The organism is Cedecea davisae DSM 4568 (assembly GCF_000412335.2).
GTDB lineage: Bacteria > Pseudomonadota > Gammaproteobacteria > Enterobacterales > Enterobacteriaceae > Cedecea > Cedecea davisae.
Genome location: NZ_KE161030.1, coordinates 3,199,900 through 3,256,000 on the forward strand (window position 1 = coordinate 3,199,900; position 56,101 = coordinate 3,256,000).

The 56,101-nt window shown below is 56.9% G+C and carries 54 protein-coding genes and 1 tRNA gene (1 of these 55 cut by a window edge); 14 read left to right on the top strand and 41 right to left on the bottom strand.

What is annotated here, in order from left to right:
* Window positions 1-150: 150 nt before the first annotated feature.
* The 7 genes from dedD to pdxB form a co-directional block, all read right to left on the bottom strand.
* On the bottom strand, window positions 151-861 hold the full coding sequence (dedD, locus tag HMPREF0201_RS14495; protein ID WP_016537482.1) for a cell division protein DedD: 711 nt from the start codon (window positions 859-861) through the stop codon (window positions 151-153).
* A complete protein-coding gene (gene folC, locus HMPREF0201_RS14500; protein ID WP_016537483.1) occupies window positions 851-2,119 on the bottom strand; it encodes a bifunctional tetrahydrofolate synthase/dihydrofolate synthase in 1,269 nt (422 codons plus the stop codon). The genes dedD and folC overlap by 11 nt, the downstream gene beginning before the upstream one ends.
* 64 nt (window positions 2,120-2,183) lie before the next feature.
* Complete coding sequence (gene accD, locus HMPREF0201_RS14505) at window positions 2,184-3,104, bottom strand: acetyl-CoA carboxylase, carboxyltransferase subunit beta (RefSeq protein ID WP_039898511.1); 921 nt, start codon at window positions 3,102-3,104, stop codon at window positions 2,184-2,186.
* Between the two features lie 138 nt (window positions 3,105-3,242).
* Window positions 3,243-3,902: a DedA family protein gene (locus tag HMPREF0201_RS14510; protein WP_016537485.1), complete on the bottom strand. Its 660-nt coding sequence runs from the start codon at window positions 3,900-3,902 to the stop codon at window positions 3,243-3,245.
* Window positions 3,903-3,925: 23 nt separating this feature from the next.
* On the bottom strand, window positions 3,926-4,741 hold the full coding sequence (gene truA, locus HMPREF0201_RS14515; protein ID WP_016537486.1) for a tRNA pseudouridine(38-40) synthase TruA: 816 nt from the start codon (window positions 4,739-4,741) through the stop codon (window positions 3,926-3,928).
* On the bottom strand, window positions 4,741-5,754 hold the full coding sequence (locus HMPREF0201_RS14520) for an aspartate-semialdehyde dehydrogenase (RefSeq protein ID WP_016537487.1): 1,014 nt from the start codon (window positions 5,752-5,754) through the stop codon (window positions 4,741-4,743). The genes truA and HMPREF0201_RS14520 overlap by 1 nt, the downstream gene beginning before the upstream one ends.
* A 69-nt stretch (window positions 5,755-5,823) precedes the next feature.
* Window positions 5,824-6,960, bottom strand: a complete 1,137-nt coding sequence (gene pdxB, locus HMPREF0201_RS14525; RefSeq protein ID WP_016537488.1) for a 4-phosphoerythronate dehydrogenase PdxB — start codon at window positions 6,958-6,960, stop codon at window positions 5,824-5,826.
* Between the two features lie 125 nt (window positions 6,961-7,085).
* Between pdxB and flk the strand changes: the two genes are divergently transcribed.
* Window positions 7,086-8,090 carry a flagella biosynthesis regulator Flk gene (flk, locus tag HMPREF0201_RS14530; protein WP_016537489.1) on the top strand — a complete coding sequence of 335 codons (1,005 nt, stop codon included), beginning with the start codon at window positions 7,086-7,088 and terminating at the stop codon, window positions 8,088-8,090.
* Window positions 8,091-8,151: 61 nt separating this feature from the next.
* On the opposite strand, the gene HMPREF0201_RS14535 is transcribed toward flk, so the two are convergent.
* Window positions 8,152-9,333, bottom strand: coding sequence for an MFS transporter (locus HMPREF0201_RS14535; protein WP_039898513.1), 1,182 nt, complete (start codon window positions 9,331-9,333; stop codon window positions 8,152-8,154).
* A gap of 225 nt (window positions 9,334-9,558) precedes the next feature.
* The gene (fabB, locus tag HMPREF0201_RS14540; RefSeq protein ID WP_016537491.1) at window positions 9,559-10,776 is read right to left on the bottom strand and encodes a beta-ketoacyl-ACP synthase I; all 1,218 of its coding nucleotides are present in this window, start codon (window positions 10,774-10,776) and stop codon (window positions 9,559-9,561) included.
* A 157-nt stretch (window positions 10,777-10,933) separates the two neighbouring features.
* On the opposite strand from fabB, the gene mnmC reads away from it, so the two are divergent.
* Window positions 10,934-12,934 carry a bifunctional tRNA (5-methylaminomethyl-2-thiouridine)(34)-methyltransferase MnmC2/FAD-dependent 5-carboxymethylaminomethyl-2-thiouridine(34) oxidoreductase MnmC1 gene (mnmC, locus tag HMPREF0201_RS14545; RefSeq protein WP_016537492.1) on the top strand — a complete coding sequence of 667 codons (2,001 nt, stop codon included), beginning with the start codon at window positions 10,934-10,936 and terminating at the stop codon, window positions 12,932-12,934.
* A gap of 89 nt (window positions 12,935-13,023) precedes the next feature.
* On the opposite strand, the gene HMPREF0201_RS14550 is transcribed toward mnmC, so the two are convergent.
* The 6 genes from HMPREF0201_RS14550 to prmB form a co-directional block, all read right to left on the bottom strand.
* On the bottom strand, window positions 13,024-13,299 hold the full coding sequence (locus HMPREF0201_RS14550; RefSeq protein ID WP_016537493.1) for a YfcL family protein: 276 nt from the start codon (window positions 13,297-13,299) through the stop codon (window positions 13,024-13,026).
* Window positions 13,300-13,325: 26 nt separating this feature from the next.
* Window positions 13,326-13,874: an elongation factor P hydroxylase gene (locus HMPREF0201_RS14555; RefSeq protein ID WP_039899378.1), complete on the bottom strand. Its 549-nt coding sequence runs from the start codon at window positions 13,872-13,874 to the stop codon at window positions 13,326-13,328.
* Window positions 13,875-13,891: 17 nt separating this feature from the next.
* Window positions 13,892-14,689 (bottom strand): sulfite exporter TauE/SafE family protein, encoded by a 798-nt coding sequence (locus HMPREF0201_RS14560; RefSeq protein WP_039898515.1) that lies wholly within the window; start codon window positions 14,687-14,689, stop codon window positions 13,892-13,894.
* A 28-nt stretch (window positions 14,690-14,717) separates the two neighbouring features.
* Entirely contained in the window at window positions 14,718-15,542 is an 825-nt protein-coding gene (gene mepA / locus HMPREF0201_RS14565; RefSeq protein ID WP_016537496.1) for a penicillin-insensitive murein endopeptidase, read from the bottom strand.
* 4 nt (window positions 15,543-15,546) lie between these two features.
* The gene (gene aroC / locus HMPREF0201_RS14570; RefSeq protein WP_016537497.1) at window positions 15,547-16,632 is read right to left on the bottom strand and encodes a chorismate synthase; all 1,086 of its coding nucleotides are present in this window, start codon (window positions 16,630-16,632) and stop codon (window positions 15,547-15,549) included.
* Between the two features lie 81 nt (window positions 16,633-16,713).
* On the bottom strand, window positions 16,714-17,646 hold the full coding sequence (gene prmB, locus HMPREF0201_RS14575; protein ID WP_016537498.1) for a 50S ribosomal protein L3 N(5)-glutamine methyltransferase: 933 nt from the start codon (window positions 17,644-17,646) through the stop codon (window positions 16,714-16,716).
* Window positions 17,647-17,820: 174 nt separating this feature from the next.
* Between prmB and smrB the strand changes: the two genes are divergently transcribed.
* Window positions 17,821-18,372, top strand: a complete 552-nt coding sequence (smrB, locus tag HMPREF0201_RS14580; protein ID WP_039898517.1) for an endonuclease SmrB — start codon at window positions 17,821-17,823, stop codon at window positions 18,370-18,372.
* A gap of 155 nt (window positions 18,373-18,527) precedes the next feature.
* Here smrB and sixA read toward each other — a convergent pair whose 3' ends face one another.
* From sixA to HMPREF0201_RS14600, 4 genes are all read right to left on the bottom strand, one after another.
* Window positions 18,528-19,016, bottom strand: coding sequence for a phosphohistidine phosphatase SixA (sixA, locus tag HMPREF0201_RS14585; protein WP_016537501.1), 489 nt, complete (start codon window positions 19,014-19,016; stop codon window positions 18,528-18,530).
* 180 nt (window positions 19,017-19,196) lie between these two features.
* Window positions 19,197-21,362, bottom strand: a complete 2,166-nt coding sequence (gene fadJ, locus HMPREF0201_RS14590) for a fatty acid oxidation complex subunit alpha FadJ (RefSeq protein WP_016537503.1) — start codon at window positions 21,360-21,362, stop codon at window positions 19,197-19,199.
* Window positions 21,362-22,672, bottom strand: coding sequence for an acetyl-CoA C-acyltransferase FadI (gene fadI, locus HMPREF0201_RS14595; RefSeq protein ID WP_016537504.1), 1,311 nt, complete (start codon window positions 22,670-22,672; stop codon window positions 21,362-21,364). Before fadI ends, fadJ begins: the two co-directional genes overlap by 1 nt.
* Before the next feature lie 177 nt (window positions 22,673-22,849).
* Window positions 22,850-23,134, bottom strand: a complete 285-nt coding sequence (locus HMPREF0201_RS14600; protein WP_016537505.1) for a YfcZ/YiiS family protein — start codon at window positions 23,132-23,134, stop codon at window positions 22,850-22,852.
* Between the two features lie 376 nt (window positions 23,135-23,510).
* Between HMPREF0201_RS14600 and fadL the strand changes: the two genes are divergently transcribed.
* Window positions 23,511-24,839: a long-chain fatty acid transporter FadL gene (fadL, locus tag HMPREF0201_RS14605; protein ID WP_016537506.1), complete on the top strand. Its 1,329-nt coding sequence runs from the start codon at window positions 23,511-23,513 to the stop codon at window positions 24,837-24,839.
* A 47-nt stretch (window positions 24,840-24,886) separates the two neighbouring features.
* Here the strand turns inward: fadL and HMPREF0201_RS14610 are convergent, their stop codons facing one another.
* From HMPREF0201_RS14610 to ccmA, 13 genes are all read right to left on the bottom strand, one after another.
* Window positions 24,887-26,791: a heavy metal translocating P-type ATPase gene (locus HMPREF0201_RS14610; protein ID WP_016537507.1), complete on the bottom strand. Its 1,905-nt coding sequence runs from the start codon at window positions 26,789-26,791 to the stop codon at window positions 24,887-24,889.
* Complete coding sequence (hflK, locus tag HMPREF0201_RS14615) at window positions 26,788-27,840, bottom strand: protease modulator HflK (protein ID WP_016537508.1); 1,053 nt, start codon at window positions 27,838-27,840, stop codon at window positions 26,788-26,790. Before hflK (HMPREF0201_RS14615) ends, HMPREF0201_RS14610 begins: the two co-directional genes overlap by 4 nt.
* Window positions 27,837-28,847: a protease modulator HflC gene (hflC, locus tag HMPREF0201_RS14620; protein WP_039898519.1), complete on the bottom strand. Its 1,011-nt coding sequence runs from the start codon at window positions 28,845-28,847 to the stop codon at window positions 27,837-27,839. Before hflC ends, hflK (HMPREF0201_RS14615) begins: the two co-directional genes overlap by 4 nt.
* Entirely contained in the window at window positions 28,844-30,847 is a 2,004-nt protein-coding gene (gene hflK / locus HMPREF0201_RS14625) for a protease modulator HflK (protein ID WP_244878515.1), read from the bottom strand. The genes hflC and hflK (HMPREF0201_RS14625) overlap by 4 nt, the downstream gene beginning before the upstream one ends.
* Before the next feature lie 129 nt (window positions 30,848-30,976).
* Entirely contained in the window at window positions 30,977-31,735 is a 759-nt protein-coding gene (mlaA, locus tag HMPREF0201_RS14630; protein WP_016537511.1) for a phospholipid-binding lipoprotein MlaA, read from the bottom strand.
* Window positions 31,736-31,748: 13 nt separating this feature from the next.
* Window positions 31,749-32,822: a cytochrome c-type biogenesis protein CcmH gene (locus HMPREF0201_RS14635; RefSeq protein WP_039899379.1), complete on the bottom strand. Its 1,074-nt coding sequence runs from the start codon at window positions 32,820-32,822 to the stop codon at window positions 31,749-31,751.
* Window positions 32,822-33,379 carry a DsbE family thiol:disulfide interchange protein gene (locus tag HMPREF0201_RS14640; protein WP_016537513.1) on the bottom strand — a complete coding sequence of 186 codons (558 nt, stop codon included), beginning with the start codon at window positions 33,377-33,379 and terminating at the stop codon, window positions 32,822-32,824. The genes HMPREF0201_RS14635 and HMPREF0201_RS14640 overlap by 1 nt, the downstream gene beginning before the upstream one ends.
* The gene (locus tag HMPREF0201_RS14645) at window positions 33,376-35,331 is read right to left on the bottom strand and encodes a heme lyase CcmF/NrfE family subunit (protein ID WP_016537514.1); all 1,956 of its coding nucleotides are present in this window, start codon (window positions 35,329-35,331) and stop codon (window positions 33,376-33,378) included. Before HMPREF0201_RS14645 ends, HMPREF0201_RS14640 begins: the two co-directional genes overlap by 4 nt.
* Window positions 35,328-35,807, bottom strand: coding sequence for a cytochrome c maturation protein CcmE (gene ccmE, locus HMPREF0201_RS14650; protein ID WP_016537515.1), 480 nt, complete (start codon window positions 35,805-35,807; stop codon window positions 35,328-35,330). Before ccmE ends, HMPREF0201_RS14645 begins: the two co-directional genes overlap by 4 nt.
* A complete protein-coding gene (gene ccmD / locus HMPREF0201_RS14655) occupies window positions 35,808-36,020 on the bottom strand; it encodes a heme exporter protein CcmD (protein WP_016537516.1) in 213 nt (70 codons plus the stop codon).
* Window positions 36,017-36,757 carry a heme ABC transporter permease gene (locus HMPREF0201_RS14660; RefSeq protein WP_016537517.1) on the bottom strand — a complete coding sequence of 247 codons (741 nt, stop codon included), beginning with the start codon at window positions 36,755-36,757 and terminating at the stop codon, window positions 36,017-36,019. The genes ccmD and HMPREF0201_RS14660 overlap by 4 nt, the downstream gene beginning before the upstream one ends.
* A gap of 29 nt (window positions 36,758-36,786) precedes the next feature.
* Window positions 36,787-37,446 (bottom strand): heme exporter protein CcmB, encoded by a 660-nt coding sequence (gene ccmB / locus HMPREF0201_RS14665; protein ID WP_016537518.1) that lies wholly within the window; start codon window positions 37,444-37,446, stop codon window positions 36,787-36,789.
* Entirely contained in the window at window positions 37,443-38,048 is a 606-nt protein-coding gene (ccmA, locus tag HMPREF0201_RS14670) for a cytochrome c biogenesis heme-transporting ATPase CcmA (RefSeq protein ID WP_016537519.1), read from the bottom strand. The genes ccmB and ccmA overlap by 4 nt, the downstream gene beginning before the upstream one ends.
* Window positions 38,049-38,249: 201 nt before the next feature.
* Between ccmA and HMPREF0201_RS14675 the strand changes: the two genes are divergently transcribed.
* The 4 genes from HMPREF0201_RS14675 to HMPREF0201_RS14690 all read left to right on the top strand — a co-directional run bounded on the left by HMPREF0201_RS14675 (window position 38,250) and on the right by HMPREF0201_RS14690 (window position 40,345).
* Window positions 38,250-39,158, top strand: coding sequence for a formate/nitrite transporter family protein (locus tag HMPREF0201_RS14675; RefSeq protein ID WP_016537520.1), 909 nt, complete (start codon window positions 38,250-38,252; stop codon window positions 39,156-39,158).
* Window positions 39,159-39,263: 105 nt separating this feature from the next.
* Window positions 39,264-39,338: transfer RNA gene (locus HMPREF0201_RS14680), tRNA-Arg, on the top strand.
* Window positions 39,339-39,497: 159 nt separating this feature from the next.
* Entirely contained in the window at window positions 39,498-40,037 is a 540-nt protein-coding gene (locus tag HMPREF0201_RS14685) for a DUF2058 domain-containing protein (RefSeq protein WP_016537521.1), read from the top strand.
* Between the two features lie 62 nt (window positions 40,038-40,099).
* Window positions 40,100-40,345: a YmjA family protein gene (locus HMPREF0201_RS14690; protein WP_016537522.1), complete on the top strand. Its 246-nt coding sequence runs from the start codon at window positions 40,100-40,102 to the stop codon at window positions 40,343-40,345.
* A 65-nt stretch (window positions 40,346-40,410) separates the two neighbouring features.
* On the opposite strand, the gene HMPREF0201_RS14695 is transcribed toward HMPREF0201_RS14690, so the two are convergent.
* Complete coding sequence (locus HMPREF0201_RS14695; protein WP_016537523.1) at window positions 40,411-41,109, bottom strand: RluA family pseudouridine synthase; 699 nt, start codon at window positions 41,107-41,109, stop codon at window positions 40,411-40,413.
* A 373-nt stretch (window positions 41,110-41,482) separates the two neighbouring features.
* Between HMPREF0201_RS14695 and HMPREF0201_RS22620 the strand changes: the two genes are divergently transcribed.
* Together HMPREF0201_RS22620 and HMPREF0201_RS14700 are read left to right on the top strand one after the other, a co-directional pair.
* Window positions 41,483-41,725, top strand: a complete 243-nt coding sequence (locus HMPREF0201_RS22620) for a DUF4160 domain-containing protein (protein ID WP_071704104.1) — start codon at window positions 41,483-41,485, stop codon at window positions 41,723-41,725.
* Window positions 41,709-41,957 carry a DUF2442 domain-containing protein gene (locus HMPREF0201_RS14700; RefSeq protein WP_016537525.1) on the top strand — a complete coding sequence of 83 codons (249 nt, stop codon included), beginning with the start codon at window positions 41,709-41,711 and terminating at the stop codon, window positions 41,955-41,957. Before HMPREF0201_RS22620 ends, HMPREF0201_RS14700 begins: the two co-directional genes overlap by 17 nt.
* 104 nt (window positions 41,958-42,061) lie before the next feature.
* On the opposite strand, the gene HMPREF0201_RS14705 is transcribed toward HMPREF0201_RS14700, so the two are convergent.
* The 3 genes from HMPREF0201_RS14705 to HMPREF0201_RS14715 all read right to left on the bottom strand — a co-directional run bounded on the left by HMPREF0201_RS14705 (window position 42,062) and on the right by HMPREF0201_RS14715 (window position 46,763).
* On the bottom strand, window positions 42,062-43,270 hold the full coding sequence (locus tag HMPREF0201_RS14705) for a cytochrome c (protein ID WP_016537526.1): 1,209 nt from the start codon (window positions 43,268-43,270) through the stop codon (window positions 42,062-42,064).
* Window positions 43,271-43,276: 6 nt separating this feature from the next.
* On the bottom strand, window positions 43,277-45,181 hold the full coding sequence (locus HMPREF0201_RS14710; RefSeq protein WP_016537527.1) for an NAD(P)-binding protein: 1,905 nt from the start codon (window positions 45,179-45,181) through the stop codon (window positions 43,277-43,279).
* A gap of 154 nt (window positions 45,182-45,335) precedes the next feature.
* Window positions 45,336-46,763 (bottom strand): gamma-aminobutyraldehyde dehydrogenase, encoded by a 1,428-nt coding sequence (locus HMPREF0201_RS14715; RefSeq protein WP_016537528.1) that lies wholly within the window; start codon window positions 46,761-46,763, stop codon window positions 45,336-45,338.
* Window positions 46,764-47,032: 269 nt separating this feature from the next.
* Between HMPREF0201_RS14715 and HMPREF0201_RS14720 the strand changes: the two genes are divergently transcribed.
* Window positions 47,033-47,758 carry a FadR/GntR family transcriptional regulator gene (locus HMPREF0201_RS14720; protein WP_016537529.1) on the top strand — a complete coding sequence of 242 codons (726 nt, stop codon included), beginning with the start codon at window positions 47,033-47,035 and terminating at the stop codon, window positions 47,756-47,758.
* 23 nt (window positions 47,759-47,781) lie between these two features.
* On the top strand, window positions 47,782-48,474 hold the full coding sequence (locus HMPREF0201_RS14725) for a cache domain-containing protein (RefSeq protein ID WP_016537530.1): 693 nt from the start codon (window positions 47,782-47,784) through the stop codon (window positions 48,472-48,474).
* A 24-nt stretch (window positions 48,475-48,498) separates the two neighbouring features.
* Here the strand turns inward: HMPREF0201_RS14725 and HMPREF0201_RS14730 are convergent, their stop codons facing one another.
* From HMPREF0201_RS14730 to HMPREF0201_RS14745, 4 genes are all read right to left on the bottom strand, one after another.
* Window positions 48,499-49,980 (bottom strand): APC family permease, encoded by a 1,482-nt coding sequence (locus HMPREF0201_RS14730; protein ID WP_016537531.1) that lies wholly within the window; start codon window positions 49,978-49,980, stop codon window positions 48,499-48,501.
* Between the two features lie 173 nt (window positions 49,981-50,153).
* Window positions 50,154-51,140, bottom strand: a complete 987-nt coding sequence (locus tag HMPREF0201_RS14735; protein WP_016537532.1) for a Fic family protein — start codon at window positions 51,138-51,140, stop codon at window positions 50,154-50,156.
* A gap of 68 nt (window positions 51,141-51,208) precedes the next feature.
* Complete coding sequence (locus HMPREF0201_RS14740) at window positions 51,209-51,970, bottom strand: LamB/YcsF family protein (protein ID WP_016537533.1); 762 nt, start codon at window positions 51,968-51,970, stop codon at window positions 51,209-51,211.
* 2 nt (window positions 51,971-51,972) lie between these two features.
* A complete protein-coding gene (locus HMPREF0201_RS14745; protein ID WP_039898523.1) occupies window positions 51,973-53,472 on the bottom strand; it encodes an MDR family MFS transporter in 1,500 nt (499 codons plus the stop codon).
* 515 nt (window positions 53,473-53,987) lie between these two features.
* On the opposite strand from HMPREF0201_RS14745, the gene ypdK reads away from it, so the two are divergent.
* A complete protein-coding gene (gene ypdK / locus HMPREF0201_RS23540; RefSeq protein ID WP_154188806.1) occupies window positions 53,988-54,047 on the top strand; it encodes a membrane protein YpdK in 60 nt (19 codons plus the stop codon).
* Between the two features lie 58 nt (window positions 54,048-54,105).
* On the opposite strand, the gene alaC is transcribed toward ypdK, so the two are convergent.
* Window positions 54,106-55,344 carry an alanine transaminase gene (alaC, locus tag HMPREF0201_RS14750; RefSeq protein ID WP_016537538.1) on the bottom strand — a complete coding sequence of 413 codons (1,239 nt, stop codon included), beginning with the start codon at window positions 55,342-55,344 and terminating at the stop codon, window positions 54,106-54,108.
* Between the two features lie 241 nt (window positions 55,345-55,585).
* Here alaC and HMPREF0201_RS14755 point away from each other — a divergent pair, with 241 nt between their 5' ends.
* Window positions 55,586-56,101, top strand: partial view of a DUF1479 domain-containing protein gene (locus tag HMPREF0201_RS14755; protein WP_039898526.1) — the 5' portion only. The gene runs 726 nt beyond the window's last position; only the first 516 of its 1,242 coding nucleotides appear in the window; the start codon lies at window positions 55,586-55,588; the stop codon falls past the right edge of the window.

Sequence of the window (56,101 nt, forward strand, 5' to 3'; positions counted from 1 at the left end):
GGGGAGAGGGGATAGTATGGTGGTGACCTTTCCCATAAAGGAGCGAGGGTCTCTATAGCCTTCTCCCTCTTCCCATAAAGGAGCGGGGGTCGCTATAGCCTTTCCCCCTCTCCCTTCCAGGGAGAGGGTCGGGGTGAGGGTCACACATCGCTACCGTGGCGAGTAATTCATCACCACGCCGTTCAAACCAGAGAGCGAATTCAGCTCGCCAAGCGACGATTTAAGCTTGTCTTTAGAAGCATCCGGGCCCACCAAAATGCGGGTAATTTTCCCCTGTACCGGCGTCCCTGGCGATGTGTAAACCTTGAACCCGGCACCGCGCAGCTTACCAACAATTTCATTAACCTTGTCGGCATTTTTCAGCGCGCCAAGCTGCACAACATACGCCTGACCGGTCGGGGCTTTCTCAGCCGGTTTTTCTGCTTTTGGCGGCTGCTCAGCGGTCATCGCCAGGCGTTGTTCCGTCTGGTCTGTGGTCGCAGGCTTAGTCTGAGGTTTTTCAACCGGCTTCGGTTTTTGTTTTTCCTGCACCGGCTTAGGCTGCTCGCGGGTAACAGGCACTTCATCTATACCGGCAGAACCGTCATTGGGGATAGTGCCGTTATTCAGCCCCGGCGGCGCGGCGGTTCCCGCCCTCACCTCTTCAGCAGCCCCCTCAGGCGGCTGAGAAGGCAGCGCCTGGCTGGCACCCGGCAGCATATCCGGCTCGTCGCTGTCCCCTGGTTTTGGCACCAGAGGAATGGCCGCAAACTCGTCCTGATAGTGTTTTTTCTGCCCGTCCAGTAGCCCCGGCAGCACAATCACGCCCAGCGCCACCAGAATAATGGTTCCGACTAATCGGTTTTGAAACTTACTCGCCACCTGCTCTCCCCGCGTCCAGTACTTCCATTACATGGGCCACCGTGTGGAACGAACCACACACCAGCACGGTATCTTCTGCCGTAGCTTCCGCCATCGCCGCGTGCCAGGCATCCGCAACGCTTGCAAAGGTTTTGCCGTGGCCGAGGTGCTCAATAAGCTGCCCGGCGCTTGCGCCGCGAGGCCCCTCCAGCGGAGCACAATACCAGCTATCCACCTGAGGCGACAAACAGGCGAGCGTCCCGGCGATATCTTTATCATGCAGCATGCCAATCACCGCCAGCACTCGCCCCTGTTTCGGCAAGGCCGCCAGACGCCCGGCAAGGTAAGCCGCCGCATGCGGATTGTGTGCCACATCGAGAATCACACGCGGTGCCTGCGAGACTATCTGGAACCGGCCCGGCAGCGTGGCGTGCTCAATGCCGTAGCGAATAGCTTTTTCGCTCACGTTTAGCTTGCTTGCCCGCAGCGCGGCCAGCGCGGTCGCCGCATTAGGCTGCGGCACCAGCGGCAGCGGTAAATGAGTTAACTCGCCCTGAGCATCACGGAACGACCAGCCGTTTGCGTTAACTTCATAATCCCAGTCTACGCCACGGCGCAGCAATACCGCGCCTTTCTCTTGCGCCACATCGGCAATAGTGTGCGGCATATCAGGCTCGCCAACCACCGCCGGGTTTCCGGTGCGGAAGACGCCGGCTTTTTCACGGCCAATGCTTTCGCGATCCGGGCCCAGCCAGTCGGTGTGATCCAGCGCGATGCTGGTCACCACGGCAACGTCAGAATCAACAATATTAGTCGCATCGAGGCGGCCGCCAAGGCCTACTTCGAGAATAACCACGTCCACCGCCTGCTGCTTAAACAATAGCAATGCGGACAGCGTTCCGTATTCGAAATAGGTTAATGAAATATCACCGCGCGCGGCCTCAATTTCCGCAAAGGAGGCGGTATGCAGCGCTTCCGGCAGCTCTTCGCCCTGAATGCGAACGCGTTCGGTATAACGCACCAGGTGAGGAGAACTATAAACGCCAACCCGGTAGCCATCGGCCATCAGCGCGGTTTCAAGGGTGCGGCAAGTCGTTCCCTTGCCGTTGGTCCCGGCTACCGTAAAGACCGTCGGCGCGGGTTTGAGCACGTCCAGCGTAGCAGCAACTTTGCTGATGCGCTCAAGGCCCATATCGATAGTGGTGGAGTGAAGGTTTTCAAGATAGCAAAGCCACGTTGCCAGGGGCGACGTGGCTTGAGGAATAAGGTCTTTTTCCATGATGCCCACTTAACATGCACATAAAGAAAAGGGCAGAGCCTGCTGGCCTGCCCTTAGTTGCGAATCAGGCCTCTTGACCCTGTTCCGGAGCTGGCGGAACCACAATTGGCTCGCCCGGTGCTTCCGGATTTGGTGCCGGTTGATTCATAAACTTAGCCAGCACGCTTGCCAGCTTCAGGCGCAGTTCCGGGCGACGAACGATCATATCAATCGCCCCTTTCTCGATCAGGAACTCGCTGCGCTGGAAGCCCGGCGGCAGTTTTTCACGAACGGTCTGCTCGATAACACGCGGGCCGGCAAAGCCGATCAGCGCCTTCGGCTCGGCGATGTTCAGGTCGCCCAGCATCGCAAAGCTCGCGGAAACGCCGCCCATAGTTGGGTCGGTCAGCACGGAAATGTACGGCAGACCACGCTCCTGCATCTTAGCCAGCGCTGCGCTGGTTTTCGCCATCTGCATCAGCGACATCAGCGCTTCCTGCATACGCGCGCCGCCGGAGGCGGAGAAGCAAATCATCGGGCAGTTGTCTTCCAGCGCCTGTTCAACGGCACGCACGAAGCGAGCGCCAACCACGGAACCCATAGAGCCGCCCATAAAGGCGAACTCGAAGGCCGCAGCCACAACAGGCTGGCCGTGCAGCGTACCTTTCATTACCACCAGAGCGTCTTTCTCACCGGTCTCTTTCTGCGCGGAGGCCAGACGATCTTTGTATTTTTTGGAGTCACGGAACTTCAGCACATCTTTTGGCTCAAGCTCACTACCCAGTTCCACCATGGAGCCTTCGTCTAACAGGCTGTGCAGGCGATCGCGCGCTGCCATACGCATGTGGTGGTCGCACTTAGGGCAAACGCCAAGGTTGCGTTCCAGCTCGGCGCGGTACAGGACCTGGCCGCAGCTATCGCACTTGGTCCACACCCCTTCAGGGATGCTCGCCTTGCGGGTGGGAGTAATATTGCTCTTATTGAGAATTCGTTCAATCCAGCTCATTGATGACCTTTCTGCTTGAACCTGGTCGATGCCAGTTTTTCTGCGGCAGATATTCCTGCCCCAGACCATAAATGGTGCTCATTAAAACACAACGGCCCGCGACTTTGGATAAAAAAGTGGTCGAACCGCTGCCGCGTATTATTTCGACTGCCGCGCCGCAGCGCGTTTGTGGCGGATGACTTCCACCACGCCGGGCAGAATCGACACCAGGATAATTGCCACAATCAGCAGCTTCAGGTTTTCCTGTACTACCGGCAGATTACCAAACAGGTAGCCCGCATAGGTAAACAGCAACACCCACAGCAGCGCGCCGACAACGTTATAAATCGCAAAATGGCGATAGGACATACGCCCCATCCCTGCGACAAACGGTGCGAAGGTTCGCACAATCGGCACGAAGCGCGCGAGGATAATCGTTTTTCCGCCGTGACGCTCGTAAAAAGCGTGAGTTTTATCAAGATAACTGCGGCGGAAGATCTTCGAATTCGGGTTGCTGAACAACTTATCGCCAAATAGCCGCCCGATAGTGTAGTTCACCGCGTCGCCGATGATGGCGGCAATCACCATCAAAATGACCATGTAATGCACGTTCAGGTCGTTGGTTTCCAGCGAAGCCAGCGCTCCGGCCACAAACAGCAGCGAATCACCCGGCAGGAACGGCGTGACCACCAGGCCAGTTTCGCAGAACAAGATCAGGAATAAAATGGCATAAACCCAGACGCCATAATCCCGCACCAGCTCGGCCAGATGCACGTCGATGTGCAAAATGAAGTCAATGATAAAGCGGATGAAATCCATCAAAGTATCCTTTTAAGCAACAATCAGTCGGCTAAGAACAGCGGCCCCATAGGGAGACGCGGCAGAGCAAAACGGTCGGGATAATCCACCGACACCAGATAGAGGCCTTCCGCTTTCGCGGTGGCGGCGGCCTTAGTACGGTCCTTCATTGCCAGCAGGTCGGCCATCCAGGTTTCATCCTGATTACCGCAGCCCACTTCCATCAGGCTGCCGACGATATTGCGCACCATATGATGCACAAAAGCGTTGGCCTTGATATCCACCACGATATAGGCGCCAAAGCGGCTCACCGTAATGTGCATCATATTGCGCCACGGAGTACGCGACTGGCACTGGACCGCGCGGAACGAGGTGAAATCGTTTTCCCCGAGCAGGCTCTGCGCAGCGCGGTGCATACGGTCGGCATCCAGCGGCAGGTGGAAATGGGTCACCCCCTGCTGCAATACCGCCGGGCGCAGCCGGTGATTATAAATCACGTAGCGATAACGGCGAGCCGTGGCGCTAAAACGGGCGTGAAAATCTTCCGGCACATCTTTAACCCAGCGCACCGCAATATCACCAGGCAAATTCGCATTTACCCCCAGCGTCCAGGCGGCATCTTTGCGCGTGGCGCGGGTCTCAAAATGCACCACCTGCCCGGTAGCGTGAACGCCTGCGTCGGTGCGGCCTGCGCAAAAAACGCCGATCGGCTCGTTTGCGACCTGAGAAAGCGCTTTTTCCAGCTTTTCCTGCACGCTGCGGACTTCGTTCTGGCGCTGCCAGCCGTAATATTTACTGCCGTCGTACTCAATGCCGAGCGCGATTTTGTGGAGCGGATTTTCGCCAAGCACTTCGGACATTAGTACATATACTCCTGCACCAGCTTCTCTGCGGTTTTCACCGCCATCAGCGCGCCGCCAAAGCGGACGTTGTCGGCAACCGACCAGAACTGAATTTGCTCCGGCATGCCGTAATCGTTATGCACGCAGCCGATAGAAAGATGGCCGCTGCCGGAGGCATCCGCCACCTGAGTCGGGAAATCGCCTTCTTCAGACAGTTCGATGTCTTCAGCCTGAGAAAACGCATCGCGCGCTTCTTCGGCAGCCAGCGGGCGCAGGGCTTCAAAACTCACCATCTGCGCGTGGCCGTAAAACACCGGCGACTGCACGATGCTGGCGGAAATCATCAGGCCGTCATCCTGCAAAATCTTACGCGCTTCATTGACCAGGCGGCGTTCTTCGCGCACGCTGCCTTCGGCATCCGGCACCAGCGGCAGCATGTTAAACGCAAGCTGGCGGCCAAACAGGTCTTCTTCATCAATCGGGATCCCGTTAAGCAGGCGAGCGCTCTGCCCGGCAAGCGCGTCCACGGCGACCTTGCCGCGAGCGGAGGCGGACAGCAGGTTGGTCACCTGAATACGTGATAAACCGCCCTGCTCAATCAGCGGTTTTAACGCGCTGAGCAGCTGGCTGGTCAGGCTGTCGGCAACGGCCACCAGGTTGCGGTTGCGGTAATCGCTCAGCACATAAGGGTTAACGTCCGGTACCACCAGCGGCACGTCCGGCTCCATGGCAAACAGGCCGCTGGAATCAATAACCAGGCAGCCCGCGTTGGTTGCTTCTTCTACATAGCGGGCGCTCGCCTCAACGCCGGCCACGAAGAACGCAAGCTGCACCTGAGTCCAGTCGAACTCGGCCGCGTCCTGCACCATGACGGTTTTCCCCTCATAACGCAGATTCTCACCGGCGCTCTCGCTACGCGCCAGGGCATGTAATTCACCAACCGGGAACTGACGTTCAGCAAGCAGTTCAAGCAAAGCTGAGCCTACGGCACCGGTGGCGCCCAGGATGGCAATATTCCAGCCTTCGGACATGTTGGTTTACTCCAGAAAATAAAACAGATGCTCCCCGAAGCCGGGCCTCGGGAAGCCAGAAGATTAAACTTAGCGAAGCGGGTGATGAACCGCGCTAAAGCCCAGTTTTTGCAGCATGGTTGCCGCATCGGCGTCATCGCACTGCACATAGAGCGATGACCACTCGCGACGCTCCAGATAGTTTTTACGCAGCTTGTCGAATTCACCCGGCTGCCCGGCCACTTTACGCAGCGGGGCATCGTCGCGGCGCACATCATACACCAGATGCGCCAGTCTTTTGAGCGTTGGCTGGTCGAGCGGACCCGCAAGCGTAATGCGGCCAAATTCCGGGGCAGGCAGCAACGTGTCCAGCGCAACCTGATGAGGCTGGCCGATAAACTTGCTAAAAGCTTCAAATACCTGCGTGGTGCCCCGCGCTTTGCCTTCCAGGGTATAACCGGCGATATGCGGAGTGCCGATATCAACTTTTTCCAGCAGCCCGACGTTGAGATCCGGTTCCGGCTCCCAGACGTCCAGCACCACGCTGAGCTTTTGCCCCTGATTAAGGCATTTCAGCAGCGCGGCGTTATCCACCACCGGCCCGCGGCAGGCATTTATCAGAATAGTGCCAGGCTTCAGGCGGCTAATCAGCGCTTCGTCGGCCAGGTGCAGCGTTTTGTACTCGCCTGACTTAAACAGCGGAGTGTGGAAGGTAATAACATCGGCTTCCTGCACCAGGGTTTCCAGCGGCTGGAAATCACCCTCGTCGCCGCGTGCGGCACGCGGGGGATCGCACAATAAGGTGCGCACGCCCCAGGCTTCCAGTCGCGCCTGTAACCGTGCTCCCACGTTACCGACGCCAACGATGCCGACGGTGCGGTCTTTCAGCTCAAAGCCATCGCGCTCGGCCAGCATCAATAAAGAAGAGAATACATACTCAACAACCGCAATCGCGTTGCAGCCTGGAGCCGCCGAAAATGCCACTCCGGCGCTTTGCAGATACGCTTCATCAACGTGGTCGGTTCCGGCCGTCGCGGTACCGACAAATTTGATCCCTTTACCGTCCAGCAGTTCGGCATTCACTTTCGTGACCGAACGCACCATAAGCGCGTCCGCATCCGTTAACGCTTCCACCGGAACAGGGCGCCCCGGCACGGCGGTAACCTCGCCCAGGCGGCTGAAAAGTTCGCGGGCATAGGGCATATTTTCATCAACGAGGATTTTCACCTGAGTACCTGTCTGTTAATCGTCGAGATAAGGCCGGATAGTGTGCCATAATCTGGCGTCCGGGCATAACGAACTACTTGTTAATGTTTTGTCGTTTTTAAGGCGATCTTAAGGATTACTCTATAATGCAACCCATTCAGGGCGCCACGCCGCGTCCTCCGGGGGAACCTCCCTCCACGCCGTCTGCCGTCGGCGAACAACCGCTCTCTACCCAGCAACGCACCGTGCTGGAGCGCCTGATCACCCGGATCATTGCGCTTAGCCAGCAGCAAAGCGCCGAGGTATGGGCCGGATTAAAGCACGACCTGGGGATGAAGAATGACGCCCCCCTGCTTTCTCGCCATTTTCCGGCAGCGGAACAGAACCTGAGCCAGCGCCTCGTAAGCGCACAAACCACGCTCGCCACGCGCCAGATAATTCAGCAGCTAACGGATTTGCTGCCGCAGGGGAACAATCGCCAGGCGGTGAGCGACTTTATTCGCCAGCAGTTCGGCCAGACGGCGCTCAGCCAACTGAGGCCGGACCAGCTCAAAACCGTGCTGACGCTGCTGCAAAATAACCAGTTGGCCATTCCTCAGCCGCAGCAGCGCCCGGCAACGGACAGGCCGCTGCTGCCCGCAGAGCACAATAGCCTGAACCAGCTGGTCACTAAACTGGCGGCCGCTACGGGTGAGTCGGGTAAGCAAATTTGGCAGTCGATGCTTGAGCTGTCCGGCGTGAAGACCGGGGAGCTTATCCCGGCCCGGCATTTTACGCTGCTAAGCACCTGGCTTCAGGCTCGCCAAACGCTGAGCCAGCAGCCCGCGCCTAATCTGCACAGCCTTCAGGCCGCGCTGAAACAGCCGCTTGAAGCAACGGAGTGGAAAGAGGTTGTTGATTATAGCCAGCAGCGTTTTCAGGCCACGCCGCAAACCGTGCTAACTACGGCCCAGGTGCAGGATATTCTTAATCAGGTATTTTTGAAACGCGCCGAGCGGCTGCCGGGCAATACCGAAGTGCGGGATATTCAGCCGATCTACAATCCGCTTTTCAGCTCGATAATCGAACCGATTAAGGCGCTGAGCGCCAGGCCAGGGCTTGCTCTGATTGCTTTGGTAGTTGTGATGGTTTTGCTCTGGCTGGTTATCTAGTTCCTTCGCCTGTCCCTCTCCCAAAAGGAGAGGGATAAAACCCTCAGCCAGGGTGATAGCACTACTTTCTGAAGGCCGCCAGCGTCACTACAATCCCCAGCACCGCCGAAACGGCTCCCGCCATAAATACCGACGAATACCCCATCGACGTAGCCAGAATGCCGGTTAACGGCCCGGTTACGCCGTACGAGATATCCTGGAAAGCGGCATAGCCCCCAAGCGCGGTACCGCGTACCTGAGGCGGAACGCGCTTCACCACTTCCACACCCAGGGCCGGGAAGATAAGCGAGCACCCGCAGCCGGTTAACGCCGCGCCCAACAGTGCGGTCCACGCGTCCGGCGCGTGCCACAGGAGCAGTAAACCAACGGTTTCAACAGCTAACGAGAACAGCGCTACGCGCACGCCGCCGTAGCGGTCCGGCATCCAGCCAAACAGCACGCGCACCAGCACAAACGCGCCGCCAAAAGCGGTCAGGGTAAAGCCCGCATGCGCCCAGCCGTTAGCCGCAAAGTAGAGCGATACAAAAGTGCCGATAACCGCAAAACCCACACCCTGTAGCGCCAGCCCAAGGCCCGGCTGCCAGATGAGCCCCACAACCGCCAGCAGCGAAGGGCGTTCGCCTTTATGGGCGGGAACGGAGGCTACGGTGGCGTTGAACAGCAGGCCGATAAGCGGCAGAGCAATCGTGGTAACGCCCAGCGCCACAAAGCCCCACTGGCTGTTGAGCATCAGGCCAAGCGGCGCACCGGCGGCCAGCGCGCCGTAAATCGCCATTCCGTTCCAGGACATCACTTTTCCCGAGCGCCCAGGGCCAACCAGCCCCAGCCCCCAGGTCAGGTTGCCGGTCAGCAGCTGGCTTTCACCAAAGCCGAGGATCAGGCGGCCTACAATCAGCAGAGTGAACTTTATCGCAGGATCAACCGGCAGCAGCGCGGCAAGCAGATAGGCCAGCCCGGCAAGTCCGCAGGCGAACATCCCCTGCAACACCGAGCGCTTTGCGCCCATCTGGTCGGCGAGACGCCCGGCGTAGCCGCGGGTTAATACCGTGGCAAGGAACTGAATGCCGACGGCAAGACCGACCATCATATTGCCGTAGCCAAGCTGCTGATGAACGAAAAGCGGAATGACAGGCAGCGGCAGGCCGACGGTCATATAAGTAAGAAATACGGCAAACGTGATTCTGAATAGCGATGTATTAGCTGATTTCGACGATTTAAGCGTAGATTCAGGTACTGCGGACATACTGCTTACTCCATAAATTCAGAGCAAGGCGCAACTCAACCTGCGCCCTTTCCTCTGATGATTCAGATTACAGGGTGCGTTGGTTAACGTTGAACGCTTACGCATTATCAAAATGATAATGGAGGGAAATGAATAGTGCCTTCAGGCCAACCGGCTGTCAATGCCGGGAAACGGGCAAAAAAATAGGGCACCCTCAGGCACCCCATTTCGCATCAGCCGTAATGATTAAACGTCAAGCTTGCGCATAACAAGCGTTGCGTTAGTCCCGCCGAAGCCGAAGCTGTTGGACATAACGGTTTTCAGCGTCGCATCAGTAGGCTTAGTGACGATATTCAGGTCAGCCGCCTGCTCGTCCAGCTCTTCGATATTGATGCTTGGGGCGATGAAGCCGTGTTCCAGCATCAACAGGCTGTAGATAGCTTCCTGAACGCCTGCGGCACCCAGAGAGTGGCCGGTCATCGCTTTGGTCGCGGAAATAGCCGGGCTGTTATTGGCGAACACTTCACGGATAGCGCCCAGCTCTTTCACGTCGCCTACCGGAGTAGAAGTCCCGTGGGAGTTCAGGTAGTCGATTGGCGTGTCGACGCCGTGCATCGCCATCTTCATGCAGCGCACCGCGCCTTCGCCAGATGGAGCAACCATATCTGCGCCGTCTGAAGTTGCGCCGTAGCCAACGATTTCAGCGTAGATGTGTGCGCCACGAGCCAGAGCGTGTTCCAGTTCTTCAACCACAACCATACCGCCGCCGCCGGCGATAACGAAGCCATCGCGGTGCGTATCATAAGTGCGGGATGCTTTATCCGGCGTTTCGTTGTATTTGGTAGACAGCGCGCCCATTGCATCGAACTCACAGGCCATTTCCCAGCCCAGCTCTTCGCCGCCACCGGCAAACACGATGTCCTGTTTACCCAACTGAATCTGCTCTACCGCGTTACCGATACAGTGTGCAGAAGTCGCACACGCGGAGCTGATAGAGTAGTTCACGCCGTGGATTTTGAACGGCGTAGCAAGGCAGGCGGAAACCGCGGAGCCCATTGCTTTGGTCACAACATAAGGACCAACCGCTTTCAGGCCACGCGGGCTGCGCATTGCGTCAGCACCGAATACCTGCGCTTTTGAAGAACCGCCGGAACCTGCAATCAGGCCAACGCGCGGGTTATTCTGGTAAACCTCTTCGCTCAGACCTGCATCAGCAATCGCTTCCCGCATGGAAAGATAGGCATAGATTGAGGCATCGTTCATGAAACGAACTACTTTACGGTCAATCAAACCGGTGGTGTCCAGTTTGACGTTACCCCATACGTGGCTACGCATTCCCGAATCTTTAAACTCTTCAGAGAAAGTGATCCCGGAGCGTCCTTCACGCAGAGATGCCAGGACTTCCTGCTGGTTATTACCAATACTGGAAACGATGCCCAGGCCAGTAATCACTGCACGTTTCATTCAAATACCTCGTTCACTGCTCTATGTAGGATTTCGTGTGGCACAATAGCGTACACTTGTACGCCGAACAAGTCCGATCAGACAAATTATGCGGAAATTTGCGCCGCTCCGCTCACGCCGTTATGATCGACGCACTGCCCGCATACGAGCCACTTACGTGAAACATTCTCCTATACAATCCGCCAACCTTGGTTTCAACGAAGAAGGTACACCTGTAGCCCGAGACTTCGATGATGTGTACTTCTCTAACGATAATGGGCTGGAAGAGACGCGTTACGTGTTCCTTGGGGGAAATCATCTTCCTGAACGCTTCGCAAGCCACGAAAGACCGCTGTTTGTGGTCGCGGAAAGTGGGTTCGGCACCGGACTTAACTTTTTGACTTTATGGCAGGCGTTTGATGAATTTTGCGTGAAACATGAGGATGCGGCGCTAAAGCGGCTGCATTTTATCAGTTTTGAAAAATTCCCTCTGACCTCTGCGGACCTGGCGCTAACCCACCAGCACTGGCCGGAGCTAAGCCAGTTTGCCGCCGAGCTTCAGCAGCAGTGGCCTCAGCCGTTTGCCGGTTGCCATCGCCTGCTGCTCGGGAATGGCCGCGTCACGCTGGATTTGTGGTTTGGCGATATCAACGAGCTTATTCCTGAACTGGACGACACGCTTAACCAGCAGGTGGATGCCTGGTTCCTCGACGGCTTTGCCCCGGCTAAAAATCCGGATATGTGGACGCCGCAGCTGTTTCAGACCATGGCTAAGCTGGCTCGCCCCGGCGGCACGCTGGCCACCTTTACCTCGGCAGGTTTTGTACGGCGCGGCCTTCAGGAAGCTGGTTTCACCATGACCAAAAGCAAAGGCTTTGGCCGCAAGCGCGAAATGCTGACCGGATTCCTGGAGCAGGCCATTGACTCCCCTGCCCGCGCGCCATGGTACTCCCGCCCCGCGGCCACGGAGAAAGAAACCGCGATTATCGGCGGCGGTATCGCCAGCGCGCTGCTCTCTCTGGCACTGCTGCGCCGTGGCTGGCAGGTGACGCTCTATTGCGAAGATGACGCTCCGGCACAGGGCGCTTCCGGCAACCGTCAGGGTGCGCTTTATCCGCTGTTAACCGCGCACGACGCCGCGTTGACGACCTTTTTCCCGGCGGCTTTCACCTTCGCCCGGCGGCTGTACGACTCGCTGCCGGTAGAGTTTGATCATCAATGGTGCGGCGTCACCCAGCTGGCCTGGGACGAGAAAAGCTCGCAGAAAATAGAGCAAATGCTCGGACTAAATCTTCCTGCCGCGCTGGCAGCGGCGGTTGATACCGAAGCGGTGGCAGAAAGCTGCGGCGTGGAAACCGGGTGCGGCGGCATCAGTTACCCGCTCGGCGGCTGGCTCTACCCGGCTCAGTTGACCGCAGGCGCGCTGGAGCTTGCTAAACGCCAGGGGCTGAAGGTGTTTTACGGCCACCGCATAACCGGGCTAAACGGCCAGCAAGGCGGTTGGGAACTGACTTTCTCCAGGCAGGATACACGACACCATGAAGCCGTGGTTCTGGCAAACGGCCATCAAATCAGCGACTTACCACAAACGGAAAAACTGCCGGTTTATGCCGTTGGCGGTCAGGTTAGCCATATCCCAACCACTCCTGCCCTCGGCGAACTGCGCCAGGTGTTGTGCTACGACGGCTACCTTACGCCGGTCAACCCGCAGAATCAGCAGCACTGTATCGGCGCAAGCTACCACCGTGGTCAGAGAGAAATGGCGTTCAACGAAGCCGACCAGCAGCATAATCGCCAGCGCCTGATTGACTGCCTGCCGGAGGCCGAATGGGCAAAGGAAGTGAATGTTTCGGCCAACGAGGCCCGCTGCGGGGTGCGCTGCGCCTCACGCGATCATCTGCCGATGGTGGGCAGCGTGCCGGATTACGAAGCGACGCTTGAGCAATACGCCACGCTTGCCGACGAGCGAGAAAATGCCGCCCCGTCTCCGGTGTATCGTAATCTTTATATGCTGGGCGCGCTGGGGTCACGCGGGCTGTGTAGCGCGCCGCTGGCGTCGGAAATTCTGGCGGCTCAGATGAGCGATGAACCAATACCTCTGGACTCCGCTACGCTGGCGGCGCTGAACCCGAATCGGCTTTGGGTGAGGAAGCTATTGAAAGGGAAAGCAGTGAAGTAATTTCCCCTCTCCCCAAAGGGTCGAGGGAGAAAACTATTTATTCCCTCACCCCTTTGGGGCGAGGGTCAGGAACAGGGCGAGGGTAAAACTTAGGCCTGAGCCTGTTGGTACAGGTTATCCCACATACCCAGCACCAGAGCCTGATCGCGCGGCGAAAGCTCACCGGCCTGAATGGCTTTATGCAGGCTGTCGGTCACGACGGCATGCAGCGCCTGGGATGAATGGTCATCACCATTTTCCACTTCGGCTACCGCCAGAGTGAGATGGCCACGCAGATAGCCGCTGGCGAACAGCTCGTCATCACTGGCGTGTTCCACCATCCCGTCAATCAGCGCCAAAATGCGTGACTCAAATTCCGCGATCATCGTACTTCCTCTTCTACAGGTGATTTTTAGTTTAGGTCTTCCGGCCACGGAAACTGCTCAGCGGCCAGCGGAGGGGTTTCATAATACGCCCTCAGCGCTTCAATAAGGCGTGCCGGACGAGCCGGGATGCCCTCTTTCAGATAAGTCATAACCTGAGCATGCACCCTGCGCTGGAACGCAATGCGGTCCGGCTCGAAGTCGCCGCTCAGGTTGTCGCAGCTCACGTTGAACGGGAAATTAGCGGCGGTGCTGAGCATCCACTCCAGCGCCTGCGGCTTCACTTCCACATCTTCAAACTTGCCCTGGGTTTCGGCATCGCGCCCGTCCGGGCAGTACCAGTAGCCAAAGTCCACCAGCTCGCGCCGCGCTTTACCGGCCACGCACCAGTGGGAAATTTCGTGCATCCCGCTGGCGTAATAGCCGTGAGCGAAAACGATGCGGTTATACGGAGCTTCGTCGTCGGCGGGCAGGTAAATAGGCTCGTCGTCGCCTTTGATCAGGCGAGTATTAAAATCATCTTTAAAGCAGCCGTCGAAAATATCGATCAGCTCCTGATAGTGGTGCTGTTTGCTCATTGTTACGTTATTCATTTTCAGGCTATCCCTAACCAGTGGAGGATTTCCGGTCCGTGGCTGTCATACAAAAGTTTAGCGCTCATCACCGCCGAGACCGCGACAATCATCGGCCGAATCAGCTGCTGCCCTTTGCTTAATACCAGGCGAGAACCCATTCTCGCGCCTATAAACTGCCCGGCCATCATCACGAAGCCGGTTCCCCAAATCACTTTCCCGCCGATGATAAACAGCAGTAATCCGCCGAGGTTTGAGGTGGCGTTAAGCACTTTGGCATGGGCGGTGGATTTAGCGAGGTTAAAGCCGCAGAGCGTCACGAACGCCAGAGCGTAAAACGACCCCGCGCCGGGGCCAAAAAAGCCGTCATAGAAACCGACGCATCCGCCTGCAATCAGGGCAAACGGCAGGCCGTACAGGCGGCGCTGCCGGTCTTCTTCCCCAAGTTTTGGCATCAGCAGGAAGTAAAGACCGATGCCGATAATCAGCAAAGGCAGGATCTGGCGCAGGATATCGGACTTAACGTGCTGCACCAGCAGGGCGCCGCAGGTCGAGCCGATAAAAGTCATCAGGATATTGAGCTTCTGGTCCGCAAGGTTAACCACCTTGCGGCGGATAAAATAGAGCGAGGCCGAGACCGAACCGCCGCAGGCCTGTAGCTTGTTGGTCGCAAGCGCCTGAGCCGGTGACATGCCCACCGCCAGCAGCGCGGGAACGGTTAGCAACCCGCCGCCGCCCGCCAGGGCATCAATAAACCCCGCCAGCATAGCGACGAAGAAAAGCGCCGCCAGCATCAGCGGGGAAACCATAAACCATTCCATTATCCGACGAAAAACCTCATGCCTGATGTTAGAGAACGTGCTCATCCAGTAATGCCTGACAGGACGCTGGCAGCGGCGGTGGCGTTGTTTTTTTCGGTGGCGTACTGCCCGGCGCAGGCGGCGCAAACCAGCTTTGCAGCTCGGCGCCGCAGCCGTCGCCCGGAGGCGGCAGAGGCTGGTCTTCACACTCAAGGCTGTTGGCCGGGCAACGCAGGCGAACGTGCATATGCGCGCGGTGGGCAAACCACGGGCGCACCTTGCGCAGCCAGTCTCTATCTGCCCCGGCATCTTCACAAAGCTTCTGCTTGATGGCCGGGTTCACGAAAATACGCGTCACGTCATTATCTTTGGCGGCGAGCTTAATCAGGCTGTCGATTTCCGGCTTCCACAGCGCAGGCACAACGCGCTTCCCGTCGGCGGCGACCAAATCCAGCGCCTGCGGACGCAGCAGCTGCGCCGAACTCCAGCGTGTTTTCGGCAGTTGCAGGAAAATATCGACATCTAATCCGGTCTGGTGGCTGGCGTGGCCGGAGCTGAAGCGCCCGCCTGCCGCCATGCCCATATCGCCAATCAGCACCGTGCCGAGGCCCAGCTGATTGACCTGGTTACTCAGGCGCTGAATAAACATCACTAAATCGGGATGCCCGAAATAGCGGCGCTGATCCGGGCGCATCACCTGATAGCGAGCGTCTTCGAGCGGCAGCGCGTTAGCGCCGACGATGCAGCCATTGGAGAAAGCGCCGATGGACTGCGCGCTACCGCCAATAGGATGGTCGATTTTTTGCCACGGCGTTGCCGCTAAAGCCTGAGCGCTGGCGGCCAGCACCAGCAACCCTACCAGGAGTTTTTTCATCGTCTTACCAGCGAGGAAGCGGGGAAGAAACGTCAGCGTTCTGAGCGCGCTGGCGCAGCAGGTGATCCATCAGCACGATAGCCAGCATCGCTTCGGCAATTGGCACCGCGCGAATGCCTACGCAAGGATCGTGACGGCCGCGGGTGATCATCTCCACTTCTTCGCCTTCGCGATTAATGGTTTTACCCGGCACCGTAATGCTCGAAGTCGGCTTAAGCGCCATATTGGCCACAATCTGCTGGCCGCTGCTGATGCCGCCCAAGATGCCGCCGGCGTGATTGCTCTGGAAGCCCTGTTTAGTGATTTCGTCACGGTTCTGGCTGCCGCGCAGGTTTACAACGCCAAAACCTTCGCCAATCTCCACCCCTTTCACCGCGTTGATGCTCATCAGCGCGTGGGCAATATCGGCGTCCAGGCGGTCAAATACCGGCTCGCCGAGGCCCGGCGGGACGTTATCAGCCACGACGGTAACTTTTGCGCCGATGGAATCACCCTCTTTTTTGAGGCCGCGCATCAGCTCGTCGAGTGCTTCAATTTTATCCGGGTCCGGGCAGAAGAACGGGTTCTGCTCTACCTGTTCCCAGTCTTTGATTTCCAGCGGCACGTCGCCCATTTGCGTCAGGCAGCCACGGATTTTGATGCCGAATTTCTGCTCAAGATATTTCTTGGCAATCGCCCCTGCGGCTACGCGCATTGCGGTTTCACGGGCGGAAGAACGACCGCCGCCGCGATAGTCGCGCAGGCCGTATTTCTGTTCGTAGGTGTAATCTGCATGTCCGGGGCGGAACACATCTTTGATGGCGCTGTAATCCTGCGAGCGCTGGTCGGTGTTTTCGATAAGCAGGCCGATGCTGGTTCCGGTAGTCACGCCTTCAAATACGCCGGAAAGAATTTTGACCTGGTCCGGCTCGCGGCGCTGGGTGGTATAGCGTGAAGTCCCCGGGCGGCGGCGATCGAGATCGTGTTGCAGGTCAGCTTCGGTAAGCGGAATGCCCGGCGGTACGCCGTCAACAATACAGCCCAGCGCGATGCCGTGAGATTCACCAAATGTCGTTACGCGAAAAACCTGTCCAATACTGTTACCTGCCATCACGGCTCCTTATTACCGTTGTCGTTGTTGTGTTGTGCGCGGGAAGTAAAACGAGCCCCCGGGCTCGTCTACGTTCGGCAATTAATCTTTGTAGATGCTGAAATGTTCGTGCGCCGCAATCAGCTGCGCTTTGGTCAGCATAAATACGCCGTCGCCGCCGTTGTCGAACTCAAGCCAGGTAAACGGCACCTCCGGGTATTGCTCCATCAGATGTACCATGCTGTTACCGACTTCACAAATCAGAATCCCGCCGTCGGCCAGATAATCCGGCGCACAGCCAAGGATGCGGCGCGCCAGCTTCAGGCCGTCGCTGCCCGCGGCGAGGCCAAGCTCAGGCTCAAAATGGTACTCGCCCGGCAGGTCAGCCATGTCTTCTTCATCAACATACGGCGGGTTGGTGACGATGACGTCGTACTGCACTTTTGGCAGGTCACGGAACAGGTCAGAGCGAATCGGCGTGACGTTATGGTCCATGCCGTGCTCGGAAATGTTCTGCTCGGCAACCGCAATCGCGTCCAGCGAGATATCAACAATGTCTACTTCCGCGTTCGGGAATTCGTAGGCGCAGGCGATACCGATGCAGCCGCTGCCGGTACACATATCGAGAATATGCTGCGGTTCGTGCTCAATCAGCCCGGCAAAGCGGTTATTGATTAGCTCACCAATCGGCGAACGCGGCACCAGCACGCGCTCGTCCACGTAAAACTCATGCCCGCAGAACCACGCTTTGTTGGTCAGGTAGGCAACCGGAACACGCTCGTTGACGCGGCGAATCACGCGCTCAACGATGCGGTGGCGTTCGCTTGGCGTCAGGCGAGCGGTGCGCATGTCTTCAGGAATATCCAGCGGCAGATAAAGGCTCGGCAGAACCAGCTGAACGGCTTCATCCCACGGATTATCGGTGCCGTGACCATACCAAATGTTGGCGGCGCTAAAGCGGCTGACTGCCCAGCGCAGCATGTCCTGAATGGTATGCAGCTCGTTCACTGCCTCATCGACGAAAATTTTATCCACGTTGCCCTCCGCAGGCGACTCACGCTAGTTCAATAATAGTCGGCTAGTTTGCCATGAAGGCCGCGACAAATCAGCATCCATCCACTCTCCGGGGCCGGTAAAATTGCGTTTTCTTTATTGCCGGAGGAGAAAGCAGGTAAACTGGCGCGAAAGCGAATGCGAGATGGGAAGCACATGAAAAAGAAATCACCGCTCAGTTCTGAAGATGAGGCGCTATTCCGCGGCCTGATGAGCGGCACAAAGAAACTGGCGCAGGACACCATTGTTCACCGCCCGGTGCGTAAAAAAGTTGCGGAGGTGCCGGTAAAGCGGCTACTACAGGAGCAGGCGGACGCCAGCCACTATTTTTCCGATGAATTCCAGCCGCGCCTCGCCACCGAAGGCCCGATGCGCTACGTGCGGGAAGACGTCAGCCATTTTGAACTCAAGAAGATCCGCCGCGGCGACTACTCCCCGGAACTGTTTCTTGACCTGCACGGCCTGACCCAGCTACAGGCAAAACAGGAGCTTGGCGCGCTGATAGCCGCCTGCCGCCGCGAGCATGTGTTTTGCGCCTGCGTGATGCACGGCCACGGCAAGCACGTTCTCAAGCAGCAAACGCCGCTGTGGCTTGCCCAGCATCCACACATTATGGCTTTTCATCAGGCACCGAAGGAATACGGCGGCGACGCCGCGCTGCTGGTGCTGATTGAGGTTGAGGAATGGCAGCCACCTGAGCTTCCGTAGGCTTCGCGTCGGGGATGACCCTCACCTCGGCAGAAATAGCGCAACGCGTTGTTCCCTCGCCCCTCTGGGGAGAGGGTTAGGGTGAGGGGAAAAATCCCGGGCACCTGAAAAGCAAAAGAGCCGCTTTCGCGACTCTTTTTTCATGCTCACAGCAATCAGATAGCCTTCGCCACCTTAAAGTTGCAGGGGCTCATCTGCCAGTTAAACACCCCTTTTCCGGTTTCCGGATCCAGCGTGACGTTGGCAATTGCCGAAGTGGTAAACATCGGCGGGGCCTCTTCCGGGCAAAGCTCGGAGACAAGGTAGCCAACCAGCGGCAGGTGGGAAACCACCAGCGCAGATTCTACGCCTTCATTTGCCAGGGCTTGCAGGTAGTCACCTACCAGGCCCACATCACCGCAGGGCCGCAGCTCCGGCAGGATGTCTTCTTTCTCCGGGAGGTTCAGCGCTTCCCGCACCACGTCCAGGGTCTGTTCAGCTCGCAGGTAAGGGCTCACCAGAACACGTTCGATACTCGCCACCTGACCCGTTAACCAGGTCGCCATCAGACGGGATTCATCGCACCCACATTGGGTTAAGGGACGAACCGAGTCGCTGGCAGCATCGAGTGCTGCGTCGCCGTGACGCATGATAAAAACTTGCATATTGCACCGCTTTTGTTAACCAGGAACGCCAGAACCCGCACGCTAAAAAGTGGGGGTTCCCGGCAGCCGGGCATTGTGCCTTATCCGTACATCGAATGAAACGCTGTCTTTTACCTCAATGCTGCAAGTATAGTCAATATCTGTTTACAAAATGACCTTGCAGCGTACATTTGACGGTTTTCAGAGCGCCGTTTCGTCAACCCCGGTTGCCGCCTGCGGGTTTAGCGCGGGCCAGAAACTAAGGTGTTGTTCCGCCATAATTATCAATCTTTCGCAGGGTTCGAAACGCTCCCCGTACTGCCCCGCCAGACGCCGTAATCTTGCCACAATATCGGCCGCGCCCTGGCTGTCCATATACCTGAACGGCCCGCCCAGGAACGGCGGGAAACCAATCCCGAAAACGCCGCCGATGTCGCCATCTCTTGCGCTTCGCACTACGCCTTCATCCAGGCAGCGGGCGGCTTCGTTCAGCATCATCATCACGCAGCGCTCGGCTATCTGCTCCGGTGCCTGGCGTCCATGTGGCGACACGCCGATGAGCTTATAAATCGCGGGGTCGGCCTGTTTCTTGCTTTTACGCCCTTTCGCTGGATAAAGATAGAAACCGCGACCATTTTTTCTTCCTTTGCGGTCGTCCTTAAGAATCGCATCCACGCTGCCCGGGGCGGCAAAGCGCTCGCCGAAGGCCTGGTGCAAAATCGGAATAATTTTAGTCCCAACGTCAATGCCCACTTCGTCCAGCAGTTGAATCGGCCCGACCGGGAAACCAAACTTAACCAGCGCCTCGTCGATGCGTTCCACCGGCTCGCCTTCCACCAGGCAGCGCATTGCTTCATTGATGTAGGGAGCAAGAATTCGGTTAACGTAGAACCCGGCGCTGTCGCCGACCACAATCGGCGTTTTGCCCTGTTTTTTGGCCAGTTGAACGGTTGTGGAAATCGTTTCCGCGCTGGTTCCGGCGTGCGGGATAACTTCCACCAGCGGCATTTTATCTACCGGGCTGAAGTAATGCAGGCCGATGACCTGCTGCGGGCGGGCGGCCTGCGCCGCAATATCCGCTATCGGCAGCGACGAGGTATTCGAGGCAAAAATGGTATGCGGGGCAGCATTTTGCTCCACTTCGGCTACCATTTTCTGCTTCAGAGCCAGGTCTTCAAACACCGCCTCAACGACGATATCGCGCTGATGGAAGCCGTGGTAGTCAGTTCCGCCGGAGATACGAGCCAGCTCGCGCTGCCGCTCCGCGGGTTTCATATGGCGGCGGCGCACCTTTTTATCCAGCAGATCCCAGCTGTACTTCAGCGCGTGGTTGATGCCTTCATTGTTAATGTCTTTGATGCGCACAGGCAGCTTGCCTTTAGTGGCGGTCACATAGGCGATACCGCCGCCCATCAGCCCGCCGCCCAGCACGCCCACGGCGTTCAGCGAACGAGGTTTAGCTTCGCCGCCGTACTCTTTTTTCAATTCGGTACTGGCGAAGAACAAGCCCCGCAGCGCGGCAGATTCCGGTGACATAGCGAGTATGCCGAAAGCTTTCGCCTCCGCCTCGTAGCCGCTTTTACTCCCCTGCTCCAGCCCGATGCGGATGACATCAATAATGCGGCTGGTCGCCGGATAGTTGCCCTGAGTCTTTTCCTCAGTCTTTTTACTGACGAGGCTGAACAGCAGCGAACGGCCGAGAGGACCGGCAAGAATACGCTCTTTCACCGGCAGCTCACGGGAAGGTTTACGCCCTTTCAGCGCCAGCTCAACCGCGGTTTCCAGCAGAATAGATTCCGGCACCACATCATCCACCAGCCCCAGATTCAGCGCCTGGCGCGGGCGCAGCTGTTTGCCGGTCAGGATCATATCCAGCGCATTGCTGACGCCAATCAGGCGCGGCAGACGCTGGGTACCTCCGGAACCCGGCAGCAGGCCGAGCTGCACTTCCGGCAACCCGAGCTGGGTTTTCGGTGAATCAGTACAGATACGCGAATGGCAGGCCAGCGCCATCTCCAGCCCGCCGCCAAGGCAGGCTCCGTGAATAGCGGCGATGACCGGGATCGGCAGCGCGGCGATTTCCGCCATAATTTGCTGCCCCTGACGCGCCAGTTCCTGCGCTTCCTGAGCGGTTTTGCAGCCGGCTATCATGTTGATATCCGCCCCGGCGATAAAGTTATCCGGCTTGCCGGAGATAAACACCAGGCCCTGCACGCTCGGATTGTCGCGCAGCTTTTTGATTATGCCGTGCACCTGAGAGCCAAACTCGGCCTTCAGGGTATTCATTTTCTCGCCGGGAACGTCGATAGTGACAACCGCAACGTTATCCAGCCGAATGTGTAAATCGAATGCGCCTTTGTGCTCCATTATTCGGCCTCCAGAACCATAGCTGCCCCCAGCCCGCCCGCCGCACAGGCCGTAACCAGGCCAAAGCCGCCGCCGCGACGGCGCAGCTCGTGCAGAGTTTGAGTGATCATTCGCGCCCCGGTGGCAGCAAACGGATGACCATAGGCAATAGACCCGCCCAGCACGTTGAATTTGGCATCGTCCACCTCGCCCGTGGCGTGGGCGCGCCCAAGCACGTTGCGGGCAAAGTTTTCGCTGGAAAGCATTTTCAAATTAGCCAGCGTCTGGGCGGCAAAAGCTTCATGCATATCAAACAAAGTGAGATCGTTTAGCGTGATCCCGGCGCGCTCCAGCGCCAGCGGCGTAGCCCATGCAGGGCCAAGAAGCATGTCCTGCCAGACATCGATAGCGGTAAATGCGTAGCTGCGCAGATAGCCTAACGGTTTAAGGCCGAGCTCTTTTGCGCGGGATTCAGTCATCAGGATGACCGCCGCCGCGCCGTCAGTAAGCGGCGTGCTGTTTGCTGCGGTTACCGTGCCGTGCTTGCGGTCAAAGGCCGGGCGCAGCTTCGCATAATCGGCAAGGCTCGAGCCTTTACGCACGTTGTTATCTTCGGCAAACGGCTGACGATAAGGCGGAATAAACGCGGTCATCACCTCTTCGGAGAGCTTACCTTCCTGCCAGGCCTGAGCGGCACGTTCGTGGGAACGGTGAGCCAGCGCGTCCTGTTGTTCGCGGGTAATGCCATGGGTTTTTGCCATCTGCTCGGCGGTATCGCCCATCCGCAGGCCGGTTGAATACTCGGCAACAGCCGGAGGAACCGGGAGCAGGTCACGCGGGCGTAATTTGGAAAATAGTTTCAGGCGCTGGCCGAGGGTACGCGCTTTATTGGCATCCACTAAAGTACGGCCCAGCTTTTTACTCACCCCGATGGGCAACACGGATGAGGAGTCTGCGCCTCCGGCAATCCCGGCGCGAATGGTTCCGGCCATCAGGCTTTCAGCCACGTTTGCCACTGCCTGGAAGCTGGTCGCGCAGGCGCGGCTAACGCTGTAGGCGTCGGTATGCACGCTCATCCCCGTTCCGAGGACGATTTCACGGGCAATGTTCGGGGCTTCGGGCATCTGAACAACCTGGCCAAATACCAGTTGCTCAATGACTTCCGGCGGGATTTCGCTGCGGGCCATCAACTCGCTGACCACCATATTGCCGAGATCGACGGCGGGTATGCCGTGAAAAGCCGTGGCCTGGCGGGCAAACGGCGTACGTAAACCGCTAACAATGGCAATACGATCGCCCTGGCGGGTAATCAACGGCAGTGCCTGACTCATAACGCTCCCCTGCTAAAAAAAGTGAATACAGACAAAAAAAGTGGTCTGACCTGATCACAGTCTTAACTAAAAATTCACATCCAGCCAACTGGCTGGCTAAAAAATTGGGAGAGGCGACACGAATTATTACACAACGAAAGAGAACGCCCTCGAAAATCGAGGGCGCAGAAGGAAGGATTAACGCAGGCCGAGCTGGAAGATCATAGTTTCAGCCTGGCAGCTGAACACGAAGTCGATATCCAGCTGCACGCCGTCAGCCACTTCGGTATAACGCGGGGTGATCTGGCAAGTTTCCGATTCCACTTCGCGGGCTTTGGCGGTTAACGCCGCCAGCACTTCGTCTGCCTGCTTTTTGTCAGCGAATACGCGGCTGTAGGTAGCGATGCAATCGGTGTTGTCGATAATGGAACCGACATCAATGCAGCAGCAAACTGGGGTTTCATCGGCGGTATTTTTACTCATCACGCTTTCCTCTGTAGTGCAGCTTAAAATGGAGAATAGTTAAAATAATTGTCGTTATTTTACGCCCGCGGTTGTCTCTGCTCCAGTTGATAATTCTCACAAAGTCTACAAGTGACGGAAATCACACTTAAAAATGATCTAAAACAAATTACATCCCCCGTAAGGGGGGAAGTTCCCCGCGGTTTTGCCAACCAGATCTCGTTTTTAAGATCAAACTTGAAAAACTTTAGAAACAAACTTGCAACATCCTCTCTGGTCAGACCTATACTCTCGCCACTGGTCTGATTTCTCTGTACCCGATCAGTCCCTACTATTCGCGCTCCTGTTACGGTACGTAACAATGTTTGCATAAAAATAAATCAATGAGGTTTTGGTCATGAGCCAGAAAAACCTGTTTACAAAGTCAGCCCTCGCGGTTGCAGTGGCAATAGTCTCTTCCCAGGCTTACGCAGCCGGCTTTCAATTAAACGAGTTCTCTTCCTCTGGCCTTGGCCGAGCGTATTCGGGGGAAGGTGCAGTGGCGGATAATGCGGGTTCAGCAAGCCGCAACCCTGCAACAATTATGATGTTTGACCGCCCGTCCCTCTCCGCTGGCGCCATCTTCGTTGACCCGGACGTAGATATCTCCGGTACCTCAAAAACCGGCAAAAGCACCGATGCAAAAAACATCGCGCCGACCGCATGGGTGCCTAACCTGCACTTTGTCGCGCCGATTAACGACCAGTTCGGCTGGGGTGCATCCGTCACCTCTAACTACGGCCTGGCAACCGAATACAACGACAACTACACCGCAGGTTCAATGGGCGGAACGACCGACCTGACCACCCTCAACCTGAACCTGAGCGGCGCTTACCGCCTGAACAGCAACTGGAGCTTCGGCCTCGGTTTTGACGCGGTATACGCTAAAGCGAAGATTGAGCGTTACGCAGGTGACCTGCCGCAGCTTATCGCTGGTAACCCAGCCGCACCGCTGACCCCGGCACAGCGTCAAGCCATCGGCAGCATTCCTGCTGATACCCAGATTGCTCATCTGAAGGGCGATAAATGGGGCTTCGGCTGGAACGCAGGTATCCTTTATGAAATTGATAAAGACAACCGCTACGGCTTCACCTATCGCTCAGAAGTAAAAGTAGACTTCGACGGCGACTATAAGAGCAGCCTGCCTGCGGCCTATAACCCGTTGCTGTCTAACTTTGGCCTACCGTCTGGCACCAACGGCGCAACCGTACCGGGCTCTCTGAGCCTGCATCTGCCGGAAATGTGGGAGCTGTCTGGTTACAATAAAGTGGCACCGAAATGGGCCGTCCACTATAGTCTGACCTACACCAGCTGGAGCCAGTTCCAGGAGCTGAAAGCGACCGGCAACAACGGCCAGACGCTGTTCTATAAAGAAGAAGGCTTTAAAGATGCTTACCGCATCGCGCTGGGCACCACCTACTTCATGGACGATAACTGGACCTTCCGCACCGGTATCGCCTTCGATGACAGCCCGGTTCCGGCCGACAAGCGTTCCATCTCCATTCCGGACCAGGATCGTCTGTGGCTGAGCGCCGGTACGACTTATGCGTTTAACAAAGACGCATCCGTAGATGTGGGTGTTTCCTACATGCACGGCCAGAAAGTGACTATCGAAGAAGGCCCATACACCTTCAAATCTGAAGGTAAAGCCTGGCTGTACGGCGCTAACTTCAACTACGCGTTCTAAGTTACCGCCCCGAAAAGCAAACCGCCTTCATCACGAAGGCGGTTTTTTTATTTCTGCTCGCTCAACTTCTCTTCAAACCGCAATAACCTTCCCGCGTTGCCCAGCACCAGCAGCGTGCTGAGATTATGCAGCAGCGCAGCAACCACCGCGCCGGAAGCGCCGAGCCAGCCGAAAGCGGCCATCGCCACAATAGCCAGCGTCCAGCCCAGCCCGATAAACACGTTCACCTGCAAAGTGCGGCGGCAGCGGCGGCTTAAACGAACGCAGGTGCCGAGCCGACGTAAATCACTGCCGATGAGCACGATATCCGCCGACGACATAGCAATGTCTGACCCACCCGCGCCCATCGCCACACCGACCACTCCTGCCTTGAGCGCCAGCGAATCGTTGATGCCGTCGCCGATAACCATTGGCCGGTAACCGCTATCAATTTGCTGTTTAACCTGGTTGAGCTTGTCCGCAGGCAGCGCTCCGGCAATAACATCCGTTATCCCCACGCTGCGGGCGATACGATCGGCAACGGACTGACGGTCGCCGGTCAGCAGCAGTTGGCGGTTCAGGCCAAGTTCCCGCAGCTCGGCCATTGCCGTTGCGGCCTCACCGCGCAGGCTATCGGCCAGCAGCAGCCAGCCAAGGAAACGGCCTTCCAGCGCCAGGCCAACTACCGGCCCATCGTGTTCCGGCACTTCCGGCAAGTCTGCGACGCTCGTTGTCAACAGTTCTGGCCTGCCGAGCACGGCTTCGCCCTGCGGCGTTGCGGCAGAGACGCCCAACCCCTGAAGCTCACGCACGTTTTCCAGCGGCAGCCACTCTTCACGCGGGGCGATATCGCTCAGGGCACGGCTTACCGGGTGGTTGCTGGTTGCGCCCAGGCTGGCGGCAAGCGCCTTCAGCTGCTGCTGAGTCACGCCGTCTGCCGGAGCCAGCGCCTCCAGCTGTAGTTTGCCATGGGTCAGGGTGCCGGTCTTATCGACCACCACGGCGTTAACTTCCGCCAGCTCCTCAAGGAATGCCGCGCCACGGATTAGAATGCCGTGGCGGGCGGCCACCGTTAACCCTGCAATAGAAGAAGCCGGGGCGGAAAGCACCAAAGCACACGGGCAGGCGGCGACCAGCACGGCCAGCATCGCCTGAGCGTCCTGGGTCAGAAACCAGGTGCTGGCGGCAATCATCAAAACCAGCAGTAAATAACGGGCAGCATGTCGCTCCAGCAGCCGGGTAATCGGCGGGCTTGCCTGCTCGGCGCTTTGCATCAGGGCAATGACTCTTCCGAGCGTGGAGGTTTCACCGGTACGCGTTACCCGCACGCGCAGCAGCCCGTCAAAGTTAATGGCCCCGCCGTACACTTCGCTGCCCGGTTCAACCTCCTGCGGCACCGACTCGCCGGTAATCGGCGCGGTATCCAGGCTGGCTTTGCCCTCCAGCACCAGCCCGTCCGCGGGAATATGGTCTCCGGCCCGGACTTCTACTACGTCGCCGGGCTGTAAATCGTGGTTGTCGATATCGTGCAGATTGCCTTCGCCATCAACGCGCCGCGCCCGGCTTCGGGTCAGCTTGCTCAGCGCTTCTATAGCCTCCTGAGAACCAATCACGCTGCGCTCTTCAAGAATATGGCCGACAATCATAATCAGCGGCAGCAGCGCGGCGGTGAGCAGGTCGCCGGTTGCCCACGCCCCGAGCAAAGCCAGGGCAATAAGCTGGTCGGTCAGGCCGTGCAGGCTGGGGTAACGCAGGCTGTGCCAGGCGTGGCGCAGCACCGGCACGGCAACCACCAGCGATGCGGCTCCCAGCAGCAAATCGGCCACCGCAACCTGCTCCGGGGCCAGCCAGCGCCAAAGAAGCCCGAGGATCAGCGCCCCGCTGGCTATCAGTGCCAGCAATAACTGGCGGGTAATATGCCGCTGCTCCTGGCGCGTCAGCGCGCCACCCGGCTGTGCAGATGAGGTGCTCATGGTGTGGAATTATCCTTTTGCTCAACGCCCTGCAGGATCAGGTGGGCATCATCCTGCGGCGACACGGTGACCACCGATCCCGCTTTAGACAGGATCTCAGCGATCCGCTGACGATAAATCCTGCCCATTAAATCCGGATCGTCACGGTTATTAGCCAGATGGGCAATTGTCGCGGTATCCGACTGCGCTTTTGCCACGCTTTCCTGAGCCTTAGCCTGGGCGGTCTGCCGGAGCTGATCCGCCTGTTGCACGGCTTTCTGCCGGGTGAGCGAGGCGTCGCTCTGAGCGGTGGCGATAGCTTTAGAGGCCTGCTGGCTGGCGGTCAAAACCGCATTGAAGGCGGCAACCGTGGCAACCGGCAGCGCCGACTGAACCGTGACCCGTTCAAGCGTGATGCCTGCATCGCTACCGGACTGCTGAAGGCGCAGCAGATTTTGCTCAATATTATGCTGCACGTCGCTGCGCAATTGTTCGCGCTGTTGGGCAACGTTCATATCATTACCGGGCATTTCCGGGCGAGCGACCAGAATGGTGTCCAGATCGCGTGAGGCACAAACGGCAACCGCCGCGCGCTCTACCAGCCTGTCGAGCAGCGGCAGAACGTGTTTCCCCTGGAGCACATACGCCATCGGCGTTCTGACCCGGTAAAACACGCTGATATCCAACTGCACCACGCCCGCATCTCCGGTCAGCAAGAAGCCGGAACCGGCAATCGCATCGCTGGCCGGGCCGCCGTTAATATCGAGGCTTTGCGCGTCCGATGAGCGCAGCAGCGCGGTAACCCGATGCTCAATCACCCGGTCGGCCCCCGGAACCATCACCACGTCGTTAATCGGCGAAGGCCAGGCCAGCAGCAGGCCCGGCTCGGCCACCCGCTGTTCGGCACCGAAACTTAGCACCACCGCTCTGCTTCCCGGGGGAATTTCCCGCACGTTCGAAAACAGCCATGCCGCGGCGGCGAATAACGTCAATACAAATATCGCGATAAACGCCAGCCGGATCGACTGCGTCCATGGCCCGTTCGGCGGGAGTTTTTGCCGTTCCGTCATGGCTTCTTGTCCGCCGCTTTATCCAGCTGCGGGCCTTCAACCAGCAGGCTGAACGGTTTCGCATCGGTGCGCAGAACCAGCCGGGTTTGTGCATTCACCATGCCGCTGAGGGCGTCAATCTGGCGCAGCAGGCTATAAAGCTGCGGCGCGCTTTCATAAGCCTTGCCGTAAATAGCCGCCGTTTGTACCTGAGCCTGAGCCTCAATATCCGCAGCCTTCACCGAGGCCTCGGCTTCGGTAATACGCGCATCACGATCGGCAGCAGAACGGATCTCAGCCGCAGCGCGCTTCCCTTCCGCCGTTCTTTCTATAGCAATAGTTTCACGCTCGGCGCGCATCCGGTCGACGGTGGCATTCAGCGTTACCGCGGGTAATGTCAGGCGCTCTGTCCCCATCTGCACCAGCCGGATGCCGTAGCTTTGCAGCAGCGGCTGGCTGATTTGCTGCTGCAAGTGCGATTCAAACGCCACCAGCTGGACCTGCTTGCCGTCGGTATTGACCAGCTGTGAGAGGGTAAAGCCGCTGGCCGTGGTTTCCAGCGCCGAACCGAGGTAGGTACGGATCTGGCGAGCGGCTTCATCAGGCTGGTTTTGCACCGCACGCATAAAGCGCTGAACGTGCTCGGGGGTATTATCCACCTCCCAAACCGCATAAGACTGGACGATTATCCGCAGCCCGTCTCGCGTGCCTACGTCCTGCAGGCCGCTCGAGGTGGTACGCAGGCGCAAATCAACCACCGTGGCGGTTTCAAAAGGTGCAGGCAAGCGCCAGGCAAGCCCCGGCTCAAGCAGCACGCGCACCGGCTTGCCGAAGCGGGTAATCACCAGTGACTCGCCGGAGCGTACCTGCACCAGGCTGGCAGCGGTGAGCAGAATAAGCACCAGCAACGCGGCGGCGGCAATGCGTTTCCCCATCCCTTTTTTGCCGCCTTCCGGGGCGGAAGAGTGGTTATGGCCGCAGCCACTACCGTGAGAATGATGATGTCCATGAGAATGTGAGTGGCTCACCGGGAAGGCTCCTGTGCGGGTTTTACTGGCGCATCGCGCCGGGCTGCGTCATTCAGGGAAGGAAATTCACGAAGGTCGAGCGTTGGCGACGAACCTGCGCCGATCCGCTGGTCGATAACCAGCAGCGGGCGGCCGCTAAGCGTGAGCTGGAGTTGTTTAAACCACAGCTCGTCGATAAAGACCTGCCCGGCCTGCTGATAAGCATTTTTCTCGGCGGCAAAGCGCACCGCTGTCGCCCTGGCAAGGCTGAGCGCCTCCGTGGCGTTAATTTTCGCCGTATCCTGGCGCACGGCGGCGTTGGTTGCGGCAAGCGCGGCTTTTTCTGCGGCACTGCCCTGCTCCCGGAGGATCAGCGACTGGGCGGCAATTTGCGCGGCCTGTACGCCGTGGAACGCGTCCGCCGCACCCGCCGGTGGATGAATAGCTTCAACAACCGTGGAAAGAATTTCGACGCCGCTGCCCAGGCTATCAAGCTGCTGCTGGACGGCGCGATTTATCTGCGCGGCTAAATCGTCACGACGCTCGCTCAGCACATCGTCAAGCGTGAGCGAAGAAAACTGATGCACCAGCACCTGATTGGCGGTGCTGCGCACCAGTTCGGCAAGATTGGCCGAGCGGTAGGTTGCCGCCAGAGCTGCTTTATCCGTCAGGCCGATGCGCCACATAAAACGCACGTCGCTGTTAACGATTTGCAGGCTTTGCTGGTCGCCACTCTGGCTGGCGATTATCTGCGCCTTATCGAAATTGTGGGTCGCATCCCACAGGCGGTCTGCGCTGGCCGGAGCCGGCCCTTCGGCGTCCACCAGCGGAGAGGCTTTCTGAGTCGCAGGGTCTTCCCCGGCTGCCAGCTCGTGCACCTGACCATTTTCGGTCAGCAGCACCCGGCCAAACGGCCACGGCATGCCGACGTGCAGGCCCGGTTCCAGCACCGCCACCGACCGGCCAAAGCGTTCATAGACCCCGCGCTGGGTAGCGGAGATTTGCTGTAGCCCGGTCAGCAGCCAGCCACAGAGCAGCATCAGCGCCAGCATCGGGAAAAAGGCGCGCCGTAAAACGGTAAACGCCCACACCTGACGCAGGTCGATGCCGAAGCGCTGGTGAAGTTCCTGCTGCAAAAAACGCAGCGGGCGCGGCGGCCAGCTAAGCTGTGCAGCAAGCTGGCTTTTGGGAATAAGCTTTGGTTCGGCGGAACCATCCCCCGGCGGTGCAAACAGGGAAAACAGACCCCGCAGCATAAACTCGAGCGCCGCCAGGCCAACCAGCAGCGCGGGCAGGTTTATCACCAGCGAGCTGTTGAGCTGCGGCCAGATAAACGCGGGCAACGTCAGGAGTTGTACCGCCATGACAAGGCGCAGTACCGGCGCAATCTGCCCGGCCTCCGGCGAAGCTTCTTTTGCCATAGCGCTGAGGTGCCGCTCGGCAACCAGCGCGGTGAAGATAGCCGCAGCCAGGCAGCCAACGGCTATCCAGCGGTTATTATCGGCCGCAAGAGGAACGTAGCTGCTGCTCCAGCCGCACAGCGCGATATAAATCGTCAGCGCGGCAAGCGAGCCGGACCAGATCCCCTCGGCCTTGAAAAAGTTTTCGATGCGGCGGAAATTCAGCGGCACGGAGGCGGTAAACCAGCGGGCTAAGGCTCCCGGCGGCGGCTCCGCTTCCGGGGTTTGTGGCTCGGGCGGCGGCGAAAATTTTGCGCTGCGCCACAGGCAAATACGCTGGGCCGCATGCAGCGAAATAACCAGCAACAATAGCGCGGCGGCGTTGCTGCACAGCAGAGGAACCCAGCGCGAGGCGGGTTCCAGCAGGCTGATGGTCAGCGCCAGCATAAGCATCATAAACAGCGGAATAGCCAGCACGAACACGACCCGCGCAAGGAGTCGGGCTTGCCCGGACGCCAGCGAATAACGCGCGGGAAGCGCAGGCGGCAGCAGTTCAGCTTCAGGTATCTGGGAAGGCGGCATGGTCTTAAAAGGATAAGGTGCACAAGAGTTGTGCAGCATTTTCAGGTTGTTACCTTATAACATACCAACACAAAATGCTGATGGGTAAAGATGTGTCAATTTATGTCGTTCTGATGACAATAAAAAAGCGAGCAACCGGTGCTCGCTTTCTCCTTGCCATCGCCTCGTTTACTGGGAGTCGATGTCTTTCAGATCGTCCTGAATCGCCGCCGCGTTCGGGTTGGCTTCCGGCTTCAGCTGTCCGCCATTCGCCAGGAAATCGTGGCGCTGGAAGTAAGCCTCTCGCACCGTAATGTACGGATCGGAGGACTGGCGCAGCAGGCCGTCGGAGTCCAGCAACTGGGCGCGGGTTTCGATGCCTTCCACCGTCCATTTACCGATAGACATCGGCCAGGTCAGCCAGGAGAGCACCGGGTAAAGCGTATCGGCGAAGTCGCCGCCGTCTTCACGCACGGTAAAGCTTCCGTAACCCGGCAGCATCACATAAGGGCCATAGCCCGCGCCGTAGTGGCCGAGCGTACTGCCGAAGCGGTGCGGTTCAACACGCTGCAATTTGGGGTTCGCCATACCGGCGACGTCGATAAAGCCGCCCATCCCCAGCAGGGTATTAAGGAAGAAGCGCGTAAAGTGCACCATCCCCTGGTACGGGTCGCCCTGTACGAAGTAGTTCACCATCGTCGCAGGTTCTTCAAGGTTGCTGGTGAAGTTGCTCAGGCCGTTACGCGCCGGAACCGGCACGTAATCTCGCCATGCAACGGCCACCGGGCGCAGCACATACGGGTCCAACACGTTGTAGTTAAAGTTGAACATTGAACGGTTGAACCCTTCAAGCGGGTCCGAACGCCCCTGAGGCTGCTGGCTGCCGGAGCTGGCGCACCCCACTAAAACCGTGGTCGCCAGGGCAAGCCCTGTCAGGCGGAAATTCATTAGCGTCTCCCTATTATTGTTTGTCTGCGCTTTCAGTGGTGCCCGTTTCGCTTTGGGCCCCCGCCTGCTCGATGCTGCGCTCAATCACGGCGCGACGCCGATCGCCCGCCGGTAAAATTTTCAGCATTGTTTGCCACGCCCCAACCGCTTCACGGTAGCTCTGGCGCTCAAAAGCATTGAACGCCAGCAGGCTGAGCACGCGAATATTCGTGTGGTCATCTTTTAGCATTTCGCGGAGCAGGAGACCACCCAGCTGGTTGTCCTGCGCGTCGGCGGAGCGGGTCAATACTTCAGCATAGCCCAGCTTTGCTTCGGCGTTTGCGGGCGCAAGTTTATAAGCACGAGCAAAGGCTTGTGTGGCCGTAGTTGCGTTATTTAACACCATGCCGATGCGCCCAAGCATCATCCAGCCCTCAAGATTATCAGGCTGGAGCTGTAATCGCGTGCGTAATCCTAACCCAAGTCGCGCCATCTCTTCCATAGTCAGGGGCGCTGCCTGCTGGTCCAGAACACGTTTTAACAACGCGGGCGTCTCGGCGGTCGCCTGCTGCCAGGCCCTGACCTGGCCCAGCCCGGAGGTTTTCAGATAACTGCCAGCGCTTACCGCCACCAGCGCCAGCGCTCCGGGCAAAAACACCCACAGCGAGATTTTCCCGCCGGCCTGTTGGCCCGGATGAGCTTCATCGTCACCCGCAAGCGAAATCTTTTGCCGACGGCGACTTCGCAGCACAATCACCCCGATACCGCCGAAAACAAACAGCGCGGGAAGCGCCCACAGCACGAGGGTTGCCGGGGTTAAAGGCGGCTCATAGGTCACAAAGTGGCCGTAGCGCTCAACCATATAATCGATGATTTGCTGGCTGCTTTTGCCCTGCTGCATCAGCTCGTAGACCTTGAGCTTCATGTCAGAGGCAATCATCGAGTTGGAGTCGGCGATACTGTTGTTCTGGCATTTCGGGCAGCGCAGCTGCTCGGTAAGCTGACGGAACTGCTGCTCCTGCGCCTCATCTTTAAAGGTATAAGTGTCGATGGCGGCAGCCGCATGGCAGCTAAATGACACGGCAATGAAAAAGAGCAATGCGCGCATCATGAGCCTGCCTCCTGGCTGTATTTATCCCACAGCGGCTTCAACTCCTCCCGCCAGACACGATCGTTAAGATCGCCCGCGTGGCGATAACGAATGATCCCTTTGCCGTCGATCAGGAACGTTTCCGGCGCGCCGTAGACGCCCAGATCCAGCCCCAGCATGCCGTTGCCGTCAAACAGGCTCAGCATGTACGGATTGCCGAGATCGCGCAGCCAGCCAATGGCCTTGTTACGGTCGTCTTTATAATTCATGCCCACCACGCGGATGCCCCGGGCGGAAAGCCCGTTGAGGAATTTATGCTCGGCACGGCAGGTTGGGCACCAGGTCGCCCAGACGTTAAGCAGCAGCGGCTTGCCGTCCGCCAGCACTTCACTGCCCCAGACTTTGCCGGGCTGCTCGAGAGATTCAAGGCGGAACACCGGCACAGGTTTGCCAATCAGCGCGGATTCTAGATCGGTCGGCGCTTCGCCCTGTGCGTTACGCGCCAGCTGCCAGAGCAGCAGCCCGGCCAGCACCAGGAAAAGCGCCAGCGGAATATAAAGATAACGGCGCTTCATGCTGCGGCCTCCGGCTTAAATTTACGGCTACGGTAGCGAGGGTCGAACAGGCAGAACACACCGCCAAGCGCCATCAGCAGCCCGCCGGCCCAGATCCAGCGTACGAACGGCTTATAGTAGAGGCGAACCGCCCAGCTTCCGTCCTCCAGCTCTTCCCCCAGCGCGGCGTACAGGTCGCGGGTAAAACCGCCGTCTATGGCGGCCTCGGTCATCATCGCCCGGCTGCTGTTATAGAAGCGTTTCTCGGCGTGCAGCGTGGCTTCCGGTTTACCCTCACGCGTTACGTCGATAACGCCAACACCGCCGCGATAATTAGGGCCGGTTATCTCGCGCACTTCGCGGAACACAAAGTGATACTGGTGAATGTTGATGCTGTCCCCGGACTTCATGCGTACATCGCGCTCTACGCTGTAGCTCTGGCTAAAAGCGATGCCGACCACGGTCACCGCCAGGCCAAGATGTGCGGAGACCATGCCCCAGTGGCTGGCCGGAATTTTGCGTAACCCATCCCACAAACCGTGGCGATGCGTCGCCCGCTGATAAACCTCCACCAGCGCCAGCACAAACACCCAGACGGCCATCAGCAGGCCGACAACGGTCATCGCTTCGATGCGGTCCTGCATCAGCCACGGTAACAGCAGCGACAATGCCAGGGTAATCACCACCGCCAGCAGCAGATGCTTACGCAGCTTACCCGGCTCGTCGCGCCGCCAGCGAACCAGCGGCCCAATCCCCAGCATCAGGGCAAACGGCGCCATCAGCGCGGTAAACATGGTATTGAAGAACGGCTCGCCGATGGAAATACTGCCCAGCCCGAGCTGCTTATGTACCAGCGGCAGCAGGGTCCCCAACAGCACGACCAGCATGGCGGCAATCAGCAGCACGTTGTTGCCGAGCAGGAAGGATTCACGCGACCAGAGATCGTTGCTGACGCGGGAGCGAACCTTGCTGCCCTTCACCGCGTACAGCAGCAGCGAACCGCCGATGACTATCACCAGGAAGGCGAGGATAAACATGCCGCGCGCCGGATCGGAGGCAAAAGAGTGCACCGATACCAGCACGCCGGAACGAACCAGGAACGTGCCAAGCAGGCACAGCGAGAAGGCGCTAATCGCCAGCAGCACCGTCCAGGCCTTAAAGCTGCCGCGTTTTTCGGTGACGGAGAGCGAGTGGATAAGCGCCGTCCCCGCCAGCCACGGCATAAAGGAGGCATTTTCTACCGGGTCCCAGAACCACCAGCCGCCCCAGCCCAGTTCGTAATAGGCCCACGCCGAGCCGAGCACAATGCCGACGGTCAGGAAAGCCCAGGCCGCCAGCGTCCACGGGCGGGTCCAGCGCGCCCAGGCGCTATCCAGCCTGCCGCCCAGCAGTGCGGCGATAGCAAAAGCAAACGCCACCGAGAAGCCGACATAGCCCATATACAGCAGCGGCGGGTGCAGGATAAGCCCGATGTCCTGGAGCAATGGGTTAAGATCCCGCCCTTCAAGCGGGTAGTCCGGCAGCGTGCGGATAAACGGGTTGGAGGTGAAAATAATAAACAGCAGGAAGCCAAAATTGATCATGCCCATTACCGCCAGCACGCGGGCATGATCCTCCTGGGGCATGCGCCGGGCCGTAAGCGAAACGGCAAATGTCCAGCCGCTCATCATCAGCACCCACAACATCAATGAACCTTCGTGCGCGCCCCAGGTCGCCGCCACTCGATACCATACCGGCAGTTCGGTATTGGAGTTGTTGGCGACGTACAACACGCTGAAGTCGTTGACCACAAAAGCGTTCACCAGAATCAGGAACGAAGCGCATAAAGTGATAAACAGCGCCCAGCTAAACGGCCTGCCGGAGGCCATCAGCCGCTTATCGCCGCGAGCCACGCCCCACAGCGGGTAAACGCCCAGCAACAGCGACCAGCCAAGCGCCAGGCAAAGCAGAACATTTCCGATTTCCGGCATCATGGGGCGCTGTCCTTATACACTTCCGGCGGCTGCTGATGATTCTGCTCCATTGCCGCTTTAACCTCCGGCGGGGTGTAGTTTTCATCGTGCTTCGCCAGCACTTCTTTGGCATGGATTAGGGTCGCGCCTTCCATTACGCCCTGAGCTACCACGCCCTGCCCCTCGCGGAACAGATCCGGCAGAATGCCTTCATAGGTGACATCCACCACGCCGCGCGCGTCGTAGAGCTTAAAGCTTACCTTCAGGCTTTTGCTGTCCCGCTTCACGCTTCCCGGCATTACCATGCCGCCGATTCGCAGACGCTGCCCGGTTTCCGGCATCAGCTGGCTTTCGCCTTTGCCATAGATAATTTCGCCGGGGGTATAAAACAGATCGATATTGCTGCGCAGGGCGTACAGCACAAGGGTGATTGTCAGCCCCAGCCCGGCCAGCACCGCCACGGCCAGATAGAGCCGGTTTTTACGACGAGGATTCACTTATGCACTCTCCTGACGCTGACGTGCGGCATTGACCCGCTGCTCTCTTGCCTGCTGGCGAGCCACCGCCCGCAGAATGGCGCGGTGCTGATAGCGGCTGTGGAAAACCAGCCCCAGCAGAGGCAGCAGCGTGAAGGCCACCGCCAGCCAGACGTAAAAGGCGTAGCCGCCCATCGCGAAGAATTCGCTCCAGTGAGTAAACGCCCACGTCATGATTTTGCTCCTTTGCCGTTAGCAAGCGCTAACACCCACGGACGACGGCTCTCCTGCAACAGCAGCAGGTTGCGCATGCGCATTAGCGTCAGGGTAATAAACAGCGCCAGGAAGCCAAAAATAGTCCAGCGCAGCGGCGTGCGCATTGAAGGGTCGATGGATTGCTGCATATTGGTGGAGCCTTGATGCAGCGTGTTCCACCACTCCACGGAGAAATGAATAATCGGCAAGTTCACCACGCCCACCAGCACCAGGATACCTGCGGCACGCCCCGCCTGACGGCGGTCATCGAAGGCGCTGTAAAGCGCAATCGCGCCCACATACAGGAACAGCAGCACCAGCTCGGAGGTGAGCCGTGCATCCCAGATCCACCAGGTTCCCCACATCGGCTTGCCCCAGGCAGAGCCGGTTACCAGCGCGATAAAAGTAAATGCCGCACCCACCGGTGCCATTGCCATAACCGCGAGATCGGCGGTTTTTATCTGCCACACCAGGCCGATAAAAGCGGCAATCGCCATGCTGGCGTAAATGCCCATCGACCACATGGCCGCCGGCACGTGCAGGTACATAATCCGGTAGCTCTGCCCCTGCTGATAGTCCGCGGGAGCAATACCGAAGCCCCAGACGCAGCCCACCACCAGCAGTATCGCGCTGGCGGCAGCCAGCCACGGCAGAAGCCGGCCGCAGAAGTGATACAGCCGCTCGGGTTTAGCAAGCTGATGTAATGTTTTCCACATAGTTTTTGCTCACAAAACAAAGAATAAAGTTATTGCACGCTTACCCGCAGCGCCGCTGCGGTGGCAAACGGGCTAAGCGTGGCGCTCCCGGCCAGTAACGCGCCAAGAATAGCCATATAGCCCTCCACCGGCAGATGCATCGAGGCGGCATCCATCGCGGCGGTAGCAAAGATTAGTAGCGGGATTGTCAGCGGAAGCACCAGCAGGCTGAGCAGCACGCCGCCCCGCTTCAGGCCGACCGTTAACCCCACGCCGGGCGCGCCGAGGAAGCTCAAGGTTGGCGTCCCCAGCAGTAAAGTGGCTGCCATCACCCGCCAGCCGTAAAAGTCCAGCCCCAGCAGCAGCGCGGCCAGCGGCGAAAGCAATAACAGCGGCAGCCCTGTCACCACCCAGTGAGCGGTCACTTTCGCCAGCACCACCAGCGGTAAAGGCACCGGCATCAGCATCAGCTGTTCCAGCGAGCCGTCCTGAAAGTCGTCCCGGAATAACCTGTCCATTGCCATCAGCGAGGCCAGCAGCGCCGCAACCCAGATAATGCCCGGAGCAATACGCGCCAGCAGTTGAGGTTCCGGGCCAATGCCCAGCGGGAACAAAGTAATGACAATCAGGAAGAACCACAGCGGGTTGGCGATTTCCGCCCCGCGACGAAACACTACCCGCAGCTCGCGCCAGAAAATACGCCGCATCATTGGACGCTGCCCTGCAAATGGATCTGGCGAACCGCACAGCCGAGCGGCTGATGGCTGGTAAGAACAACCATTCCGCCCGCATCGGCATGCTGGCGCAGGCGCTGAGTTAATTTTTCGATGCCGGTCGCATCCAGCGCGGTAAAGGGTTCATCAAGAAGCCACAGCTTTGCCGTGGAGAGCCACAGGCGAGCGAGCGCGGCGCGGCGCTGCTGCCCGGCGGAAAGTTGGTTAACGGGTAAATCTTCAAACCCGAGCAGCCCGATTTGCTCCAGAGCGTGCCAGCGCTGCGCTTCGGCAACATCGGCATGGAAAAAAGTGAGGTTTTCAAACGGCGTGAGAACGGTTTTGATGCCTGCCTGGTGGCCAATCCACAGCAAGTCATCATGGAATAAATCCCGCTGGCGGCTCAGCGGCTGTGCCTGCCAGAATACATCCCCTTCATCGGCCTGGGCCAGACCAGCAAGAATACGCAGAAGCGTGGTTTTTCCTGCGCCGTTTTGGCCCGCCACCTGCACCATTTCGCCCGGCTCAACGCGAAATGACAGCGCATTGAACAGCGTGCGTTCATCACGCTGGCAGGTCAGTTGTCGGGCTTCTAACATCGGGAGGCGCTCCTTGTCTCAGGTGGCGCCAAGCATATCATATTGCCCCATTTTCTTCAGTCCGCGCCCGCGCTACGGCCTACTCCATTAGAGTTATTCCTGTTACTCAGATCAAAGCAGGGACGATTTTTCCCATTAATCACGAGCAGGAGGCAAAAACCGCTACGCTTAAAAGACCGTTTTCTGACGCGGAACCGCCCAATGGACAAGATTGCAAACGACAAGCTAAGTAAAACCGACGAGCTGGAAGTGGACAGCGAAGAGAACACCAGCGGGAAACAAATTGAGCTGGATGAAGACCGCCTGCCCTCCGGCGCGATGGCTATCCACGAGCATATTCGCCACGACGGGCAGAAAGAGCTGGAGCGGGACGGCATGGCGCTGTTCTGGTCCGCCGTAGCGGCGGGGCTTTCCATCGGCGCTTCATTTCTGGCTAAGGGCATTTTTCACGTTAACCTGGTCGGCGTGCCGGGCAGCTTTTTGCTGGAAAACCTCGGCTACACATTCGGCTTTATTATCGTGATTATGGCGCGCCAGCAGCTGTTTACCGAAAACACCGTTACCGCCGTGCTGCCGGTAATGCAGCACCCAACGGCCAGTAATTTCTGGCTGCTAATGCGGCTGTGGGGCATTGTGCTGCTCGGCAACATCGTCGGCACCGCGCTGGCGGCGCTGGCTTTTGAATACATGCCAATCTTTGACGAAGCCACCCGCCAGGCGTTCGATGATATCGGCATGAAAGTGATGGAAAACCCGCCGGGCGAGATGTTCGCCAATGCCATTATCTCGGGCTGGATTATCGCCACTATGGTGTGGATGTTCCCCGCCGCAGGCTCGGCAAAAATCTTCGTCATCGTGTTGATGACGTGGCTGGTAGCCCTGGGCGATTTAACCCACATCGTGGTTGGCTCGGTAGAAATCCTCTACCTGGTGTTCAACGGCACGCTGCACTGGAGCGAGTTCTTCTGGCCGTTCGCCCTGCCGACTCTGGCAGGCAATATCTGCGGCGGCACCTTTATCTTCGCGCTCATTAGCCACGCACAGATCCGCAACGATATGAGCAATAAGAAGAAAGCCGAGGCTAAGCGGAAGCAGGAATCGGAAAGATAAAAGTGTTGCGGCTCAAAGTATGGCGGGTAAATTGTACAGGAATCAGGCAAACAGCACTGTAACCCCTTAACCTGGCGACAAAAGCGGGTATACTACGCCCGCTGCGTTCCCTTAGTTAAATGGATATAACGAGCCCCTCCTAAGGGCTAGTTGCAGGTTCGATTCCTGCAGGGAACGCCATGTTATCCCCCTTCCAAAGCGCAGCTCCTTCTTCTTTGCTCTTAAAGAAAAATAATTAGCATTATCAATTAAATGTACCGTATTAGCCCGCATTCTGGCACTGATCCTGGTGTTAAGGGTATAATCCCGGGAATTATTTAATCAGCCCTGAAGAAAATCATGACAAAACTCACACTACAAGAGCAGATGCTTAAAGCTGGATTAGTCAGCAGTAAAAAGATGGCTAAGGTGCAGAGAACAGCTAAAAAATCACGCGTTCAGGCTCGTGAGGCGAGAGAGGCCGTTGAAGCCAATAAACAGGCTCAGGTTGAGCGTGATAAAGAGCTGAGCGAGCAGCAGAAGCAGGCCGCTATCGCAAAAGAGTATAAAGCTCAGATTAAACAGCTGATTGAAATGAACAGAATTGTTATTTCGAGGGGCGATATTGGCTATAACTTCACGGACAATAACTTAATTAAAAAAGTTTACGTTGATAAGACAACTCAGGCTCAGCTAACCAACGGCCGCCTGGCCATTGCTCGCCTGGTTTCGGACAAGAATCCTGAAGGCGAATACGCAATTATTCCCGCCATTGTCGCGGATAAAATCAAACAGCGTGATGCCAGCTTTATCGTATTAAGCAGCGAACTCACCCAGGATGCAAAAGACGAAGACGATCCGTACGCTGACTTTGTCGTGCCTGACGATTTGATGTGGTAAGCGGGCTTTACCGGCCTTCAATGACTTAGCAGCAGCCCCGGACATTAACTTAGAGACGACTTATGAATAATGAAGTACCGCTGAAATTCTATGACATCGCGGATGAGTATTCGACCGAAACCGCAAAACCGGTTAGCGAGGAAGAACGCGATCGCCTGGCGCACTATTTCCAGTTGCTGATTACCCGCCTGATGAACAACGAGGAAATCAGCGAAGAAGCGCAGAAAGAGATGGCGACTGAAGCCGGTATCGACGAGCAGCGCATCGATGAGATTGCAGAATTCCTGAACCAGTGGGGCAACGAGTAGCCTCCCCTGAGGCTATTTCCGTAGCGCCGCCTATTATCTGGCGACGGCACTTGATGCTGCCGTCTTCAGAACGGGCTGGCGTGACGAGCTTTGATCTCTTCCCCGCTAACGGGATGCACAAAATGAAGTTCGCTGGCGTGCAGCATTAGCCGCGGCGTGTGCTCAGTGCCGGGCTGCAAAAGACCGCCGTACAGGTCGCAGCCTAATATAGGGTGGCCCAGTTGCTGGCAGTGAATGCGGAGCTGATGAGTTCGCCCGGTCTCCGGCGTGAGCTGTACCCGCGTCAGCGGCAATAAGGTCCCCTCCCCTGACTCTCGAGAAAACCGCTCAACAACCCGATAGCGGGAACGCGCAGGCTTGCCATTGATAGCGCAAATCGACATCAGCGGAAACAGCGCAGGGTCTTTGGCAATCGCCGCATCTATTACCCCTTCGTCATCATTCAGATGCCCGCAGAGCAGCGCGCTGTACACTTTAGTCACCGAACGCTGGCTGAACTGCTGGCACAGCGCGGCATTAATAGCCTTATTGAGCGCAACCACCATCAGCCCGGAAGTCCCGAAATCAAGCCGGTGAACCAAAGTGCAGCCGGGGAATAGCTTCACCAGTCGATAATGCACCGAGTCGAGATTTTGTGGATTTTTCCCGGAAAGACTCAGCAGCCCTGCGGGCTTGTTGATAAGCAGCAGGTGCTCGTCCTGATAAAGGATCTCTATCTCTTCGCGGCACGGTGGGGCAATAAAAGTATCAACTATGGTAGACATCAGGCTGCCCGGCTGGAGAGTGGGTGCGGATGATAACGAATTTTCAGCCGACAGGCGAATCCGGTTGGTACAGCTGCAGCCAGATTTTACCCCCATGGCTGCGACATAATTTATCGAGGCATCGCGCAATTACTCAAACCCACATCATCTGGTGATTGATCCAGTAATTTACAGGAGGATAATTGCTTCACATCCACAGCAGTTAATATTCCGACCTGGCATTCGGAAACTTTATTTCAACCCGATTTTCGAGGTTAAAAGAGAGAATCATATCTGTGCAGCGGGCCGGATGTCCGTCAGCCTCTAATTTCACAAATCTGATTGCCTGCAAAGAAATGATGAAATGTGAACTCAAAGCATGGAGCACTTTTTTATGCCTGTCATACTACGGATCAAAGGGTATATTTTCTTCTTCTATTCCAATGAAGGAACACCACGGGAACCCAAACACATTCATGTTCGGAATACTGATGCTGAAGCCAAATTCTGGTTAATTCCTTTTGTTACTCTCGCACGTAATGCTGGTTTCAGCCCCAGGGAACGAAATGAATTAGAAAATTACGTTAAACAGTATCGCAAATTATTTATAGAGGCCTGGTATGGCTATTTCAGCTAAACACCTGAGATTTGATGAGCAAAAAATGTGGGTTGAACTGAGCGATGGGCGCACTCTCGGCATCCCGCTGGATTGGTTTCCAAAGCTACTTAATGCCAGCCATCAACAGCGTAGCGAATACGAGTTAAGCACCCACGGCATTCACTGGGACGCACTCAACGAAGATATTTCGGTGGAGGGGCTGCTGGCGGGGCACGGCGATGCAACATGTCGCCCATACGATGCAGCCTGAAAGCCCTGATGAATCACGTTAACAGGCAAGGCGACGTTATTTGCCGGCAGCCAAAAGCAAAGGGGCCATAACGGCCCCATTCGGTCACAGATAAATTAGCGAAGTTATTTAGCTTTCTCTTCGCCGACAATCTTCTGCACTTCAGCCTCGGTAGCTGCCGGAGCGCCATTGCCCCAGGAGCCGCGCACGTAGTTCACTACGTCAGCCATCTCTTTGTCCGACAGCAGGCCTTTGTAGCCCGGCATCATAAACGGGATAGTGCCCTGGGTTTGCGGGGTGTGCGCCCCGTCAGCGATCACGCGGATCAGCGAGGACGGATCTTTCGCCATTACCGCAGAGTTGCCCACCAGCGACGGGACGTTGTAATCGGTGCCCTTCCCGTCCGGGCTGTGGCAGGTAGAGCAATAGCGCATATACAACGTTTTACCGTCGGACGGCTGAGAAAACACGGCGGCATTAACCGGAGCAGCCTCCGCTTTTTGCGGTTTAAAATTAGCGATATAGAGCGCAATAGCTTCCAGGTCAGAATCGGTCAGATATTGTGTACTCTGGGTAACGACTTCGCCCATCGGCCCGGCAATAGCATGGTGCTGGCTTCTGCCCTTGCCCAGCAGGTCTTTCACTTCCTGAGTGGACATATTCATGCCGCGCAGAGAAGGAGCATACCAGCCGTCGATCATCGCCCCGCTCAGGAATTCCGGGCTGGAATCATCGTAACCTTTTTCCTGCATCGCTAAGCCGCGCGGCGTGTGGCAGGCGCCACAGTGGCCTGGCCCCTGCACCAGATAGGCTCCACGTTTGATTTTCTCCGCGTTATCGCCGCTTGCCTCAACGACTACTCCGCCGGACTTTACGTCATCCACAAACAGGCCGTTCCACACGCGCAGCGGCCAGCGGGCGGAAAGCAGCAGCGGAATGTCGTTCTGTTTATTGGCGGCCGCCGCCGGGGTGACTTCTTTCATAAAGTAGTCGTACAGCGCCTTTATATCCTCGTCGGTCATTTTGGCGTAGGAAGGATAAGGCATCGCCGGGTAGAGAGCGTGGCCGTCTTTGGCTATGCCCCGGCGAACCGCTTTTTCAAAATCTTTGTAGCTGTAATTGCCGATACCGTTGGTTTTATCCGGCGTGATGTTAGTGGAATAAATATCCCCCACCGGCGTGGAGAACTTTTTGCCTCCGGCCATTGCCGTCCCGCCGTCTACCGTATGGCAGGCTACGCAGTCCGAAGCACGCGCCACGTATTCCCCGTGCGAGACAGCGGCAAAACCGCTGGCGGAAAAAATCAGTGAGATAGCCGCTAAAATCTGTTTCATGTCTGGTTACCCCATCGCCACAAGTTCATTAACCGCGCGCCACGCCTGGTCAATTGCCGCGTGGGCGTAAGCGCTCCAGTCCGAGTCGGAGTTCGCTATCGTGATTCGGCCAATCGGCTGGCGGGCGCGGCTGATAATCTCGGGCATTTTCTCCATATCATCGCTTAATGAGTTAGCGTAATAGGCGTAGCCGTGCGCCCAGCGGTTCACCGTAATAGCCGCGATATCACGCTGACTATCAAACCCGGTATGGCCCAACATTTCCTGTAGCTGGGAACGGATCATCTCTTCGTGGGTTTCAAAAGTAGATCCCAACAGGAAGGCGCGACCCCGGCGGAACTGCTCGCGCGGCGACATATTGCTGCCCGGATAGGTCGGGACATACACCATATGAATGCACATCGGGTCGTCCGGCGTTTTCGGATGATGGTAGTCGCCCATGCTCACAGGGTAATCGAGTTTTACGCGGCTGTACGGAGCGGCCGGGGAATAGAATTCATGCACCCCGGTATTTTTAAACGCACGCCAGTTATTGACCACCACGTTGGTATAAACCAGCGGCGCTTTCACGTTAAGGCGCAGATCTTCTTTCTGCTGCTCCGGCATCTCCGGCACGAGGTACGGGATCATCATGTTGTAGCCCGCCATAATGGCGTTGCGGCTCTTCACCCGGTACAGCTTCCCGCTTTGGTTATTGATGTAGCTCACCATCACGCCGCTATCGGTATTGGCCGCGTTGATAACGCTGCTGTTCAGGCGGATCCGGGTGCCGTTTTCCGGGATATCCAGCAGCTCGTAGTGCAGCCTCGCGGTGACGGAGTCTTCCATCGTGCTACCCGGCAATGCTTGCGGAATAAGCTTTCTCACCATCAGGCGAGTCAGCCCGGCATTACCGTCCGGGAAGTGATATGTGTACGGCTCTTCGAGATCGGCCAACGCTTCGCCGTCCAGCGGCGGGAGGCCCATCGCCTCCATACCCGGCAGCGCGCAGGCGCGGGCATCGCTACAGCTCACGCCTTCAATCCCGATGGCAAAGAAGTCGTTGGTACGCTGCTGGAAGTACATCAGCACCATTTTGCTTAAGCCGACTTTCTTCTCGAGGAATTCGTGGTAGCTGTGGGCGTCCAGCCACTCGGTTTTCTGCTCTACGCTCATCCCTGCGAGGTAATCAGACGGGTTAACGTGCAGGTCCAGCAACGCCTTGCGATCTGCCTCGCTAAGCGGGAAGTCATTGATAAAGGCTTCGATGCTGCGGCCATTTAGCCTGTCCGGCGGAATATCGTCGGAAACCGCGCGGCCAGGATCGCCGCTGACGATTTTGGTTTCGCCGAAGTTCTTTTTATCAAAAAACACGCCACGGCTCAGGTTGTTATCCGGGTAAAAGTTAGCATCAAAACTGCTTTTCATACGCGTGATGCTGACGCCGAGGGAATCCATCAGGCCGTGAACCACCGGGCTGAAGTTACTGTTCGGAGACTGGAAAGACTCGCTGCCGCCGTAGCCGAGCAGGGTTTTGCCGCCGACGTTGAATTCGTTACGTTTGGCATGCCCACCGAAGTCGTCGTGGTTATCGAGCACCAGGATTTTTGCATCCTTGCCCATTTTGTCGCGCCAGAAGCAGGCAGCCGCCAGGCCACTGATACCGCCGCCGACAATCACCAGGTCATACTCTTCTTCTGGCGGCAGTTTGCTGAAGTCGAATTTTTCGTGCTCGCGGCCAAGGGCGTGCGCCATTTCGAACGAGCCGGGGTGGTTGCCGCGTAGCCCGGTTAATAGCGGAGGATAGTAATCTGCATTAAGAGCGGCGCTGCCCGGCACTTTGCCGGTAGCCCTCACCAGTTCCAGAGGCGTTAAGCCAGAGACAATTGCAATTGCCATCCCGTTAAGAAAATCACGTCGGGTAATAGACATAGAGAGCCTTTTTTATCAGTCTTATAGATATATCTTTACGAAATGATAACAAATGATTTCCGCCGCTGCGATAGCACCCGCGGCCAATCCCCCGCCTGAACCGGGGATTGGCGCTTTATTAAGCTCTTTAGCCCAGCGCTAACTTCCCCGAGCCTTATTCGGTGATGTCGCACATGATGTGTTTGATGCGGGTGTATTCGTCGAGCGAGTAGGAAGAGAGATCTTTGCCGTAGCCGGATTTTTTAAATCCTCCGTGAGGCATTTCGGCGCACAGCGGAATATGGTTGTTGATCCACACCGTACCGAAGTCGAGACGGGTGCTGAACCGCTGCGCCCGGCTGTGGCTGCTGGTCCAGACGCTGGCAGCCAGGCCATATTCCACATCATTGGCCTGGCTAAGGGCTTCTTCCTCACCGGAAAACGACTGGATGGTCATCACCGGGCCAAAGACCTCATGCTGAATGGCCTCATCATGCTGCTTAAGCCCGGAGATGATTGTTGGCTCAAAATAGAAGCCCGGCCCCGCGCCCTTTTTGCCGCCGGTTTCTATTTTTGCGTGCGCCGGCAGCCGCTCGATAAAGCCCGTGACCTGCTTCAGCTGGTTGCTGCTGTTCAGCGCTCCGTACAGCGCATCGCGGTCGTCGGGCTGACCAAATGTTATCGTTTTGGTTTTCTCAATGAGCTTCTCAAGGAAGGCGTCATACGCTGACTCTTCAACGATAATGCGCGTAGCCGCCGTGCAGTCCTGCCCCGAGTTGGAGAATCCTGCGGCGGTAATAACCTCCACGGCTTTGCTCATGTCCGCATCGGCAAAAACCACCACCGGCGCTTTGCCGCCCAGCTCTAAGTGCGCTTTGGTCAGGTTAGCCGCCGCTGAGGCAGCAACCTGTAACCCGGCGCGCACCGAACCGGTTATAGACACCAGCGAGGCCTCGGGATTTGAAACGACCAGCGACCCGGTTCCGGCTTTGCCCAGCACCACGTTGAACGCGCCCTGCGGGAAAATCGGTGCGGCGATTTCGGCCAACATCAGGGTACTGATTGGCGTGGTGTCGCTGGGCTTGAGCACCACGGTATTACCGGCCGCAAGCGCCGGGGCGATTTTCCATACCGCCATCATAAACGGGTAGTTCCACGGCGTAACCTGGCCGACAATACCCAGCGGTTCACGGCGAAGGGTGGAGGTAAACCCGGCGGTATATTCCCCGGAAGCTTTGCCTTCAAGGCAGCGTGCCGCTCCGGCAAAGAAGCGGATGGCATCGCAGGAGGCGGCGATTTCATCCCTCTCGATAAAGTGTTTTAGCTGCCCCGTTTCCTGGCTTTGTACGTCCACCAGGCGCTCAACGTTGCGCTCAATCTCGTCTGCCAGTTTCAGCAAAGCGCGCTGCCTTTCAGACGGCAAAGAGTGTTTCCACACCGCGAAAGCTGCTTTCGCCGCCGCGTAGGCCTGGTCCACTTCCGCCGCCCCGCCGTCGGGCGACTGAGCATAAACCTCGCCGTTAACCGGGCTGACCAGGTCGAATAACGCATTCTGCTCGCCCGCCACGTAGCGCCCGTTGATGAAATGCTTCAGGATTTGCATCGCCTTCTCCTCAGATTAAACATAAACAATATTATGTAATATCTTTTGATGAGCAATCTTTCAATCCGCTTGTTTTAGCAACATGATTGGCATCTCAATTTAACAATATTTTCACACAAACATCCGCAGCTTCCGCCGTTCAAACCCGGCTTACCCGCGTATGAAAGCGTAAAGCTCCTGGTTCTGGCAGGGCGGCCAGCGCCTTTCTTAAAAGGCCGTCCTGTGCTATCAATAACCGTTGATTCAGGGACTTTAAATCAGAGATTAATATGATTACTCATGCAGTAATATTCGCACCTATAGGACAGGCAAGTCGCTCCGATCAGATTGTGCAGCGACTTTCAAATGCAATTATTACTGGTTTGCTTGAGGCCAATGAGCAGCTTCCGAATGAGGCCGATCTTGCCAAAATGATGGGCGTTTCACACATTACTATCCGTGAAGCCTTAAATACCCTGCGGGCAAATAATTTAATCCATACTATTCGTGGCCGTAACGGCGGCAGCTTTGTTTGCGAAAACAGCGGTGAATTTAATACCACCCTGCACCCTTTTAAGGCCATCAGCTCCGACTATATTTCCGACCTGGGTGAAATGCATTGCGCCATAATAAGCCATAGCGCCAAACTGGCTTCCCGCAGAATGACGCCCGCCGATATTAACCGGCTGCGTGACTTTATAGAGGAGCTAAAAACGGCCGCCACGCCGGAGATGAAGACCCAGGCCGATATGCGCTGCCTGCTGGCGCTTGCCGCCAGTTCCCAGTCCGCCAGGCTCGCCAACCAGGAGTTGCTGCTACAGGCCGAGTGGGCTTCGCTGGTCGCCATTCTTTACCGTTCTGAGGCTATTCATCGCGAAGTTATCGATCTTTATACCGAGCTGATTAACGCTCTGGAAAACCATAATGAGCACGAAGCCGTGAGATTAGCCACGCAGCTAATCGACACCTTCACCCTTTATCTTATTGAAAATAAATTAAAATATAAATTCAGCTGACAACAACAAACGCGGGCATAAATATGATCTTACCCTCATCGCTGCTACCCTTTACCCGTAAAATTGACGACATCATTAACTCCACCATCGATGCCACCGTTAGCCTTGCGCACGACATAGAGTCCGCCCTCGGCGAGTTTCGCGGCCACGACCTGAAGCTGCTGCTTGACCCGGCGGTTAAAAAGATGATTCAGGAGCACATCAAAGAGACGCTGAATAATACCGTTTACTGTTCCGGCTCCGGGTTTGCCAGCCATATTGAAGCCAGCCCGGATAATAAAGAATTCTGGCTTCTGGAGTGGTGGTATAAAAAAGCAGACGGGGTTAACAAGGTCAATCTCGACCTGGATCAGGCTACCCAGCAGCGGCTGGATTTCAGAACCTTTGAATGGTTTAAACGCGCGCCGGAGCACGGTAAAGCCTATATTCACGGCCCGTATGTTGATTACGTCTGTAATACCTCGTACACGCTAACTTCAGCGATGCCGGTTTATTTTAATCAGCGCTTTGTTGGCGTTGCTGCGATTGATCTTTTAGTTAGCCAGGTGGAAGAAGAATTACTCCCGCTATTCAATAACCATAAAGTTGTCCTGACTAATATTGATAAGCGAATTATTTTCTCTTCCTGGCCGAAATACCGGGTGGGCGATCTGTTCAACACCGGCGATGTACAACCGGTGTATCAAAGCGATTATTGCACGCTGTACGAGGTGTAAAAAAAGGGCCATCAGGCCCTTTTCCTAATACTCCCGCGAAAGTTTTAGCTTATCCGCATATTCAATCGCATCATTTTCCGGGGCATCTGAATGACCGAACGGCCTGGCCAGCGCCATATACGCCAGCCCGGAGCCAACAATCAGCGCCAGCCCGACCAGTACCGTCCAGCGGTCGATAAAGTTTGTGCTGTCCGCAGGCTGAGCCAGCAGCCAGATACCGCCTATGCCGTAGGCCAGCGCCAGCACGTTCACCGGCATTCCCCACGAGCCCAGCGTCCATTCCCCGGCCGGTTTCCAGCCCTTCAGGCGCTGGCGCAGCGCGGCCAGAATCACCATCTGGAAGGAAATGTAGATCCCGATAACCGCAAAGGCGGTAATGCGGGAAAGATTATCCGGCTGGAAGTAGACCCAGACGCAAATCACCATCGGCAGCAGGCAGCTCACCAGCATCGCATTATCCGGCACGCTGTGCTTCGAGATCTTCGCCAGCCATTCGCTACCCGGCAGCATTTTGTCGCGAGAGAAGGAGAAGATCAGGCGGCTTAGCGCGGCCTGAAGCGACAAAATACAGGACAGCATCGCCACGACGGCAATCACGATGAAGAGAGTTGCGCCCTTCTCGCCCAGGGCGTCATTAAGAATCGCCGGGATCGGATCGGCTATTTTGCCGTTTACGATGTTCATCAAGTCCGGGGAAGACAGCAGATAGCCGAGGATCGATATCACCGCCGAAATAGCCCCGAACACGATGCTGAGGATCATCGCAACCGGGATTTTGCGCCCTGGGTTTTGCACCTCTTCAGCCACGTTGCCGCAGGCCTCAAAGCCAAAAAACATAAACAGGCCCATCAGCGAAGCGGACATAAAAGCGGTGCCGTAGCTGCCGTCTTTCGCCAGCGCCCCCATTGCGTCAAACACCACCGAAAACGGCTGGCTGCGGTGGAAAATAAGCAGGTAAATACCCAGCGCAATCACGCTGATGATTTCGCACCAGAAGCCGAAGCGGGCCACTCTTGCGAGGTTTTTAGTCCCGGACATATTCACGCCCATCATGATTGCCAGCAGCACGACCGAAGTAAGCAACATGGCAATGGGCGTATCGCCGTAGTGGAACAGCGAAGCCACGAAGGTGGAGGTGTATTCGACGATTGAGGTAATCGTCACCACCAGCGCCCAAAGGTAAATCCACGCCGCAATCCAGGCGTATTTCTTGCCCCAGAGCCTTCTGGCCCACGGATATAATCCGCCGGTTATCGGGTACTGCGAAGCGACTTCGCCGAACACCAGCGCCACCAGCAGCTGGCCGCAGGCGGCAATCAGTATCCACCAGATGGCGGGTGGCCCGGCGAGGGTGATCGCCAGCGCAAACAGGGAATAAACGGCGGTCAGCGGCGAGAGATAGGTAAACCCTAGCGCAAAGTTGGAGACCAGCCCGATGGAGCGGTTGAACTGCTGGCCCTTCTCCGGCGGCGGTACGGTACTTTTTGTAGCAGATGTCTGTTCCATATGTCTTTCTCTTTAGGGGGCATAGTTGCAGGCAATGGCTACATTTTATAAAACATAATAAGTTATATGTATATTGCGCCTTGTCACAAAGTTGTTAGATATAATGTTATTTTATTGTTAACCGAAAAAGACAAAAGAAATTGGAATGGATTGTATGGAGGGAGAATAAGGGGCTATTTCAGCTGCCAGAATCCGCTGCGGGCCGCGCCAATCCGCGAAAGGCGGCCTTTGTGCTGGAGCGTTTTTAAATTACGTTCGACGGTGCGGGTAGTTAACCCGGTAAGCACCGCCAGCCGGGCAATGGTTATAGCCGGTTGTTGCCCAATCAGCGCCAGAATGCGCTCCTCCGTGGGGCGGATCCTTTCGGCATAATAAGCCGCTGGCTCCTCTTCCAGCCGGCTATGCGCCACGCCTTCCCGCAGCGCCAGCACTATTTTATCCAGCATAAACTCGATAAAAGCCGTGCAGTCACCGCGGCTGTCGCATTCTCTCAGCACGCGGTAATACGCATCTTGCTGGCCGTGGATCAGAGTTTCTACCGGGAGCCACGCCAGCTCGGGCCGCCATTCACTGAGAATAAGCGTTTGCCACAGCCGCCCCATACGCCCGTTGCCATCGGCAAAAGGATGAATAAATTCGAATTCATAATGAAAAACAGAGCTGGAAATCAGCGGATGAAGATCGGTATCTCTTAGCCATTCACAAAGCTGGCTCACCAGATGCCCGACCCGGCCAGCCGGTGGCGCCATATGAATAAGTCTACTTTCGCGGTAAATCCCGACATCGCCAGAGCGTAGTTTCCCCGGCGCATCCACCAGCCCGAACATGAGTAGCCGATGGGCAGCGAGCAGGCTATTAACGCTATGGCTTTGCCAGCCGGGGAGCTTTTCGTAAGCCAGAATGGCGTTGCGCACTTCCTGGATATCTTTTGCCGGAGCAAGTATACGCTTCCCTTCCATAACGGCGGTAACCTGCTGTGCAGACAGGCTGTTATGTTCTATAGCAAGCGAAGCATGGATGGTGCGAATGCGATTTTCTTTGCGCAGCAGAGGGGAAGAACGTTGCGTCCCGGCAGACCACCGCCCAAGCAGCTCCCCGGCCTCAACCGTCTTGTTCAGAAGCGCAGGAGTCAAAGAAAATGGCGGCTGGTAGCGGTTCATCTTTTACTCTCCGGGAAAGTTTCTCCGACATTTATACCGACATTTACTCCGACATTCCACGGTCGTTATCAGGCGAAAGGCTGAATAGCTATGCCCCGGGACTCAAACACTCTGCGGATTTCGCCCGCCATAGCGATGGCTCCGGCGCTGTCTCCGTGAACGCAGATAGACTCGGCTTCAATGGGCGTAAATTGCCCTTCGATTGACTCGATGCCGCCTTCGGTAATCAGCCGGAGCATACGCGCTGCAACCTGCCCGGCATCGTGTAAAACGGCTCCCGGCTCGCGCCTTGAAACCAGTGAACCATTGGAGTGATAAGCCCTGTCGGCAAAAGCCTCGGCGATGGTTTTCACCCCTTTTTGCTGCGCCCATTCCAGCAGCGGCGAGCCTGCCAGCACCACCAGCGGAAGAGCCGGGTCAACAGCCAGCATGGCATCAAGCACCGCATCGGCCTGGCGTTTGTTGTCGGCAATAGTGTTATACAGCGCGCCGTGCGGCTTCACATAACGCACGCTTGTTCCCGCCGCACGCGCCAGCCCCTGCAACGCCCCAATTTGGTAAATAACATCTGCCGTCAGTTCATCACTGGCGATGTCCATATTGCGCCGCCCAAATCCAACGAGATCCGGATAAGCCACATGAGCACCCACGGTTACGCCCCGCTCTTTTGCCGCACGGAGCGTTTCCAGAATGCCCGCAGGCGACCCGGCATGAAACCCGCAGGCCACGTTCGCGCTGCTGACAATTTGTAAAATGGCGGCATCGTCACCCATCGCCCACTGGCCGAAGCTTTCGCCTAGATCACTGTTTAAATCGACTCTTTTTTTCATCGTTATCCTTTACGCAGTGGTTCATTTTTCATAAATAGCGCCAGCACGAACCCCAGCACAATTACGCTCGCCGCAATAATAAACACCGAGTGAATAGCCGACCCGAAGGCCTGAAGATAATCGTTACGGATGGCCTCCGGCAAGTGGTGCACCGCTTCTGCTCCCAGCTGGCGAGGAAGCTGAGTGCCTTCGGGGATCAGGGTTTCAAGATTGCTGCGCAGAACCGAGGTAAACACCGCGCCGAATGCAGCGACGCCGATAGAACCGCCGATAGAGCGGAACAGCGTCGCGCTTGAGGTCGCCACGCCGATAAGCTTCAGCTCCACGCTGTTTTGCACCGCCAGCACCAGCACCTGCATCACCATGCCGAGGCCAAGCCCCAGCAGCGCAACATACAGATAAAGCGTGTGCAGCGGCGTATCCAGTTTCAGCGTACCCAGCAGCGCCATCGCGATAAAGCTCAATAGCGTGCCGAGTATCGGGAAAATACGGTAGCGGCCAATTTTGCTGATGATACGCCCGCTAATAATCGAAGTCAGGAGCAGGCCACCCATCAGCGGCAGCATCTGCATCCCGGCCTGAGAAGGCGTGGAAAATTTCACCACCTGCAAATAGAGCGGCAAAAAGGTCATCGAACCGAACAACGACATGCCGATGATAAAACCCACCAGGCAACTGATTAAAAAGGTGCGATTGCGAAACAGATGCAGCGGGATAATCGGCTCCACCGCCAGCCGTTCTTCATAGATAAAGCCGCCAAGCGTGACCGCAAAAAAGGCGAAAATACACCAAAGCTGCGGGTCCGACCAGGCCAGTACCGTTCCGCCTTCGCTGGTAAAGAGGATCAGGCTGGTCAGAGAAAGCGTGAGGTAGCCCGCGCCAAGGAAGTCTATCTGGTGGCGAATGCGCGCGGTCTGGGACTTCAGCACCGTGCCGATGACCAGCAGGGCAAAAATCCCCAGCGGCAGGTTAATGTAAAAAATCCAGCGCCAGGAGAAATGCTCCACCAGAAAACCGCCGATCAGCGGGCCAATTACCGTTGCCAGGCCAAATACGCCGCCAAACAGCCCCTGATATTTACCGCGCTCCGAAGGCGGAATAACGTCGCCCACCGCCGCCATTGTGACCACCAGCAGCCCGCCGCCGCCCAGTCCCTGCAGAGCACGCATCAGAATAAGCTGCGTCATATTCTGGGCGAGGCCGCACAGCGCGGAGCCAAGAAGAAACAGCGCGATAGCCGTTTGCAGCACCACCTTGCGCCCCAGCAGATCGCCAAATTTTCCGTACAAAGGCACAACAATTGTTGAAGCCAGCAGGTAGGACGTGACGACCCAGGAAAGGCGGTCCAGCCCACCCAGCTCGCTGACGATGGTCGGCAGCGCCGTGGAAACAATCGTCTGGTCAAGCGCGGCTAAAAGCATCACCAGCATAAGCGTGCCAAAAAGCAGGCGAACGGAAGTGGTCTGCGGCGAGCCGGTTGATGCGGTTTCGGAGGTTGTCATTGCCTGCTCACTAAAAGGGGAAGCTGATTCACCCGGAATATTTTATGGAATAACTGAGCATACGCTCAGGCTTAGCGCCCGGACTGTATCAAAACTCTGAAACACCGCTTTAAACGTTGGCGACCTGCCCAAATGCCCGCCAGCATGTGTGTTCCTCTTATTCCGAAAAAATACCCGATTTTTCTTATCTTCGTGAAAAATTCACAAAATATATTGTCAGTAAAAATACTTATTTCACGTCAAAAATAATCATTAATTATTCAGATTAACACAATGATTTTTATCGCTTTTAAACCCTTTCATAGCCACACCACCAAAGTTCAAAAAATAGACAACTGTCACAATTTTGAGACACTTGTTTTCAATTTCGATTTGAGAGTACATTACCGCCGTCCGGGTAAGGTTTTACCCCCGAATGCCAGGCGGAGCGGCCATAAAAATCTGCGGCTTCACCTTATTATGTACCTGTTGAGATGCGCGTCAGCGCGGAGCTATGTGAAGTGAAATATTTTCTGATGGGTATTTCCGTGATTGTTGTGTTGTGGGCTGGCACCTTCTTCCTGATGGTTGAGTAACCGGCAGCGGGCAACAAGTCAAAAGAACAGGAGCCAGATGGCTCCTGTTTTCGTTTTATTATTCAGCACTCTCAGCGGCGTTTTTAGGCACCGGCGGCAGCAGGCCGTCGGCACGGAACATCGATTTAATGCCGCGCACGGCCTGGCGAATGCGATCCCGGTTTTCAATCAGCGCGAAGCGAACGTGAGTATCGCCGTAGTCACCGAAGCCAATCCCCGGCGAAACGCAGACTTTCGCTTCCTGAAGCAGTTTTTTAGCAAACTCCAGGGAGCCCATTGCCGCGTATTGTTCGGGAATTTTTGCCCACACGTACATTGATGCTTTCGGGCATTCAACCATCCAGCCCGCTTCATGCAGCCCTTTCACCAGCACGTCACGGCGGCGTTTGTACTGCTCGGCGATATCACGAACGCACTGCTGGTCCCCTTCCAGGGCAGCGATTGCCGCCACCTGTAGCGGCGTAAAGGTGCCATAGTCGTGGTAGCTCTTGATTCGTGCCAGAGCGCTAACCAGCTCCTGGTTGCCGACCATAAAGCCAATGCGCCAGCCCGCCATGTTATAGCTCTTGGAGAGCGTAAAGAATTCTACCGCCACGTCACGCGCGCCGGGAACTTCCATAATGGACGGTGCTTTCCAGCCATCATAAACAATGTCTGCGTAGGCCAGATCGTGGATAACCAGCACGTCGTACTGCTTCGCCAGGGCAACAACTTTTTCGAAAAACTCCAGCTCCACGCACTGCGCGGTTGGGTTAGACGGGAAGCCGAGGATCATCATTTTCGGTTTCGGATAGCTTTCACGGATAGCCCGCTCCAGCTCGGCAAAGAAGTCCACGCCTTCCACCAGCGGTACCGAGCGAACCTGCGCCCCGGCAATGACCGCCCCGTAAATATGAATGGGGTAGCTCGGGTTTGGCACCAGCACGGTATCGCCGTGATCCAACGTTGCCAGCATCAGGTGCGCCAGCCCCTCTTTGGAGCCGATGGTCACGATGGCTTCGCTTTCCGGGTCGATATCCACGTCGTAGCGGTCTTTGTACCAGCGCGAAATAGCACGACGCAGGCGGGGGATACCGCGTGAGGTTGAGTAGCCATGTGTATCTTCACGCTGCGCAACGGTGCAAAGTTTCTCGACAATGTGCGGCGGCGTGGCCCCGTCAGGGTTGCCCATGCTGAAGTCAATAATGTCTTCGCCGCGCCGACGCGCAGCCATCTTCAGTTCAGCGGTGATGTTAAAAACATACGGGGGAAGGCGATCGATACGCGAAAAACGACGTTTTGGACTGGAGTCAGCCATAAATTCCTCAGAGTCACGTTAGCGCCCGGACCGTCCGAGCGACGCTGCCACGTATGTGGCCTTTTTTGAAAATAGCCCGAATAAAAATCCCCTGTCGAGGGGGTAACGAAAAAATATTTCTTTTCTCCTAAAACGGGAAGCTTCATTCGAAAGTCATCTCTATTTCATTTAATCAATTAAGCTTAGATTAACCAGGTAGCAACAACCCAGCAACTTACTCTCTGATGAGATGGAGTCCCCTATGCACCTGGAAATTAACGATCTGCCAAAAGCTATCCGCGTGATAAAACAAAAGCTTCGCCAGGACTTGCCAAACTATCAGGCGGTATTCGCCGAACTTGAAGCCAACATTAGCCAGCAGATCGAAGAGATCCGCGGCGAGATGGCGCGCGGTGAGAATCCTGTTCCACAAATCAATGCCGATGACATTATTCATAATCGCGTCAGCGAGCAGCAAAAAGCGCTCATTCGCCAGCGCGGCTGCTGCACCATCAAAGGCGTATTCCCGCAGGCCACGGCTAATGGCTGGAACCAGGAGATAGGAAATTATCTTGAGCGTAATAATTTTGTAGAAAAGCTGAAAAACGCCGCAGAGGATAACTATTTCGGCACACTTGCCGACAGTAAACCGCAAATTTACGGCATCTACTGGTCCAGGCCGCAGGTCGAGGCTCGCCAGCACGAACGTATGAAAGCGGTGCAGGTTTTCCTGAATAATCTCTGGGAAACGCAGAGCAACGGCAGACAGCATTTTGAT

What these genes read in the sequence shown, in the direction of transcription:
- folC (WP_016537483.1), bottom strand. Translation starts at nt 2,119, where the DNA reads ATGGAAAAAGACCTTATTCCTCAAGCCACGTCGCCCCTGGCAACGTGG.
- accD (WP_039898511.1), bottom strand. Translation starts at nt 3,104, where the DNA reads ATGAGCTGGATTGAACGAATTCTCAATAAGAGCAATATTACTCCCACC.
- HMPREF0201_RS14510 (WP_016537485.1), bottom strand. Translation starts at nt 3,902, where the DNA reads ATGGATTTCATCCGCTTTATCATTGACTTCATTTTGCACATCGACGTG.
- truA (WP_016537486.1), bottom strand. Translation starts at nt 4,741, where the DNA reads ATGTCCGAAGTGCTTGGCGAAAATCCGCTCCACAAAATCGCGCTCGGC.
- HMPREF0201_RS14520 (WP_016537487.1), bottom strand. Translation starts at nt 5,754, where the DNA reads ATGTCCGAAGGCTGGAATATTGCCATCCTGGGCGCCACCGGTGCCGTA.
- flk (WP_016537489.1), top strand. Translation starts at nt 7,086, where the DNA reads ATGCAACCCATTCAGGGCGCCACGCCGCGTCCTCCGGGGGAACCTCCC.
- HMPREF0201_RS14535 (WP_039898513.1), bottom strand. Translation starts at nt 9,333, where the DNA reads ATGTCCGCAGTACCTGAATCTACGCTTAAATCGTCGAAATCAGCTAAT.
- fabB (WP_016537491.1), bottom strand. Translation starts at nt 10,776, where the DNA reads ATGAAACGTGCAGTGATTACTGGCCTGGGCATCGTTTCCAGTATTGGT.
- HMPREF0201_RS14550 (WP_016537493.1), bottom strand. Translation starts at nt 13,299, where the DNA reads ATGATCGCGGAATTTGAGTCACGCATTTTGGCGCTGATTGACGGGATG.
- HMPREF0201_RS14555 (WP_039899378.1), bottom strand. Translation starts at nt 13,874, where the DNA reads ATGAGCAAACAGCACCACTATCAGGAGCTGATCGATATTTTCGACGGC.
- HMPREF0201_RS14560 (WP_039898515.1), bottom strand. Translation starts at nt 14,689, where the DNA reads ATGGAATGGTTTATGGTTTCCCCGCTGATGCTGGCGGCGCTTTTCTTC.
- mepA (WP_016537496.1), bottom strand. Translation starts at nt 15,542, where the DNA reads ATGAAAAAACTCCTGGTAGGGTTGCTGGTGCTGGCCGCCAGCGCTCAG.
- aroC (WP_016537497.1), bottom strand. Translation starts at nt 16,632, where the DNA reads ATGGCAGGTAACAGTATTGGACAGGTTTTTCGCGTAACGACATTTGGT.
- smrB (WP_039898517.1), top strand. Translation starts at nt 17,821, where the DNA reads ATGAAAAAGAAATCACCGCTCAGTTCTGAAGATGAGGCGCTATTCCGC.
- sixA (WP_016537501.1), bottom strand. Translation starts at nt 19,016, where the DNA reads ATGCAAGTTTTTATCATGCGTCACGGCGACGCAGCACTCGATGCTGCC.
- fadJ (WP_016537503.1), bottom strand. Translation starts at nt 21,362, where the DNA reads ATGGAGCACAAAGGCGCATTCGATTTACACATTCGGCTGGATAACGTT.
- fadI (WP_016537504.1), bottom strand. Translation starts at nt 22,672, where the DNA reads ATGAGTCAGGCACTGCCGTTGATTACCCGCCAGGGCGATCGTATTGCC.
- HMPREF0201_RS14600 (WP_016537505.1), bottom strand. Translation starts at nt 23,134, where the DNA reads ATGAGTAAAAATACCGCCGATGAAACCCCAGTTTGCTGCTGCATTGAT.
- fadL (WP_016537506.1), top strand. Translation starts at nt 23,511, where the DNA reads ATGAGCCAGAAAAACCTGTTTACAAAGTCAGCCCTCGCGGTTGCAGTG.
- HMPREF0201_RS14610 (WP_016537507.1), bottom strand. Translation starts at nt 26,791, where the DNA reads ATGAGCACCTCATCTGCACAGCCGGGTGGCGCGCTGACGCGCCAGGAG.
- hflK (WP_016537508.1), bottom strand. Translation starts at nt 27,840, where the DNA reads ATGACGGAACGGCAAAAACTCCCGCCGAACGGGCCATGGACGCAGTCG.
- hflK (WP_244878515.1), bottom strand. Translation starts at nt 30,847, where the DNA reads ATGCTGCACAACTCTTGTGCACCTTATCCTTTTAAGACCATGCCGCCT.
- mlaA (WP_016537511.1), bottom strand. Translation starts at nt 31,735, where the DNA reads ATGAATTTCCGCCTGACAGGGCTTGCCCTGGCGACCACGGTTTTAGTG.
- HMPREF0201_RS14635 (WP_039899379.1), bottom strand. Translation starts at nt 32,822, where the DNA reads ATGCGCGCATTGCTCTTTTTCATTGCCGTGTCATTTAGCTGCCATGCG.
- HMPREF0201_RS14640 (WP_016537513.1), bottom strand. Translation starts at nt 33,379, where the DNA reads ATGAAGCGCCGTTATCTTTATATTCCGCTGGCGCTTTTCCTGGTGCTG.
- HMPREF0201_RS14645 (WP_016537514.1), bottom strand. Translation starts at nt 35,331, where the DNA reads ATGATGCCGGAAATCGGAAATGTTCTGCTTTGCCTGGCGCTTGGCTGG.
- ccmD (WP_016537516.1), bottom strand. Translation starts at nt 36,020, where the DNA reads ATGACGTGGGCGTTTACTCACTGGAGCGAATTCTTCGCGATGGGCGGC.
- HMPREF0201_RS14660 (WP_016537517.1), bottom strand. Translation starts at nt 36,757, where the DNA reads ATGTGGAAAACATTACATCAGCTTGCTAAACCCGAGCGGCTGTATCAC.
- ccmB (WP_016537518.1), bottom strand. Translation starts at nt 37,446, where the DNA reads ATGATGCGGCGTATTTTCTGGCGCGAGCTGCGGGTAGTGTTTCGTCGC.
- ccmA (WP_016537519.1), bottom strand. Translation starts at nt 38,048, where the DNA reads ATGTTAGAAGCCCGACAACTGACCTGCCAGCGTGATGAACGCACGCTG.
- HMPREF0201_RS14675 (WP_016537520.1), top strand. Translation starts at nt 38,250, where the DNA reads ATGGACAAGATTGCAAACGACAAGCTAAGTAAAACCGACGAGCTGGAA.
- HMPREF0201_RS14685 (WP_016537521.1), top strand. Translation starts at nt 39,498, where the DNA reads ATGACAAAACTCACACTACAAGAGCAGATGCTTAAAGCTGGATTAGTC.
- HMPREF0201_RS14690 (WP_016537522.1), top strand. Translation starts at nt 40,100, where the DNA reads ATGAATAATGAAGTACCGCTGAAATTCTATGACATCGCGGATGAGTAT.
- HMPREF0201_RS14695 (WP_016537523.1), bottom strand. Translation starts at nt 41,109, where the DNA reads ATGTCTACCATAGTTGATACTTTTATTGCCCCACCGTGCCGCGAAGAG.
- HMPREF0201_RS22620 (WP_071704104.1), top strand. Translation starts at nt 41,483, where the DNA reads ATGCCTGTCATACTACGGATCAAAGGGTATATTTTCTTCTTCTATTCC.
- HMPREF0201_RS14700 (WP_016537525.1), top strand. Translation starts at nt 41,709, where the DNA reads ATGGCTATTTCAGCTAAACACCTGAGATTTGATGAGCAAAAAATGTGG.
- HMPREF0201_RS14705 (WP_016537526.1), bottom strand. Translation starts at nt 43,270, where the DNA reads ATGAAACAGATTTTAGCGGCTATCTCACTGATTTTTTCCGCCAGCGGT.
- HMPREF0201_RS14710 (WP_016537527.1), bottom strand. Translation starts at nt 45,181, where the DNA reads ATGTCTATTACCCGACGTGATTTTCTTAACGGGATGGCAATTGCAATT.
- HMPREF0201_RS14715 (WP_016537528.1), bottom strand. Translation starts at nt 46,763, where the DNA reads ATGCAAATCCTGAAGCATTTCATCAACGGGCGCTACGTGGCGGGCGAG.
- HMPREF0201_RS14720 (WP_016537529.1), top strand. Translation starts at nt 47,033, where the DNA reads ATGATTACTCATGCAGTAATATTCGCACCTATAGGACAGGCAAGTCGC.
- HMPREF0201_RS14725 (WP_016537530.1), top strand. Translation starts at nt 47,782, where the DNA reads ATGATCTTACCCTCATCGCTGCTACCCTTTACCCGTAAAATTGACGAC.
- HMPREF0201_RS14730 (WP_016537531.1), bottom strand. Translation starts at nt 49,980, where the DNA reads ATGGAACAGACATCTGCTACAAAAAGTACCGTACCGCCGCCGGAGAAG.
- HMPREF0201_RS14735 (WP_016537532.1), bottom strand. Translation starts at nt 51,140, where the DNA reads ATGAACCGCTACCAGCCGCCATTTTCTTTGACTCCTGCGCTTCTGAAC.
- HMPREF0201_RS14740 (WP_016537533.1), bottom strand. Translation starts at nt 51,970, where the DNA reads ATGAAAAAAAGAGTCGATTTAAACAGTGATCTAGGCGAAAGCTTCGGC.
- HMPREF0201_RS14745 (WP_039898523.1), bottom strand. Translation starts at nt 53,472, where the DNA reads ATGACAACCTCCGAAACCGCATCAACCGGCTCGCCGCAGACCACTTCC.
- alaC (WP_016537538.1), bottom strand. Translation starts at nt 55,344, where the DNA reads ATGGCTGACTCCAGTCCAAAACGTCGTTTTTCGCGTATCGATCGCCTT.